Annotated in this window: 45 protein-coding genes; 23 read left to right on the top strand and 22 right to left on the bottom strand. The window is 64.3% G+C overall.

Annotated elements, in window-relative coordinates; genetic code table 11:
- The 3 genes from BHQ40_RS26220 to BHQ40_RS25745 all read left to right on the top strand — a co-directional run.
- Nucleotides 1-334, top strand: a 334-nt coding sequence (locus tag BHQ40_RS26220; protein ID WP_171905866.1) for a hypothetical protein, incomplete at its 5' end; no start/stop codon positions are given.
- A 41-nt stretch (nt 335-375) separates the two neighbouring features.
- Nucleotides 376-1,752: an alanine/glycine:cation symporter family protein gene (locus tag BHQ40_RS14955; RefSeq protein ID WP_070156660.1), complete on the top strand. Its 1,377-nt coding sequence runs from the start codon at nt 376-378 to the stop codon at nt 1,750-1,752.
- A gap of 118 nt (nt 1,753-1,870) precedes the next feature.
- On the top strand, nt 1,871-2,647 hold the full coding sequence (locus BHQ40_RS25745; RefSeq protein WP_139139317.1) for a hypothetical protein: 777 nt from the start codon (nt 1,871-1,873) through the stop codon (nt 2,645-2,647).
- Nucleotides 2,648-2,839: 192 nt separating this feature from the next.
- Here BHQ40_RS25745 and BHQ40_RS14960 read toward each other — a convergent pair whose 3' ends face one another.
- From BHQ40_RS14960 to BHQ40_RS14970, 3 genes are read right to left on the bottom strand one after another with little or no spacing between them, the layout of a single operon-like run.
- The gene (locus tag BHQ40_RS14960; protein ID WP_070156661.1) at nt 2,840-4,150 is read right to left on the bottom strand and encodes an amidohydrolase family protein; all 1,311 of its coding nucleotides are present in this window, start codon (nt 4,148-4,150) and stop codon (nt 2,840-2,842) included.
- Nucleotides 4,147-5,544 carry an amidohydrolase gene (locus tag BHQ40_RS14965; RefSeq protein ID WP_070156662.1) on the bottom strand — a complete coding sequence of 466 codons (1,398 nt, stop codon included), beginning with the start codon at nt 5,542-5,544 and terminating at the stop codon, nt 4,147-4,149. The genes BHQ40_RS14960 and BHQ40_RS14965 overlap by 4 nt, the downstream gene beginning before the upstream one ends.
- Complete coding sequence (locus BHQ40_RS14970; protein ID WP_070156663.1) at nt 5,544-7,097, bottom strand: peptide MFS transporter; 1,554 nt, start codon at nt 7,095-7,097, stop codon at nt 5,544-5,546. The genes BHQ40_RS14965 and BHQ40_RS14970 overlap by 1 nt, the downstream gene beginning before the upstream one ends.
- Before the next feature lie 160 nt (nt 7,098-7,257).
- Between BHQ40_RS14970 and BHQ40_RS14975 the strand changes: the two genes are divergently transcribed.
- Nucleotides 7,258-7,836 carry a nitroreductase family protein gene (locus tag BHQ40_RS14975; protein WP_070156664.1) on the top strand — a complete coding sequence of 193 codons (579 nt, stop codon included), beginning with the start codon at nt 7,258-7,260 and terminating at the stop codon, nt 7,834-7,836.
- Nucleotides 7,837-7,912: 76 nt separating this feature from the next.
- Complete coding sequence (locus BHQ40_RS14980) at nt 7,913-8,260, top strand: GntR family transcriptional regulator (protein ID WP_070156665.1); 348 nt, start codon at nt 7,913-7,915, stop codon at nt 8,258-8,260.
- A gap of 6 nt (nt 8,261-8,266) precedes the next feature.
- On the opposite strand, the gene BHQ40_RS14985 is transcribed toward BHQ40_RS14980, so the two are convergent.
- The 7 genes from BHQ40_RS14985 to BHQ40_RS15010 all read right to left on the bottom strand — a co-directional run bounded on the left by BHQ40_RS14985 (nt 8,267) and on the right by BHQ40_RS15010 (nt 14,242).
- Nucleotides 8,267-8,947: a head GIN domain-containing protein gene (locus BHQ40_RS14985; RefSeq protein ID WP_070156666.1), complete on the bottom strand. Its 681-nt coding sequence runs from the start codon at nt 8,945-8,947 to the stop codon at nt 8,267-8,269.
- Nucleotides 8,948-8,973: 26 nt separating this feature from the next.
- Nucleotides 8,974-9,690, bottom strand: coding sequence for a head GIN domain-containing protein (locus BHQ40_RS14990; RefSeq protein WP_070156667.1), 717 nt, complete (start codon nt 9,688-9,690; stop codon nt 8,974-8,976).
- Nucleotides 9,691-9,760: 70 nt separating this feature from the next.
- Nucleotides 9,761-9,892: a hypothetical protein gene (locus tag BHQ40_RS26860; protein WP_290438434.1), complete on the bottom strand. Its 132-nt coding sequence runs from the start codon at nt 9,890-9,892 to the stop codon at nt 9,761-9,763.
- A gap of 211 nt (nt 9,893-10,103) precedes the next feature.
- The gene (locus BHQ40_RS14995) at nt 10,104-10,634 is read right to left on the bottom strand and encodes a CarD family transcriptional regulator (RefSeq protein WP_070156668.1); all 531 of its coding nucleotides are present in this window, start codon (nt 10,632-10,634) and stop codon (nt 10,104-10,106) included.
- Between the two features lie 248 nt (nt 10,635-10,882).
- Nucleotides 10,883-11,221 carry a ferredoxin FdxA gene (gene fdxA, locus BHQ40_RS15000; protein ID WP_070156669.1) on the bottom strand — a complete coding sequence of 113 codons (339 nt, stop codon included), beginning with the start codon at nt 11,219-11,221 and terminating at the stop codon, nt 10,883-10,885.
- Nucleotides 11,222-11,304: 83 nt separating this feature from the next.
- Entirely contained in the window at nt 11,305-11,616 is a 312-nt protein-coding gene (locus BHQ40_RS25200; RefSeq protein ID WP_246524867.1) for an RNA-binding S4 domain-containing protein, read from the bottom strand.
- Entirely contained in the window at nt 11,609-14,242 is a 2,634-nt protein-coding gene (locus BHQ40_RS15010; RefSeq protein ID WP_070156670.1) for a helicase-related protein, read from the bottom strand. The genes BHQ40_RS25200 and BHQ40_RS15010 overlap by 8 nt, the downstream gene beginning before the upstream one ends.
- 217 nt (nt 14,243-14,459) lie before the next feature.
- Between BHQ40_RS15010 and BHQ40_RS15015 the strand changes: the two genes are divergently transcribed.
- Nucleotides 14,460-16,004: a M23 family metallopeptidase gene (locus BHQ40_RS15015; protein WP_070156692.1), complete on the top strand. Its 1,545-nt coding sequence runs from the start codon at nt 14,460-14,462 to the stop codon at nt 16,002-16,004.
- A 9-nt stretch (nt 16,005-16,013) separates the two neighbouring features.
- Here BHQ40_RS15015 and vapC read toward each other — a convergent pair whose 3' ends face one another.
- Together vapC and vapB are read right to left on the bottom strand one after the other, a co-directional pair.
- Nucleotides 16,014-16,427, bottom strand: a complete 414-nt coding sequence (gene vapC, locus BHQ40_RS15020) for a type II toxin-antitoxin system tRNA(fMet)-specific endonuclease VapC (RefSeq protein WP_070156671.1) — start codon at nt 16,425-16,427, stop codon at nt 16,014-16,016.
- Nucleotides 16,427-16,648, bottom strand: a complete 222-nt coding sequence (vapB, locus tag BHQ40_RS15025) for a type II toxin-antitoxin system VapB family antitoxin (RefSeq protein WP_070156693.1) — start codon at nt 16,646-16,648, stop codon at nt 16,427-16,429. Before vapB ends, vapC begins: the two co-directional genes overlap by 1 nt.
- Before the next feature lie 119 nt (nt 16,649-16,767).
- On the opposite strand from vapB, the gene hemB reads away from it, so the two are divergent.
- From hemB to BHQ40_RS15045, 4 genes are read left to right on the top strand one after another with little or no spacing between them, the layout of a single operon-like run.
- Nucleotides 16,768-17,775, top strand: coding sequence for a porphobilinogen synthase (gene hemB, locus BHQ40_RS15030; RefSeq protein WP_070156694.1), 1,008 nt, complete (start codon nt 16,768-16,770; stop codon nt 17,773-17,775).
- A complete protein-coding gene (locus BHQ40_RS15035) occupies nt 17,772-18,317 on the top strand; it encodes a GNAT family N-acetyltransferase (protein ID WP_253183374.1) in 546 nt (181 codons plus the stop codon). The genes hemB and BHQ40_RS15035 overlap by 4 nt, the downstream gene beginning before the upstream one ends.
- The gene (locus tag BHQ40_RS15040) at nt 18,314-20,515 is read left to right on the top strand and encodes a fused MFS/spermidine synthase (RefSeq protein ID WP_070156672.1); all 2,202 of its coding nucleotides are present in this window, start codon (nt 18,314-18,316) and stop codon (nt 20,513-20,515) included. Before BHQ40_RS15035 ends, BHQ40_RS15040 begins: the two co-directional genes overlap by 4 nt.
- 19 nt (nt 20,516-20,534) lie before the next feature.
- Nucleotides 20,535-21,104, top strand: coding sequence for a gamma carbonic anhydrase family protein (locus BHQ40_RS15045; RefSeq protein WP_083276953.1), 570 nt, complete (start codon nt 20,535-20,537; stop codon nt 21,102-21,104).
- Nucleotides 21,105-21,134: 30 nt separating this feature from the next.
- On the opposite strand, the gene BHQ40_RS15050 is transcribed toward BHQ40_RS15045, so the two are convergent.
- Nucleotides 21,135-21,659, bottom strand: coding sequence for a hypothetical protein (locus tag BHQ40_RS15050; protein ID WP_070156696.1), 525 nt, complete (start codon nt 21,657-21,659; stop codon nt 21,135-21,137).
- An 89-nt stretch (nt 21,660-21,748) separates the two neighbouring features.
- Between BHQ40_RS15050 and BHQ40_RS15055 the strand changes: the two genes are divergently transcribed.
- From BHQ40_RS15055 to BHQ40_RS15070, 4 genes are all read left to right on the top strand, one after another.
- Entirely contained in the window at nt 21,749-22,687 is a 939-nt protein-coding gene (locus tag BHQ40_RS15055; protein WP_070156697.1) for an AEC family transporter, read from the top strand.
- Between the two features lie 120 nt (nt 22,688-22,807).
- Entirely contained in the window at nt 22,808-23,182 is a 375-nt protein-coding gene (rplU, locus tag BHQ40_RS15060) for a 50S ribosomal protein L21 (protein ID WP_070156674.1), read from the top strand.
- A gap of 22 nt (nt 23,183-23,204) precedes the next feature.
- Nucleotides 23,205-23,474: a 50S ribosomal protein L27 gene (gene rpmA / locus BHQ40_RS15065; protein WP_070156675.1), complete on the top strand. Its 270-nt coding sequence runs from the start codon at nt 23,205-23,207 to the stop codon at nt 23,472-23,474.
- Between the two features lie 259 nt (nt 23,475-23,733).
- Nucleotides 23,734-24,306 (top strand): GNAT family N-acetyltransferase, encoded by a 573-nt coding sequence (locus tag BHQ40_RS15070; protein ID WP_070156676.1) that lies wholly within the window; start codon nt 23,734-23,736, stop codon nt 24,304-24,306.
- Nucleotides 24,307-24,404: 98 nt separating this feature from the next.
- Here BHQ40_RS15070 and BHQ40_RS15075 read toward each other — a convergent pair whose 3' ends face one another.
- Entirely contained in the window at nt 24,405-24,947 is a 543-nt protein-coding gene (locus tag BHQ40_RS15075; protein ID WP_070156698.1) for a GNAT family N-acetyltransferase, read from the bottom strand.
- Nucleotides 24,948-25,042: 95 nt separating this feature from the next.
- Here BHQ40_RS15075 and obgE point away from each other — a divergent pair, with 95 nt between their 5' ends.
- The 6 genes from obgE (at nt 25,043) to BHQ40_RS15105 (ending at nt 32,070) form a co-directional block, all read left to right on the top strand.
- Nucleotides 25,043-26,110: a GTPase ObgE gene (gene obgE / locus BHQ40_RS15080; protein ID WP_070156677.1), complete on the top strand. Its 1,068-nt coding sequence runs from the start codon at nt 25,043-25,045 to the stop codon at nt 26,108-26,110.
- Nucleotides 26,095-27,237: a glutamate 5-kinase gene (gene proB, locus BHQ40_RS15085; protein ID WP_171905867.1), complete on the top strand. Its 1,143-nt coding sequence runs from the start codon at nt 26,095-26,097 to the stop codon at nt 27,235-27,237. Before obgE ends, proB begins: the two co-directional genes overlap by 16 nt.
- A 23-nt stretch (nt 27,238-27,260) precedes the next feature.
- Nucleotides 27,261-28,172 carry an SDR family oxidoreductase gene (locus BHQ40_RS15090; protein WP_070156700.1) on the top strand — a complete coding sequence of 304 codons (912 nt, stop codon included), beginning with the start codon at nt 27,261-27,263 and terminating at the stop codon, nt 28,170-28,172.
- 155 nt (nt 28,173-28,327) lie between these two features.
- Nucleotides 28,328-28,573: an acyl carrier protein gene (locus tag BHQ40_RS15095; RefSeq protein WP_070156678.1), complete on the top strand. Its 246-nt coding sequence runs from the start codon at nt 28,328-28,330 to the stop codon at nt 28,571-28,573.
- Between the two features lie 146 nt (nt 28,574-28,719).
- Complete coding sequence (gene spt / locus BHQ40_RS15100) at nt 28,720-29,982, top strand: serine palmitoyltransferase (RefSeq protein WP_070156679.1); 1,263 nt, start codon at nt 28,720-28,722, stop codon at nt 29,980-29,982.
- 90 nt (nt 29,983-30,072) lie between these two features.
- Entirely contained in the window at nt 30,073-32,070 is a 1,998-nt protein-coding gene (locus BHQ40_RS15105; RefSeq protein WP_070156680.1) for an ATP-binding protein, read from the top strand.
- Here BHQ40_RS15105 and BHQ40_RS15110 read toward each other — a convergent pair.
- The 3 genes from BHQ40_RS15110 to BHQ40_RS15120 all read right to left on the bottom strand — a co-directional run bounded on the left by BHQ40_RS15110 (nt 32,027) and on the right by BHQ40_RS15120 (nt 34,566).
- On the bottom strand, nt 32,027-32,935 hold the full coding sequence (locus BHQ40_RS15110; protein ID WP_070156681.1) for a hypothetical protein: 909 nt from the start codon (nt 32,933-32,935) through the stop codon (nt 32,027-32,029). The genes BHQ40_RS15105 and BHQ40_RS15110 overlap by 44 nt on opposite strands.
- Before the next feature lie 104 nt (nt 32,936-33,039).
- On the bottom strand, nt 33,040-34,008 hold the full coding sequence (locus BHQ40_RS15115) for a diacylglycerol/lipid kinase family protein (protein WP_070156682.1): 969 nt from the start codon (nt 34,006-34,008) through the stop codon (nt 33,040-33,042).
- Between the two features lie 21 nt (nt 34,009-34,029).
- The gene (locus tag BHQ40_RS15120) at nt 34,030-34,566 is read right to left on the bottom strand and encodes a DUF2141 domain-containing protein (RefSeq protein ID WP_139139318.1); all 537 of its coding nucleotides are present in this window, start codon (nt 34,564-34,566) and stop codon (nt 34,030-34,032) included.
- Nucleotides 34,567-34,703: 137 nt separating this feature from the next.
- Here BHQ40_RS15120 and lptF point away from each other — a divergent pair, with 137 nt between their 5' ends.
- The 3 genes from lptF (at nt 34,704) to BHQ40_RS15135 (ending at nt 38,262) form a co-directional block, all read left to right on the top strand.
- Nucleotides 34,704-35,912: an LPS export ABC transporter permease LptF gene (gene lptF / locus BHQ40_RS15125; protein ID WP_070156683.1), complete on the top strand. Its 1,209-nt coding sequence runs from the start codon at nt 34,704-34,706 to the stop codon at nt 35,910-35,912.
- A gap of 15 nt (nt 35,913-35,927) precedes the next feature.
- Entirely contained in the window at nt 35,928-37,031 is a 1,104-nt protein-coding gene (gene lptG / locus BHQ40_RS15130; RefSeq protein ID WP_070156684.1) for an LPS export ABC transporter permease LptG, read from the top strand.
- Between the two features lie 82 nt (nt 37,032-37,113).
- A complete protein-coding gene (locus BHQ40_RS15135; protein ID WP_070156685.1) occupies nt 37,114-38,262 on the top strand; it encodes an N-acetyltransferase in 1,149 nt (382 codons plus the stop codon).
- Between the two features lie 152 nt (nt 38,263-38,414).
- Here BHQ40_RS15135 and BHQ40_RS15140 read toward each other — a convergent pair whose 3' ends face one another.
- The 5 genes from BHQ40_RS15140 to queA all read right to left on the bottom strand — a co-directional run.
- Nucleotides 38,415-38,885: a nuclear transport factor 2 family protein gene (locus BHQ40_RS15140; RefSeq protein WP_070156686.1), complete on the bottom strand. Its 471-nt coding sequence runs from the start codon at nt 38,883-38,885 to the stop codon at nt 38,415-38,417.
- A 73-nt stretch (nt 38,886-38,958) separates the two neighbouring features.
- The gene (locus BHQ40_RS15145) at nt 38,959-39,480 is read right to left on the bottom strand and encodes a DUF2239 family protein (protein ID WP_070156687.1); all 522 of its coding nucleotides are present in this window, start codon (nt 39,478-39,480) and stop codon (nt 38,959-38,961) included.
- A 66-nt stretch (nt 39,481-39,546) separates the two neighbouring features.
- Nucleotides 39,547-40,317 carry an exodeoxyribonuclease III gene (gene xth, locus BHQ40_RS15150; protein ID WP_070156688.1) on the bottom strand — a complete coding sequence of 257 codons (771 nt, stop codon included), beginning with the start codon at nt 40,315-40,317 and terminating at the stop codon, nt 39,547-39,549.
- Between the two features lie 85 nt (nt 40,318-40,402).
- The gene (locus BHQ40_RS15155; protein WP_070156689.1) at nt 40,403-41,119 is read right to left on the bottom strand and encodes a hypothetical protein; all 717 of its coding nucleotides are present in this window, start codon (nt 41,117-41,119) and stop codon (nt 40,403-40,405) included.
- Nucleotides 41,120-41,176: 57 nt separating this feature from the next.
- Nucleotides 41,177-42,083: tRNA preQ1(34) S-adenosylmethionine ribosyltransferase-isomerase QueA (gene queA, locus BHQ40_RS15160; protein WP_070156690.1), on the bottom strand; the 907-nt coding region annotated here is incomplete at its 5' end.

The following is a 42,083-nucleotide window of genomic DNA, read 5'->3' on the forward strand; positions in this document are numbered from 1 at the left end:
CAAGGCCCTGCTCAAGATGCAGCGCATGGCGCATGAGCCGTCCGACATAAGGCGGGCGCGGCGCAGCATGCCGGGCCTGATCGCCCGCGCGGAGACGCTTTACCTGAAAAATGCCGGATCGGCGGCGGCGTGCGCGGCGTGGGACAGGGTGGCCGCCAACGCCATGGCGCAGAATGACGCGGCGCTGGTGCATATATGGGGCGTATTGGCCGACCAGCGCTGTGGCGCGGCTGGCCTGTCGACGCGCTATTGGCAGGCGGCCGCGCCTGATGCCGGGAGTGGGAACGGAGCCGGGAACAAGACCAGTGACGGGGCCGTAAAAGCGCCGCGCTAATTTGATCGACTTTCCCCGATAGCCCCGCCATCTTCCGCCGCATGGAAAATCTGAACCGGGTCGTGGACGCCGTGTCCGCCGCCGTCTTTTTCAAGGTGCCCCTGCTCGGTACGCAGATTGAGCTGATCGTGCTCTATCTCGCTTTGCCGATGCTGTTCTTCACCATCTGGCTGGGCTTTCCCAATATCCGCGCGGTCGGCCACGCCTTCCACATCCTGCGCAACCAGCCGCGCGAGGGGCAGGCAAAGGGCGACGTCAGCCAGTTCGCGGCGCTGACCACCGCGCTCGCCGGAACCATTGGCCTTGGCAATATCGCCGGCGTCGCCGTGGCGCTGACGATGGGCGGGCCGGGCGCGATCCTGTGGATGTTCATCATCGGCTGGTTCGCGATGACGGTGAAGATGGCGGAGGTGACGCTGGGCCTGAAATATCGCGTCATCGACCAGTGGGGCCATGCGCATGGCGGGCCGATGTATGTGCTGAAGGCCGTGCTGGCGCAGCGGGGCTGGCCGCGGCTGGGCATCATGCTCGGTGGCTTCTACGCCTTCTTCGCGCTGTTCGGCGCGATCCCGATGGTGCAGGTGAACCAGAGTTTCCAGCAGGTGTCGGCCGTGACCGGCATCACGAATGGCTGGTATTACGGCATTTTCCTGGCGTGCGCCGTCGCGATGGTGACGCTGGGCGGCGCGGTGTGGCTGGGCGAAGTGTCGAAGCGGCTGACGCCGTTGAAGGTTGCCGTCTATCTGATCGGCGTCTGCTCCATCCTTGTGCTGCACGCGGGCGCGATCCCCGGCGCGCTGGCGCAGATATGGGACGGCGCGTGGAACGGGACGGCAGCGACCGGCGGCGCGGTCGGCGCCTTCGTCGCGGGCATGCGCCGCGCAGTGTTCGCCAGCGAGGCGGGCGTCGGCTCCGCCGTCATGGCCCACAGCCTCGCCCGCACGGACGAACCGGTGTCGGAGGGGATGGTCGCGCTGCTGGAGCCGCTGCTCGGCACGATGATCGTCTGCGCCTTGGGCGGACTGGCACTGGTCGTCGCGGGGACGTGGGATGACGGGCTGAAGGGCATCGCCATCACCTCGGCCGCCTTCGCCGCCGTGTCGCCTTCGTTTCCCTATATCCTTGCGGTGGCGGTGTTCCTGTTCGCTTATTCGACGCTGGTGGCGTGGGGTTTCTATGGTCTGCAAGCATGGGGCTACCTGTTCGGCAACGGCCCGCGCGCGCAATGGGCCTACAAGATCCTCTACGTCGTCGCCCTGCCCCCCGCCGCCGTCATCGACCTGGGCCGGGTGATCGACATCGTCGACAGCAGCTTCTTCCTGATGGCCATCCCCAATGTGCTGGCGCTCTATTTCTGCGCAGGCGAATTGCGCCGGGATGTGAAGGGATATTGGGAGAGCGTGCGGGGGAGAGGATAGTTTGATCCGTTAAAGGTAGCCATGCAGAGCGGTACGTCTGGTGACAACCAATGCCAGACATTAACGAAACCAAAAGTTTCTCTAGTTAGCGGACTTGATGTTCAAGGCGAGAACGCAAATGACAAAGCAGCCGAAATCGAGAGCTTTGTGCGTCGTCATTCCGTTTCTGCTTCTGCCAAGTTATTCATTTGCTTGCAGCGTTGCACAGCCAGCATCAGAAGTCGTGTTCTACGACCTACCCAGGGGCTTGCCCAAAAACGCTTCGATCATGCTGGTCCACTTCCCTCGTGCAGGAAATCTCCGGCCGGGCATCGCTCCCCGCCGCGCTAAAATACTGAAGGTGGTCAGAGGCTCATCCAAGGCCGCTTGGATCGACGTGCTTGTCGATGGCGCTCAAAGCGGCGGATGCCGCTGGGCGACAACAAACGGGAAGACCGGCTATATTATCGGTCAACTCCGTAAAGGGGAGGCGAGCCGCATTGTCTTTGACCCTCTTTACGAAACCGCTGATGAGCGCAATCGACGCGGGGGAATAATCAAGGCAGACCCACCTTCTGGCCCACCGGAGATAAAGCCATTCTATATTGGCACTCCAGACTGGCTCAAGCGCCCCTCCGAAGACCAGTTAAGAAACTATCTTCCGAAAATTTCTGGCTATGATTTCCGATATTCGGTTTTTGAATGCGGTGTTGGCCGCAGAGGTGAACTAAATCGCTGTGAAATTATCGCCCGATCCTCATTCAAGGATCAGAAAGACTTCAAGGCTTGGAACGATGCTGTTCAGAAAGTCCTTTCACTCTACCGGTTGAAAGCAAAAACATGGCAAGGGTGGAGTGTTGAAGGCGGCCAAGTTCAAGTGAGGGTTCAACGCAAAAGAAACAAGTGGGAGCGCTGAAAGGCACCGCGGCTCAAGGTTCCTATTATCCTGAAGCTTTAATGATGCCGCGTAAGCTGTCCAATATCACTTAATTGTAGCCGAAACCTGCCAGTCCGCTCTCCACCCTTCTCGCCGTTAGCCCCCCTCCCTGCAGGGAAGGGAGGGGGGACTGCGAGCCCCTTCCATCCCCGTGATTCAAGACATATTACTCTAATGCTCATACGCCTTGGGCAATTGCCCCGGCGCGGGAGTGGCGTAACGGTCGCGCAGTTTGGTCTGGCGGTTTTCCATCGGTTGAGCGACGCCGTCGATCCACACAGCGACCGGCGCGGATTCCAGTTCCAGCGGGTCGCCGTCCCAGATCACCACATCGCCTGCCCGCCCCGGCTTCAGCGATCCGATCCGGTCGCCAAGCCCAACCGCCTCCGCCGGTGCGGAGCTGATCGCGCGGAGCGCTTGGCCCCAGCTTAGACCCGTCGCGCCTGGCACCTTCTGCAATGCGACCATGTTCCCGGCCTGCTGCGTCGCGGTGCGTACCTGCAGACCGTCGTCACCGGTGAACATCCCGAGCGCGACCATTACGCCCGCCTTTTCCATGCGGCCGACATTGGATTGGGTGGCGGCGATGGTTTCGAAGCGGGCGGGCAAATCCTCTATCCCGCCCGCAATAACCGGCACCTTCGCCGCCGCGATCTGGCTGGCGACCGTCCATCCCTCCGCAGCGCCCGCGAGGATCAGCCTGAGCGCCGGAAACTCCTTCCGCAGGTCGAGCGCCGCCAATATGTCCCGCGCGCTTTCGGCATGGACCATCAGCGGCACCTTGCCCTGCACCACTGGAACAAGCGCCTCCGCGTCGGCGCGAGTTAGGATGCTATCCTTCGACCGGCCGTCATAGCCGGCCGGATTGCGCGCATAATCCTGCGCCTCGCGCAGCGAGGTGCGGAACAGCAGATAGGCGGCGGGCCTGCTGCCCCCGGCCCGCTTCGCGCCGGTCTCGCCCAGTTCGACAAACTGGAACGCCTGCGCCTTCGTGATCGGGGCCATGTCCGCCCCCAGATCGATGACAGCGCCCTGCCCCGCGAATACGCTGCCCGACCCCTCCGGCACGACAACCGCGCGGGTGATGCCGCTCGTCCGGCTGATCGCGATGGGGTTGGCCAGCGGATTGATCGCGGTCGACACATCTATCGCCGCCGAAAAGGGCGATTTTTCCGCCGTGCTGTCGTTGGTTTCGGAGACATAGGTCACCTCGACCAGACCCATGCGCGAGAAGCCGGACACGAGACCTGGCGTCACCCATTTGCCCGTGGCGTCGATCTGCTGCGCCCCGGCGGGGACAGCCACGCCAGCGCCCGCCGCCACGACCTTGCCATTGGCGATGACCACCGTGCCATTCTCGACAGGATCGCTGCCGTCGCCGATGGCCAGCTTGCCGCCGGTGATGGCGATGGTCTGCGCGAGGGCGGGGACCGAAAGCGACGCCAGCAGCGTGGCGGCGAGACAGAGAGGTGTGCGCTTCATTTCACGTCTCCCGCACCGATCTGGCCCAGTTCGAAGTCGCTCACCGGCCGCTTCTTCGGATCATTGGCGTCGTACATCATCGCGCCATCGATCCACACCTTCTCCGGCCTTGTGTAGACGCTGAACGGATTGCCGTTCCACAGCACGATATCGGCCATCTTGCCGATCTTCAGGCTGCCTGTTTTGTCGCCAATGCCCATAGCCTTGGCAGGGTTGTAGCTCAGCCACTCCCACGCAACCTCGTCGGGGATGGTGATGCCCATGCGGCGTCCGGCGGCGATGGCCTTGGCGGCTTCCTGGTTCAGACGCTGGATGCCGTTCTCATCGTCGCTATGGACGATGGCGCAGGCGCCCGCATTATGGACCAGCGCGATATTCTCGCGGATGCCGTCATAGCTTTCCATTTTGAAGCCGTACCAGTCGGCCCACATGGCGGAGCAGATGCCGTTTTCCTTCAGCAGGTCGGCGATCTTGTAGCTTTCGACGGCATGGTGGAAGGCGGTGACCTTGTAGCCGAACTCCTTCGCCATATCGATGACGTTGGCCATCTCGTCGGCGCGATAGCAGTGGTTCTGGACAAGGATCTTGCCCTCCAGCACATCGGCCAGCGTCTCCATGCCGAGGTCGCGGGTCTGCTCCTTCCCCGCCGCGCGCTTCTTCTGATATTCGCGCGCCTTAATCCATGTCGCCCGGTCGACGGCGATGTTGCCCATCCGGGTCGATGGCTTCGTATTGCGGTTGCCATAGACGCGCTTGGGGTTCTCGCCGCACGCCATCTTCAGGCTGTAGGGCGCGCCGGGGAATTTCATGCCCTGCATCGTGCGAGCGTAGACATTCTTCAGGCTGACCCCGCGCCCGCCGAACAGATTGCCCGACCCCGGCAATATCTGCAGCGCGGTGACGCCGCCATTGACGAGCGCGCGGGAAAAGCCGGGGTCCTGCGGCCAGATGCTATGCTCCGCCCATACGTCGGGCGTCACCGGCGAGGTCATTTCGTTGCCGTCGCTCAGCGCATCGACGGAGGGCGAGGGATAATCGCCCAGATGGCTGTGGATATCGATGATGCCGGGCGTCAGATATTTGCCCGTGCCGTCAAACACGGCGATGTCCGCCGGGATGGGCGTGTCCGGCCCGCCGATCGACGCGATCTTGCCGCTGACGAAAAAGATGACGCCATTGTCAATGCGCCCGCCCTCGCCGTCGAAGATCGTCACATTGCGCACGACGGTCGGCATGCCGGGATAGGGCTGATAGGTGGAGGGGTAGGGATCGTCCGGTTCAGCGGAGGGGTTTTCCTTTGTGCTCGCGGACTTGGGACCTTCGGCAGCCGGGGCCGCGCAAGCTGCAAGACCGGCACAGGCGAGAAGCGCCAGACGGGTGAGCCTGAATGCCATTATGCTTTCTCTCCTTCGATCCGCATGTTCCTTTGCTCCTCCGCTTCCTTCCCGATCAGGTCGAGGTGCATCAGCCGCGTGATGAACGGCGCCAGCGCCATGACGCCCACGCCCACGGCGACGGCGAACCAGCCGATCTGGGTATAGACCGCCAATACCTGATCCACGCCCGCGTCCGCACTGTCCGTCGCGCGGGCGATAAGCCCGGCGATGAAATTGCCGGCCGCCATCGCCAGGAACCATGTGCCCATGATCAGCCCGACCATGCTGGGCACCGACAGTCGCGTCATGGCCGACAGACCGACGGGCGAGAAGCATAGTTCGGCCATCGTATGAAACAGGTAGACGAGGAACACGAAGATGACCGGTGTCAGGTTGCTCCCCGCCGCCGCCGCGCCCGCCACCAGCACCAGAAATCCGGCGCCGCATAAGATCATACCGATACCAAACTTCGCGGGGGCGGACGGCTCCAGCCTGCGCTTGTCCAGCCAGGTCCACAGCACGGCGAACATAGGCGCCAACAGGATGATGAAGACCGAATTGACGGACTGGAACACCGACGCCGGGACATCGACGCCCAGCATCACCCGGTCGACCCGCCGGTCGGTGAAGATATTGAGCGACGACCCGGTCTGTTCGAACAGGCCCCAGAACAGCGGATTGAGCGCCAGCAGGAACAGCGCCGCCAATATGCGGTCGCGGTCCACCCGGTTCAGCGTCCAGATCGCCCGGTAGAGGATATAGATCACCGTCAGCGCCGAGAAAGCGAGGAGCATATAGCCCAGCAGTTCGGCGTAGCGGATCAATATCCAGATGCCGAGGATGCCGATCGCGCCGCCCACATAGATGGCCCATTCGACGGACAGGCCGGAGGATGTGCGGCGCGCGATCGCCGCTGGGGAAGGCGGCTCGCCCGCGCCCTGCAGCCAGGGCCGGTATATGACGAACACGACCAGGCCGAGCAGCATGCCGACGCCAGCCGCGCCAAAACCCCACCCCCAACCAACCGTTTCGCCAAGCACGCCGCAGATCACCGGGCCGATCGCACCGCCCAGATTGATGCCCATATAGAATATGGAGAAGGCGGGATCGCGCCGGGCATCGTCGCGCGGATAGAGTTCGCCGACCAGCACCGAGATGTTCGCCTTTAGGAAGCCGGTGCCGACGATGATCGAGGCAAGCGCCAGATAGAAGCCGTTGAGGTGCAGGGGACTCTGCCCGCTCGGCCCCTCCGCCACCGCGATCAGGAAATGGCCGAAGGCGATGAACACGCCCCCCGCCAGCACCGCCCGGCGCGCGCCGAGATAGCGGTCGGCCAGATAGCCGCCGATGACCGGCGTGATGTAGACCAGCGAGGTGTAGGCGCCGTAGAGCAGATAAGCCTGGGTGTCGCCGAACAGGAAATGCTTGGTAAGATAGAAGATCAGCAGCGCGCGCATGCCATAGTAGGAGAAACGCTCCCACATTTCGGCGAAAAAGAGGATGAACAGACCACGGGGATGCCCCAGGAATGTCCCTGCCGCGTCGCTCGCCGAACCAGGGTGCGCTGCCATTCTGGCGAACCTTTCGACCACGGATTACGAGCCGCCCATGACCCGCGGGTCCAGGCGTTATGGGCAAAGCCTAGCACCAAAATTGCCGGTGTGAAGAATATAATTTCGTTACGCATCCGCACTCTTGCGAAGCCGGAAATGACCATCCATCTACAGGCCGATGTTCAACGACCGCACCGACCCGCTCACCCTTCTCCAGACCCGCCGTTCGGGCAAGCCGCGCGACCTTGGCGCGCCCGGTCCTAACGACGCGCAGCTCCGCGCGATGCTGGAGGTCGCCATCCGCACGCCCGACCATGGCAAGCTTGCCCCGTGGCGCTTCGTGATTGTCGGCGACGATCAGCGGGATGCGCTGGCGGCGCTGTTGGAGCGCGCCTATCGCACGGAAAATCCCCTGGCCGGGCGGCTGGAAATAGAGGCGATGCACCAGTTCGCGCGTCAGGCCCCGGCGCTGGTCGTACTGCTGTCATCGCCCCGGCGGGAATCGAAGATACCATTGTGGGAACAGGAATTGTCGGCGGGCGCGGCGGCGATGAACCTGCTGCACGCGGTCCATGCGCATGGCTTCGCCGGCGGATGGCTGACTGGATGGCCCGCATTCAGCGATACGGTGCGCGATGCGTTTGGCGGCCCCGACGAGCGGATCGCCGGTTTCATCTTCATCGGCACGCCGCAAAAGCCGCTGGAGGAACGGCCCCGGCCAGAATATGACACCGTTGTCACGCGCTGGGATATTTAATTACAATTTGTTGATGTGTGGTTTCGTTTAATTTCGACATTGACGCGCCCGGCTGTATTATGTCACTGAAGCAGTCATGGCCGACGATTCCAAGCCCGTCTATCTCCGCCTGCGGGAGATTATTTCAGCGTCGATCCTCGACGGCGCTTTCCGCGACGGGGACATGCTGCCATCTGTCCGCGCCTTCGCTGCGCAGCAAGGCGCGAACCCGCTGACCGTCGCCAAAGCCTATCAAAGCTTTCAGGATGACGGCCTTGTCACCGTGAAGCGGGGCGTCGGCATGTTCGTCGCCGATGGCGCCACGCGCCGCCTGCGGGCGATGGAAAAGGCGCACTTCCTGGAAAATGTCTGGCCGCCCGTCGCCGCGCAGATGCAGCGGATCGGCGTCAGCCTGTCCGACCTGTCCAACATGCAGGACGCCTGAACAGGCTTAGAAGCTTTTCCCCCCGCACTGGATATTGCCGGTGCCGCCCCGGTTCACCTTGCAGGCCGCCTTCCCCAAAATCGTGACGTCGCCAGATCCGCGCGCAACGACGTCCGCCGAAACAGTCGCCGTCACCGTTGCATCGCCCGGCCCGTCACCCAGCAATTTCACCTGCTTCGCTTTCAATCCCTCCCCGGCCAGAGTGCCTGGCCCGGATAGGGTCGCGTTCAGCACGTCGGTCGCGCCCGCCGCCGTCAACCGCCCACTGCCCATGATCGCGATGTCGAGGCGGTCGGCCGCAACCGTTCCCACCGACACATCGCCGCTGCCGGACAGTTGCACCATTGCGGTTACGCCCTTCATCCTGTCGATGGTCAGCGATCCGCCGCCCGCGAGCATGGCGCGCTGCAATTGCCCGGTGGACAGGATGATGGTGGCCTGGCCCCCGGCCGCCTCGTTCATTTGCGCGGGTTTCATGCGGACCGTCAGGGTGCTGCCCGCCATGGAGAGGTCGACGCGATCCAGCGCATTGCGATCCCCCTCGCCCCGCGCCGAAACCCCCGCGCCGGTCGTCACCAGAATGCGGACGGGGGCCAGCACGCGAATGCTGTCGAAGCTGGAAATGCTGTAGGATTGATTGGCGGCATGGGCGGGAACGGCAAAAAGGACCGCCAGTGGCAGGAGCATAAGGCCCCGCCCGAAACCAGGCCGCGCTAAGCGGCGCAGTGCGCCTCGCCTGAACCCATCGCCGAAACCTTGCACTGCGCCCTGCCCTTCACATCGACGTCGCCGGAACCCATGATGCTGATATCCACCGGTCCATCGGACGCCAGCCCGACATTGCCCGATCCCAGCACTGATACCGATGCGCGTCCGGCCTTCAATCCCTTGCCATCAACATCGCCCGATCCGGTCGAGGACAGCTTGGCGCTATCCGCCGTTCCAGTCAGGGCGATATTGCCCGACCCGGTGACATCGGCGGTCAGCGCACCGACCTTAGCCGCGCCGATCTTTAGATTGCCTGAACCCGTGAGCGAAAGATCGAGGCCGCTCCCCTGTGCGCGGTCCACATCGACATCGCCCGATCCGGTGAGTCCCACGCCGTTGATCGCCGGCATCGCCACATGGATCGTCGCGCCTTCGTCCATGCCGCCGAACATGTTCGCCCAGCCTTCCCGGCGGCCGATCCGCAGCTCGCCGTTCACCACCTTGATCTCCAGCACCTTCAGCGCCCGGTCGCTCCCATCCGCCTTCACGGCGAAATCCTTGCCCACGGACACGATCACATTGTCCGGGCCGGTGGACTGGATGCGGGTGAAATCGCGCAGGCCCAATGTATTCACGGGGCTTGCGGACGGCACGGCGTCGCTGGAATCGGAACAGGCCGTGACGGCGCAAAGGCTCATCGCGACAAGCAAGGCTCTGGACATCGGCAACTCCCATTACTGTATTGCTCACACAATACACAAGAAGGGCGTCAGTTCCAAGCAAAACCGGACATTATGGCTGGGCGCTATTATCCACCGCCCCGATAGTCGCATTTTCCCCGTCATTCGGTCCGGTCAATCGAGGTTCCTGGCGGCATCCGGCCAGCGCGATCAGTGCGGCAACAGCAAATGCGAATTTGGCCATTTCTACTCCCTTCGGTCGATACAGACCGCACATAGGTAGCAATGGGAGCAAAACGAACGAGGGATCAGCCCATTATGGGTCAAACGCCCGAATAGGGCGATGTATCAGGCAGAAATCCCGACCAATATCGGCGCATTATCATCACCAACCGGCCAAAGGCAAAAAAAGAGGCGCCGTAAAGCGCCTCTTTCTCCTTGATCTGGATCAAATATTATTCAGCGCGTTCCTTGTTATACTTCGGCGCTGCTTCGTTCAGGATACGCAGGATTTTCTTCAGAGCACCCGGCTCATCGGTTTCTTCCATCGCGGCCAGTTCCCGCGCGAGACGGCTCGACGCCGCTTCGAAGATCTGGCGCTCCGAATAGCTCTGCTCGGGCTGGTCGTCGGCGCGGAACAGGTCGCGGGTCACCTCGGCGATCGACACCAGGTCGCCCGAATTGATCTTCGCTTCATATTCCTGCGCGCGGCGCGACCACATGGTGCGCTTCACCTTGGGCTTGCCCTTCAGGGTTTCAAGCGCTTCGCCAAGGGTCTTGTCGGAGGACAGCTTGCGCATGCCCACGCCCTCGGCCTTGTTGGTGGGAACACGGAGCGTCATGCGCTCCTTTTCAAAGCGGAGCACATACAGCTCCAGCTCCATGCCCGCGATCTGCTCCTTCTGGAGCTCGATCACACGGCCGACGCCGTGCTTGGGGTAAACGACATAATCACCGACGTCAAAGGACAGCGCCTTGGCAGCCATTGGGTACCTTTCCTTCAATCAACTGGGAGGCCAGTGTCGCCGGGGCGCATGTAAAGGGGGATACATGCAGGACAGCCCGCAACGTCACCGTAGGATCATGGGACGATTTATCTCCACACGGACGCGAAGGCGCCCGCTGCGGCACAGCATGTAGCAGATTCGTAATAAAATTACCAGCCCACGTTGCACAACGTGAACGGCAGGCCGTATTTTTGCTTCAATTCCGCCAACAGACGGAAACGAAGGACTCAGTCTCCGGCGCCAGGCTCCGCAGAGAAATATTTCTCATACTTGCCTTCTTCGCCCTTGTGATCGTCGGCATCGTCGGGGGCGTCGCCCTTGGTCGTGATGTTGGGCCATTCGGCGGAGAATTTGCTGTTAAGCTCCATCCACTGCTCAAGACCGCTCTCGGTATCGGGCAGGATCGCTTCGGCCGGGCATTCCGGTTCGCACACGCCGCAATCGATGCACTCGTTGGGATTTATGACCAGCATGTTCTCACCCTCGTAGAAACAATCCACGGGGCAAACCTCGACGCAATCCATATATTTGCAGCGGATGCAGGCGTCGGTCACGACATAGGTCATTGCATGGCACTCTTTGTTACTGTGCGGTTCTGCTATTCCCGGCCCGCCCCCACGTCAATAATATGCGCGCAAATGATTTCTTTTCAGTCACCGACGCGAATTTCCTCGTAACAGCCCTGGGCCTCCGGCGCGGGGCCGCGGCGCAGCGGCAGAGCGTTGACCCGCACGACCCGCGCGGAGGCGCCATGCGGCAGGGTGATGAGGTCCCCAAGGCGCACCGGCGCATGCGCGCGCTCCACCCGGCGGCCGTTCAGGCGGATATGCCCTTCCTCCGCCAGCGCCTGCGCATAGGAGCGGCTGCGCGCCAGCCGCGTGAACCACAGAAATTTGTCGATGCGCAGCGAACCGCCCTGGGGCGGCAGGCCGGACGCATCCTTCCGCCGCGGGTCAGCCACCGCGTTCCAGCAATGCAGCGAGACCGGCAAAAGCCTGATTTCCACCACCCGTAGCGGTTGGAGCCGCCTTCTGCCGGGGGCCGCCATCCTTCTGGCGCGGTCCGCCTTTTCTGTGCGCATCCTTTTGCGCTTCGGGCGGCTTCGCCTTGCGCCGTCCGCGGAAAGCCCAGTTCGCGCCCTGCGGAGCCGCCTCCTCGCCTTCGCCTTCCGCCTTGGCGGGCGGCGTAACAGGGCGGAATCCGGCCGCGCGCATCAATTGGAGGAATGCGGGTTCCAGCACGCCGAGCGACACCACCTGCGGGTCCGCCGCGGTAAAGGGCTGCCCCTTAGCGATCGCCTCATGCGAGGCGCGGGCGACGCGCTCGGCAATGTCGATGCGCAATTGCTGCGCCCCGAAGGCGCGGAAGCCGGCGATGCGCGCGCCCATCTCCACGGCCCGGTCGCCCGCAGGCAGGATGACCGCGCCGGCCGGCGGCAGCGGCAACATCGGCTTGCCATTGCGTGCGCTCAGCAGCGCCATGCGCCACAGCGCAGCGCCGGGTTTCAGCAATCCATGATGGAACAGGTCGAGCACGCCGATGGTGATGCCCGCGCGGCGCAGAATCGACCGCTGATCCTTGTCGAGATGCCCCAGCGCGGAATCCAGGTCGTCGCGCGGGGAAATGCCGCCCGCATCGGCAAGCTGCGCGAACACCGCCCGCACCACGGCGGGCACGGCGGGGTCGGACGCGCTCTCCGTCATCTTCATCAGGGGCAGCAAATGGCGCTCCTTCTGCGCCGTCATCCACGCGCCCAGCCGTTCGGAAATGCGCTTCTGCAGATCCTGGCCCAGATCATTCATGGCGCGATCCAGCTTCACCGAAGGCGCGGTGAGAGACGATCCGGCGGCCAGCGCCGCCACCACATTGCCGTCCCACAGGATCGCGGGCATCTCGCCAGGCCGCGTCTCCAGCGCAAAGGCGGCGTCGGCCGCAGCAAGCAATTCTTCCGCCTTCATTCCCAAAATCCTTCCGAGCCGCCTCTCCGCAGCCGCCAACAGCATCCTGCGATCTTCGCCGCGTGCATCGGGATCGACCGAGAAACGGAATCCGTCAAGCCGTCCAATGACTTCCCCGTCAATACTAACCTCGCCATCGGAACCGATATGGACCGGAAGATCGCCCGCCTTCTTGCCGATGTCGCGCAGCAGGACCGACGTGCGCCGGTCGACAAAGCGCTGCGCCAGAGCCGCATGCAGCGCGTCCGACAGCTTCTCCTCCAGCGCGCGGGTCCGCTCCGCCATTTCCGCCGGATGCGCCAGCCAGTCGGGCCGGTGCGCGACATAAGACCAGGTGCGCACCGCCGCGATCCGCGCCGACAGCGTGTCGATGTCGCCTTGGGCGGTATCCAGCCGCGCCAGATGCTGCGCGAACCAATCGCGCGGGATATGACCGTTGCCTTCCGACAGGAAACGCCAGATGCGCGCCACCATGCGGGCGTGATGGTCCGGCCCCAGCTTCTGGAAATCGGGCAGGCCGCAGGCAGCCCATAGGCGCGTCACCTGCCTTTTGCCGCGCGCCCGCTCCATGACCAGCGGGTCCTCCGCCATGCGCTTCAGCACGGCGAGATCCACCGCCTCCGGCGCGGCGCGCAGTTCCGGCCGGTCCGGCCGCGCCTCCAGATCGGCGATCAGCGTTTCCACGCTGTCGCATCGCGGCGCGCCGTCGCGCCAGTAAAGCGCCTCCACGCGGGGAAAGCGATGCTCCTCGATCGCGGAAATCTCTTCGGGCGTGAAGGCCGCCGCGCCATCCTCCCCGCCCAGACTGCCGAAGGTGCCATCCTTATGATGCCGCCCCGCGCGCCCGGCGATCTGCGCCATTTCCGACACGGTGAGCCGCCGGATGCGATGCCCGTCAAACTTGCGCAGAGAGGCGAAGGCGACATGCGACACGTCGAGGTTCAGGCCCATGCCGATCGCGTCGGTCGCGACCAGATAGTCGACCTCGCCCTCCATGAACATTTTCACCTGCGCATTGCGGGTGCGCGGCGACAAAGCGCCCATCACCACCGCCGCCCCGCCCCGGAAGCGGCGCAGCATTTCGGCGACCGTGTAAACCTCTTCCACCGAGAAGGCGACGATGGCCGAGCGCTTCGGCAGGCGGGACAGCTTCTTCGCCCCGGCATAGGAAAGCGTCGAAAAGCGCGGGCGGCCGATAATCTCCACATCCCGGACCAGCGCCTTCACCAGCGGCGCGACGGTGGCGGAACCCAGGATCATCGTCTCCTCCCGGCCCCGCGCATGCAGCAGGCGGTCGGTGAACACATGGCCCCGTTCCGGGTCAGCGCCAAGCTGCGCTTCATCCAGCGCGACAAAGGCGTAATCGCCCGTGACCGGCATGCTTTCGGCGGTGCAGAGGAAATAGCGCGCCTGTGGCGGGCATATCTTCTCCTCGCCGGTAATGAGGGCGACGCTCTCCCTGCCCTTCAGCGCGACGACCCGCTCATATACCTCCCGCGCGAGCAGGCGGAGCGGGAACCCCATCATGCCGCTGGAATGGGCGCAGAGCCGCTCGACCGCCAGATGCGTCTTGCCGGTATTGGTCGGGCCGAGCACGGCTGTGACGGCGGAACGGGCGAAGCTGGCCATGACATTTCCTATGTCGGGGAAGCGGCCGGGCCGCGCAAGGGAAAGGCGCGTTCCCCGCAAAATATGCGCGCGATCCCCCAGCGCGCACGGTTCACCGCAGGATTCGGCGCAGAATCCGTATGTTAAGTTGACTTTAACCCTATCCCTTCACAACACGCCAAGCGGAGAACGCGACGGGGGTCGTGACCGCAAGGAAATATCCGGGGGATTGCCGGTCTTGTTTCAGAAAAGCGAATTCGGGTCCGGCCAGGGCGGCGCAGCCGCATCCCTGTGGATGGCCGACGCTGCGCCGGCGCCCTTCGTAGATAGGCGCGACTGGCGCGCGAAGGTTCGCGACTGGGCCGAAGACGTTAATCTTGTCCCCGATCTCGGCCAGAATATCGGCTCGCTCGAATGGTTTCGCGGCCTCGCCACCTGCACCGCGCTCTGCGCCTGCGCGCTGGCGCTTTCGCCGGGATTCCAGCCCATTCCCGCCGCGCCTGAACCCTTGCTTGGCCAGAAGCAATATCAGGAAATGCGCAGCCAGATGACGACACCGCTGGCGCTGGGCGCCGACAGCGGCCGTCACATGGCCCCGACCGATATGGTCTCCCCGCTCGCGGAAACGCCGGAGCGTCCACAGATCGAACTCAGCGCCGCGATCGGCGATGGCGATAGCTTCGGCCGCGCCTTGTCCCGCGCCGGCGTCAGCAGCACCGACGCATCGCAGGTCATGGATCTGGTCGGCAGCGACGTGAAGCCGGGCAAGCTGAAGGCCGGCACCCGCCTCGACATCGTGCTTGGCCGCCGTCCGACCCGCAACGTGCCGCGTCCGCTCGACCATCTCGCCTTCCGCGCCCGCCTGGACTTGGCGATGGAGCTGAACCGGGTGAACGGCGTGCTGCAGGTGAAGCGCATCCCGATCAAGGTCGACGCTACGCCGCTGCGCATCCAGGGCGTCGTCGGCGACAGCCTCTATCGCTCCGCCCGTGCGGCGGGCGCGCCGCCCAAATCGATCCAGTCCTTCCTGCGCGTCATCGCCCAGCAGATCCCGATCGAGGATATCCGGTCGGGCGACCGTTACGATATCATCCTCGATTATCGCCGCGCCGAAACCGGCGATGTGGAGGTCGGCGACCTGCTCTATGCCGGTCTTGGCCGCACGCGCGGCAAGTCGCTCGACATGCTGAAATGGACCAATGGCGACCGCACCGAATGGTTCGAGGCGTCGGGCGTCGGCCAGCGGCGCGGCGTGCTGTCCATGCCCGTGTCCGGCCATGTCTCGTCCAGCTACGGCATGCGCCGTCACCCGATCCTTGGTTACACCCGCATGCATGCGGGCATCGACTTCGCCGCTTCCTATGGCTCACCCATTTATGCCGCGACCGACGGCATCGTGGAGTTTGCCGGGCGGCATGGCGGCCATGGCAATTATGTGAAGCTCCGCCACGGCGGCGGCATCGCCACCGGCTACGCCCATATGAGCCGCATCGCCGCCAGCGTCGGCCAGCGCGTCCGCCGCGGCCAGGTGATCGGCTATGTCGGATCGACGGGCCTGTCGACCGGCCCGCATCTGCACTATGAATTGTATCGCAACGGGGTGAACATCAATCCCAACTCGGTGAAGTTCACGACCGTCGCGCAATTGACCGGCAAGGCCCTCGCCAATTTCAAGGCCCGCCTCGCCCAGCTCAAGTCGCTCCGCATTGGGCTGCACACGAGCGAACCGGCGAAGGTGGCGCAGACGCCATCCATTCCCGGCGCCGTCGCCAAGGGCAAATAAGCGGAAAGTTTACTGGGACGGTTCCGCCAACCAGTCCTCGCAACGCAATCCGGCCACGCGCCGAAATTCTCCAAGATTGCCCGTCACCACCACCAGACCCCGGCTTCGAGCGTGACCGGCGATCAGCACGTCATAACCGCCGATCATCTTTCCCTCCCGCTCGAGCGCCGCACGTATATCCGCCGCATGACCCGCCGCATCCTCATCGAAAGGCAGAACATCTAGCCGGGACGCGAAGCGCTCAACTTCGCGGCGGTTATGATCGGGCCGAGCGGATTTTGCCGCACCGTGCAGCAGTTCCGTAAGAATGACCGTTGATATCGCCAACCCGTCGGCTTCAGAATTGAAGCGCTCCCGCAAGCCAGCCGGCCTGTCGCGCAACACACGGATGCACAGATTGGTGTCCAGCATATAGCGCAGCATCAAAATGCCTCGCGTTGCTGCGCCGGAGGTTGATCCCTATCACCAAGGTCGATCCCCGGCGCTTCGAAAAAATCATCCCACAGAGCGTCCGAAGGCACGATTATGCGCCGTTTGCCCTCGCGCAAGATGGTCACATCTCGCACGCCTTCGGGAAATGCGACGCTCTTGGGCAGGCGAACGGCTTGAGACCGGTTCGATTGAAAAACGCTTGTCCGCGTCATGCGATACTCCATAAGTATATCCCGTATGTATATCCAAATATGGATATGTCAATGGGATATACACGCCATCATACCCTGCGCCTTGATCCCGCCAGACCTCCCGCCTAAACCCCATGCACATGTCCCGCGCTTTCCAGTCCGCCGCCTATCCCGCCCTTCGCCTGCGCCGCACGCGTGCTTCCGCGTGGAGCCGTTCGCTGCATGCCGAGCATCGCATCGGGCCGCAGGATTTCATCTGGCCCCTGTTCGTCACGGAAGGTTCGGGCGTCGAGGAGCCGATCTCCAGCCTGCCCGGCGTATCCCGCTGGTCGGTGGACGGCATCGTCGCCCGCGCGAAGGAAGCGCGCGACGCAGGCATCCCCTGCCTCGCCCTCTTCCCAAATACGCAGGCGGACCGGCGCAGCGATGACGGCAGGGAAGCGCTCAATCCTGACAATCTGATGTGCCGCGCCATCCGGGCGATCAAGGATGCCGTGCCCGACATCGGTATCCTGACCGATGTCGCGCTCGACCCCTACACCGTCCACGGGCAGGACGGGCTGCTCGACGATAGCGGCTATGTCGTCAACGACGCGACGGTGGAGGTGCTGATCGGCCAGTCGCTCAATCAGGCGGCGGCGGGCGCGGACATCATCGCGCCCAGCGACATGATGGACGGCCGCGTCGGCGCGATCCGCGCCGCACTGGAGCAGGACGGCCATCATAATGTGCAGATCATGGCCTATGCCGCCAAATATGCGAGCGCCTTTTACGGCCCGTTCCGCGACGCCGTGGGGTCGCGCGGGCTGCTGAAAGGCGACAAGAAGAATTACCAGATGGACCCGGCCAACGGCGCGGAGGCGCTGCGGGAAGTCGCGCTCGACCTAGCCGAAGGCGCGGACAGCGTGATGGTGAAGCCGGGCCTGCCTTATCTCGACATCGTTGCGCGGGTGAAGGACGCCTTCGACGTGCCCGTGTTCGCCTATCAGGTGTCGGGCGAATATGCGATGATCGAGGCGTCCGCAGCGGCGGGCGCCGGCGACCGCGACGCGCTGGTCCTGGAAACGCTGATGGCGTTCAAGCGGGCGGGATGTTCGGGCGTGCTCACCTATCACGCACTGCATGCGGCGCGCCTGATAAACGGATGAGCGATACGATTATAGAAACGCCCCGGCTGCTGCTGCGCGGATGGCGGGAGGCGGACGTCGAACCGTGGCAGGCCATGTGCTCCGACCCGGAAGTCATGCGCCACCTCGGACCGCCGATGACGATGGATGAAGCCCAAGCCTATGTCGCGCGCATGCAAGCTATGCAGGCCGATCATGGCCATTGCTTCTGGGCGCTGGAGCATCGCAGCACCAGCACCTTCCTCGGTTTCTGCGGCGTGAAGCCCGGAGCCGCCGGAACGCCCATAGTCGACAGGGTGGAGATTGGCTGGCGCATGGCGCGTCCCTGGTGGGGCGCGGGCTATGCGCGGGAGGCGGCGCAGGCGAGCATTGATTGGGTGTGGGCCAATCTGGACGCGCAAAGCATCTGGGCGATCACAACGCACGACAATAGGCGCAGCCGTGGCCTGATGACCCGTCTGGGCATGGCCCGTCGCGAGGATTTGGACTTTGAGCATCAGGCGCTGGCGGAGAATGATCCGCTGCGCCCACATGTCACCTATGAAATAGAGCGCCCTGCTTGACCGGAACGGCGGGATCGCTCCGGCTACGGTTCGTCGCCACCATCTGCGCGGGGTCCTTCCTGCTGTTTCTTGTCCAGCCGATGATCGCCCGCATGGCGCTGCCGCGCCTTGGCGGCGCGCCGACCGTCTGGAACTCGGCGATGGTAGTGTATCAGGCGCTGCTGCTTGGCGGTTACGCCTATGCCCACTGGCTCGGCCGCCTCGCGCCCCGCCGCCAGATGCAGGCGCATCTGGCCCTGTTCGCGCTTGCCGCGCTGATGCTGCCCATCGGCCTTGCCGCAGGCAATCCGCCGCCACAGGCCAGCCCGGTCCTGTGGGTGCCCTGGCTGCTGGCCATATCCATCGGCCCGCTATTCTTCATGGTCGCCGCGCAGGCCCCGTTGATGCAGCGTTGGTATGTGCTGTCGGGTGGCGGCGATCCCTACCCCCTTTACGCAGCATCCAATCTGGGCAGCTTTGCCGGTCTCATCGCTTATCCACTGCTGGTCGAGCCGTTGCTTCCCGCCTCTGGGCAAAGCCTGTTGTGGAGCGGCGGCTATATCCTGCTTCTGCTGCTCGTCGCCGTCTGCGGACTGCGCCTGCCGCGTTCCGCCGCCGCGCCCGAAACGCAGTCGGACACGCCCGCGCCCGACTGGCGGACGATCCTGCACTGGATCATCCTTGCCGCCGTTCCGTCCGGCCTGATGTTGTCCACCACGCTGCACATCACCACGGACATCGTGGCGATGCCGCTGCTGTGGGTATTGCCGCTCGGCCTCTACATCCTTTCCTTCACCGTCGCCTTTTCCGCGCGCCGGACATGGGCGAACGGCATCACCATGGTTGCGCCTTTGGTGTTGCTGATGGGCGCATGCACGGCCTTTTCGGATTCGACGTCGGTGCCGATACTGGTCGGCGCGGCGGTCATCCTGGTGCTGTTCGTGGTCTCGATCGCGCTGCACAGCGCGCTGTTCGATGCGCGGCCCGACGCCGCGCACCTCACGGCCTTCTACCTCGCCATGTCGGTGGGCGGTGTGGTGGGCGGCATATTCTGCGCCATCTTCGCTCCGCTGATCTTTGACTGGACCTATGAATATCCGATCCTGCTGGCCGCCGCCGCGCTGCTGCTGAAAGGGGAACCGCTGTTCGTCTGGAGCCGCCTGCTGTGGGAGGACCCGCGCCGCAACGTCTGGCTAACGGCGATATTGCTGATCGTCAGCCTGTTGGCGTCACTGATCGGCGGCGGCATCCTGTTCTCCAGTCCCGGCTCCGCCGCAAAGGCCGCCTCCTTCACCCTGATCATCGCCCTCGCCATCGCGAGCATCGGCAACCGCATCCTCTATGCCGCATGCGCCGCCTATCTGATGCTGTGCCTTGGCGGATGGGAAAAACTCGCGCTCTCGCAGGCCGAGGGCATCATGACCCGCAGCTATTTCGGGGTCTACGCCATCCGCGACAACAAGGATGGCACGCGCCTGCTGGTCCATGGCACCACTGTCCATGGCATCCAGATCCGCAAGCCCGGCATGGAGCGCACCACCACCAGCTATTACGCGCCGCAATCGGGCGTCGGCCTTGCGCTGGGCGCTGCGCCGCAATTGTTCGGCCCGGCGGCCAGGATCGGCGTCGTCGGCCTCGGATCGGGGACGCTCGCCTGCTATGCCCGCCCCGGCCAGCGCTGGCGCTTCTATGAGATCGACCCGGCGATCGAGCGCATCGCCCGCGACCCGCGATCCTTCACCTTCCTGTCGCGCTGCATGCCCCAGCCGGACATCGCGATCGGCGACGCCCGGCTGGTCCTCGCCGCCGAGCCGCAGGACCAGGCCGACCTGCTCGCCATCGACGCCTTCTCCTCCGACTCCGTGCCCATGCACCTGCTGACGCGGGAAGCGTTCGCGCTCTACGCCCGGCATCTGAAACCGGGCGGACTGCTGCTCGTCCATATCTCGAACCGCTATCTGGACCTGAAGCCGATCGTCGCGGCGGCGGCGCGCGATGGCGGATGGGCGACCGCGGCGCGCCTTTACACGCCCGACCGGCGGGACGACCGCTATCATTATTCCATGTCCGCCTGGATCGCCCTGTCCCGCGATCCCCGGAGCCTGAAGCGCCTGACCGCGTTAACCGGGCAGGCGCTGTGGATACCGCTTGAAACCCGGCCCGGCATTTCCGCCTGGACCGACGATTATGGCAGCATCCTGCCGATCCTTAAACTATAAGACGATGCAAGGAGCTATCATGGAAAACGATCACCCCGGCGCATCGATCATCAGCTTTGGCGGCCATACGCCGCGCATCGACCCCAGCGCCTTCATCGCGCCGGGCTGCAGGATCATCGGCGATGTGGAGATCGGGCCGGACGCCAGCATCTGGTATAATTGCGTCATCCGCGCGGATGTGAACCGCATCCGCATCGGCGCGCGCACGAATATTCAGGACGGCACCATCATCCATTGCGACAGCGACAAGGACGGCAGCGGCGGTTTCCCCACGATCATCGGCGAGGATGTGCTGATCGGTCATATCGCGATGATCCACGGCTGCACATTGATGGACCGGGCCTTTGTCGGCCTTGGCGCGATCGTCATGGACGGTTGCGTGGTGGAGGGGGACGCGATGCTCGCGGCGGGCGCAATGCTGACCCCCGGAAAGACCCTGCCCCACCGCCAGCTCTGGTCCGGCCGCCCCGCCAAATATATGCGCGACCTGCCCGATATCGCTGTGGCGGGCATGCGCGCGGGCGTCGACCATTATGTCCATAATGCGAAGGCGCACAAAGGCGCGGTCAGGGCGATGGAGGAGCATTGATCGCAGCGCGCCCGAAGCTGCCCGTCCGGATTACATCGTAGGCAGCAGCGCCTTGAGCTTGTCCAGCCGGTCATTCTGGGAATCGACGATCGCCAGCACGTCACGGCGGACCATTTCTATCGTGTCCTGCCCCTCCGCCGACTGGCCGTCGGCTATCGCATTGACCTTCTGCGAATAGAGGGTGTCGAGGCCCGCCAGGGCGGACACGCTGTCGTTGCGGGCGGATTCCAGGCCGCTGATCGCCGTCTGCGCCGCCACCCATGCCTCGCTCGACACGGCCGATGTCGATGCCGTGCGGGCGCGGCGCTCCGCGTCGGGATAGGCTTTGTCGAACGCCGCCGACCCCGCCTGCGCCTGCATTTCCAGCTTCGACACCTCCGAATCCAGTGCCGGATCGGACATGGGGGCGGACGGCAGTGTCGGAGCGGGGGCGTTCGCGACAGGCCCGCCGCCTTCGATCGGCCGTTTCGCCAGCGAAGGATAGGACCCGCCCGGCGCCGGCGTGCATCCGGCCAGCAACAGCGCGAGGGAGGGGAGAAGCGGCCGCAGGTTCATTGGCGGCATCTAGGCATGGGGAGAGGCCGATGCAATGGGCCGATCCGCCATGTTGGCATGCCGCGGCGAAAAGGCTAGGCGCAACAGGCATGCTTGCAACCATCATCACCATATTGCCGGTCTTTCTGATCATCGCGGCGGGCTATGGCGCGGCGAAGCTGGGCGTGATCGGCGACGGCGCGTCACGCGCGCTCAACCGGTATGTCATCTGGCTGGCGCTGCCCTGCCTGATGTTCGAGGTCGTCGCGACGACCGACTGGCGTCATCTGTGGGACCCTGGGTTCGTGACGGTCTCGATAACCGGCAGCCTCGCCGTGTTCCTGCTCGGCCTTGTCGTCGGCCGGATGCGGGGCCTCAGCCTGCAGGACATGGCGGTGGACGGCCTCAACGCCAGCTATTCCAATTCCGCCTATATCGGCTTTCCGCTGCTGCTGCTGGTGCTGGGACCGGAAAGCCGCCCCTTCGTCGCCATCGCCGCCACGCTGACGCTGGTCGTGCTGTTCGCCAGCGGCGTCATCCTGATCGAACTGGCGCGCAGCCACGGACATGGCATTGGCCGCGCCCTGCTGTTCGCGCTGATCGGCGTGATGAAGAATCCGGTGCTGGTGTCGCCGCTGCTGGGGCTGTTCTGGTGGCTGGGCGGCATACCGCTGCCCCATCCGGCGGAAAGCTTCTTCACGATGCTGGGCGGTTCGGCCAGTCCGGCGGCGCTGGCCGCCATCGGCATGTTCCTGGCGGAGCGGCCGATCCTGGAATCGATGACGAATCGATTCTCCCTCGCGCTGACCACGATCAAGCTCGCCATCCATCCCGCAGTGACCGCCTGGCTCGCCTGGCATGTTTTCATGCTGCCGCCGCGCGTGGCGGTGACGGCCATCGCGCTGGCCGCCCTCCCCACCGGCACCGGCCCGTTCATGATCGCGGAATTCTATGCGCGGGACGGAAAAGTGACGGCGGGCACGGTAATGATCAGCACGATGCTGTCGGTGCTGACGCTTGCGGCAATCCTTTCGCTGCTGCGGGTTTAGGCGAAAAACGGCCGCCGACTCAGGTTGACAGCACCGGGTGAATCCCTTAACGGGCCACGTTCCTGCGCGGGCACCCCTCTGGGTTCTTGCGCCAAGCAGTCTGGATTAAAGAGAAAAGCCATGTTCGCAATTGTGCGCACGGGCGGCAAGCAGTATCGCGTCGCCGCCGGAGACAAGATTGTCGTCGAGAAGCTCGCTGGCGAAGCCGGCGACAAGATCACCCTGGACGACGTCCTGCTCGCCGGCGAAGGCAGCGAGCTGAAGGATACGGCCGGTCTGACCGTCGCTGCCGAGATCATCGCGCAGGCGAAGGGCGAGAAGGTCATCGTTTTCAAGAAGCGCCGCCGGCACAATTATCGCCGCCGCAACGGCCACCGTCAGCGCCACACGATCCTGCGCATCGTCGCGATCGGCGCCGAGGAAAAGAAAAAGGCTGCTCCGAAGAAGGCAGCCGCTCCGGCCGACGACGCGGCGCCCGCCGCCACCGAAGCCTGATCGCATTCGAGGAGTTTGAGCAATGGCACATAAGAAAGCAGGCGGTTCCTCGCGCAACGGTCGCGATTCGGAATCGAAGCGCCTTGGCGTGAAGAAGTTCGGCGGTCAGGAAGTGATCGGCGGCAACATCATCATCCGCCAGCGCGGCACCCGCGTCTATCCGGGCCGCAATGTCGGCATCGGCAAGGACCACACGCTGTTCGCGCTGACCGAAGGCCGCGTGGTGTTCCACGACGGCAAGCTCGGCCGCAAATATGTATCGGTGGACATGCCGGCGAAAGCCGCGGAATAACCGGACGATCTTTTAGGGGGTCGTCTGTAGAGGCGATCCCAGATGGGACCGGGAAACCGGCCCGATCGAACAGAGGGAAACGGGACGCCTCAGCCAAGAGGTTGTCCCGTTTCTCTTTTTTTGTTTCCCTCGCCCGGCGGGCCGGAACAACCGCCCATCGCAAGCGTCACGCATGCGGGGCCAATCCGGACCATAATGTCGCCAAGCCGTCATCATCATGCGGCAAAGGCGGCGCACATAATCGAGAGGAGGCGAATGTATGTTCGCTCGCACATCAAGACTTCTGCTCCGTCCGGGCTGGCTGGAGGATTCGCAGGCTCTGGCGCAGGCGCTGGGCGACGAATCCGTTGTCCGCAACCTTGCCCGCGTGCCCTGGCCCTATGGTGAGCGGGATGCGCTGGCGTGGCTGACCCGCGACCGCGACCCGAACCTGCCCGACTTCCTGATCTTCTCGCGCACGCTCGGCGCGCCGCGCCTCGTCGGCGGCTGCGGCATCGGGCGTGATGCGGAGGGCGGGCTGAAGCTCGGCTACTGGATCGCCCGGCCCTATTGGGGCCTCGGTTTCGCGACGGAGGCGGCGCGCGGCGTCATGCGCATTGCGCGGGCGACGGGCCTCTCCGGCATCACCGCCGGGCATTTCCTGGACAATCCCGCGTCCGGCAATGTGCTGCGCAAGATCGGCTTCCGGCCCACCGGCCAGATTCTGACCCGCTACAGCATCGGCCGCGCCGCGGACGTCGCCTGCGCGATCTTCGAACAGGGCGAGGAGGAGGACATGCCACGCAACCTGCACCTCGACCTCTATTCGGACGCGCGGCCGCTGGCGGCTTAGAGCGCCCTGCGTTGAACGAATATCACCGTTCAGGCTGAGCTTGTCGAAGCCTTGTCCTTCCTTTCAACAAGGCAAGGAAAGGCAGCCCTTCGACAAGCTCAGGGCGAACGGAGGTTTGGAGAGGCCGCCCGCTCCAGCACGATCACCACCTTTCCGCCCAGTTCGGCGCGGCCGATCTCCGCATAGCCCGCCTTCTCCGCCACGCGCAGCGATGCGGCATTGTCCGGCTCGATGATGCAGCGCGTAACCTGCGCCCTTAGCACGGAGTCCGCCCAGCCCGTCACCGCCGCGGCAAATTCCGTCGCCAGTCCGCGCCCACCGGCCTCCGGCACCAGCGCCCATCCAATCTCCGGCGCGCCGTCGAGCAGCTTTATGCCCCGCCGCCCGTCCATCAGGCCGCCGTCGCCCAGATAGGCCCCGGTCTCCCGATCCTCGATCGCCCAGAAGCCATAACCCAGCAGCGCCCACATGCCGGCATAGCGCAGCAGGCGGAACCATACGGTCTGCGCATCCTGCACATGGCCGCCGATGAAACGCACCGTCCGGGGATCGCCCCATAGCGCCTGCATGTCCTGAAAATCATCCGCGCGGTGCGGCCGCAGCCGCAGCCGCCCTGTCTCGATAACGGGAATCTCGTTCATGGCCCCCGTCATGAAACGCCGCAGGATATGTTGCAATGGATCGCGAAAATACGGCAATGGTTTAACTTGTGCGGGAATGGGGCTAAGGGCCGCCGATGCATTTTCTCGACCAGGCAAAAATCTTCATCAAATCGGGTACCGGCGGCCCCGGCGCCGTCGCGTTCCGGCGCGAAAAGTTCATCGAATATGGCGGCCCGGACGGCGGCGACGGCGGCAAGGGCGGCGACATCATCTTCGTGGCGGTCGAGGGTCTGAACACCCTGATCGACTTCCGCTATACCCAGCATTTCAAGGCGGAGCGCGGCCATGGCGGCGCGGGCAAGAACCGCACGGGCGCTGGCGGCAAGGATCTGGTCATCAAGGTCCCCATCGGCACCCAGATCATTTCCGATCCCGAAGATGGCGAGGAAGGCGAAATCCTGGCCGATTTCCTGGAGGCGGGCAAGGAAGTCGTATTCTTGCGCGGCGGCGACGGCGGCCGCGGCAATCTCAGCTACAAGACCAGCACCAACCGCGCCCCACGCCAGCACGGCACCGGCTGGCCGGGCGAGGAGATGTGGGTCTGGCTGCGGCTGAAGCTGCTCGCCGATGTCGGTCTTGTCGGCCTGCCCAATGCTGGCAAGTCCACCTTCATCAATCAGGTGACCAATACCAAGGCGAAAGTCGGCGATTATCCCTTCACCACCACCAAGCCGCAACTGGGCGTCGTCAGCCACAAGGGCCGCGAGTTTGTGCTGGCCGACATCCCCGGCCTGATCGAAGGCGCGGCGGAGGGCGCAGGAATTGGCGACCGCTTCCTTGGCCATATCGAGCGGTGCCGCGTCCTGCTGCACCTGATCGACGCCAATGGCAACGATCCTGTCGAGGCATGGCGCATCGTTCAGGACGAGCTGTCGGCCTACGGCGCGGGGCTGGATGAAAAGCCGCAGATCATCGCGATCAACAAGGGCGACCTGCTGGGCGAGGAACTGATGGAGGACATCGCCGCACAGCTCCGCGAAGCCGGGGCGGAGGACATTCACATTATCTCCGGCGCGACCGGCGAGGGCGTGTCCGAACTGCTCGACGTGATCATTCCCGTCCTTGGCGACCGGGCGCGCGAGGCAAGGGCCGATGGGGACGAAGGGGATGAGGGGGAAGCGGACACATGGTCGCCGATCTGACCGAGACCCTGGCCGGATTCCCGCCCGCCCTCTGCCGCCGCATCGTCGTAAAGATCGGGTCCGCCCTGCTGGTCGATCCGTCCGGCGCGGTGCGCGACCATTGGCTGCGCACGGTCGCCGCCGACATCGCCGCGCGCAGGGCGGAAGGACAGCAGATCGTCATCGTCTCGTCCGGCGCGATCGCGCTCGGCGCGCGCCGGCTTGGCCTGCCGAAAGGCGGACGCGGCAGCCTGGAGGATGCGCAGGCGTCCGCCGCCGTGGGTCAGATCGCCCTGTCGCAGACATGGGCCACCGTGCTTGGCGAGCGCGACCTGACCGCCGCGCAAATGCTGGTGACGCTCGACGACCTGGAAAATCGCCGCCGCTATCTCAACGCCTCCGCCACGCTCGAACGGCTGCTGTCGCTCGGCATCGTGCCGGTGGTGAATGAGAATGACAGCGTCGCCACCGCCGAAATCCGCTTCGGCGACAATGACCGTCTCGCCGCCCGCATCGGGCAGGCGGCGCGGGCTGACGCGGTTGTGCTGCTATCTGACGTGGACGGGCTTTACACGGCCAATCCGCAGGTCGATGCCAGCGCGATGTTGGTAGAGAGGGTGGAGCGGATCGATTCCGCGATAGAGGCGATGGCGGACGGCGGTTCGGGATCAGGCATGGGGTCGGGGGGCATGCTCTCCAAGATTGAGGCGGCGAAGATCGCGACGGGCGCTGGTGCGCACCTCGCCATCATCACCGGTCACCGGGATTCGCCGCTGTCGGCATGGGCCAGCGAAGGGCGCGGCACGATATTCCAGGCGGCGGCGGGCAAGCGCGCGCGCAAGACATGGCTTGCCGGGCGGCTGACCACGCGCGGCCGGATCACCGTCGACGCTGGCGCGGCGGGCGCATTGGCGCGCGGCAACAGCCTGCTTCCCGCAGGCGTCAGGGACGTTTCCGGCATATTCGTACGCGGCGATGTCATCGACATATTGGCCGAGGACGGACGCACCATCGCGCGCGGCCTGTCCGAATATGATTCTGAGGATGCGGTGAAGATCGCCGGTCGCCGCAGCGAGGAGATTGCGGCGATCCTTGGCGAAGTCTCCCGCTCAGTCCTCGTCCACCGCGACCATATGGTCATGCTTTGAAAGTGACCGGGATGCGGATTGCCATGACCGGCGCGACGGGATTCGTCGGCGCCGCCACGCTTGACCTTGCTTTGTCGCGCGGCTTCACCGTCAACGCCCTCACCCGCCGTCCGCAGCCTGCGCGCAAGGGCGTGACGTGGATAGCGGGCGCGCTGGGCGATGCGGACAGTCTGGACCGGCTGGTCGCGGACGCCGACGCCGTGCTGCACATTGCGGGCGTAGTGAACGCGCATAACCGGCAGGGTTTCATCGACGGCAACGTCAAGGGCACGATGTTCCTGGTCGACGCCATCCGTCGCGGCGCCGTCCGCCGCATGGTGCATGTCTCCTCGCTCGCCGCGCGGGAGCCGGAGCTGTCGAGCTATGGCTGGTCGAAGGAGCTTGCCGAACGGCATGTGATGGCCGGTGGCCTCGACTGGACCATCGTCCGCCCGCCGGCCATTTACGGCCCCGGCGATCAGGAAATGCTGGAGCTGTTCCGCATGGCCTCGCGCGGGCTGATGGTCTTGCCGCCCGATGGCAGGCTGTCGGTGATCGAGGTGCATGACCTCGCCCATCTCCTCCTCGCCTTGTGCGAGGACCGGTCGGACAGCGTCGCCCAAATTTATGAGGTCGATGACGGCACGCCCGGCGGGTGGAGCCATGCCGATTTCGGCAGGGCCGTCGGCAAGGCTGTCGGCCGCGAGGATGTCCGCACGCTCGCCGCGCCGCGCTGGCTGCTCAACACCGCCGCGCGCGCGGACGGCCTGTTCCGTGGGAAGGGCGCAAAGCTCACGACCGACCGGGTCAGCTACTTCTGTCATCCCGATTGGGTCTCCAATCCGTCCATGCGCGTGCCGCCCGCCATCTGGCAGCCGGTGGTGGGCATGCCCGCAGGCCTCTCCAACACAGTGAAGGCCTATCGCGCAAAGGGGTGGCTGAAGGCCGCAAGCTGACCCCCGCGCCATCGCCTGGCCGGACACAGTGGGGCTACACGGGCACATTAGGGCTAGAAGCTGCCCGATTGCGGCCTTATTCGCTTGCCAAAGCATATGCCGCAGGAGCAGACACCACGGCCTGTTTTCGCCGCACTACCCATCGGGACATGATAATGACGGATCGCCAGAACATATTCGACAGCGTCACGGCGCAGATCGCCCCCTTCAACAAGAAGGAGATCGCGCTTACCGAAACCACGACTTTTGCGGGCGACCTGGAGTGGGACAGCCTGACCGTCATGGATTTCGTCGCCGCGATCGAGGATGAGTTCGACATCATCATCACCATGAACATGCAGGCGGAGATCGAGACGGTGGGCCAGCTCGTCGATGCAGTCGCCAAGCTTAAGACCACTTGAATGAATTAACCACCGTTCGTCCTGAGTAGCCGCTGAGCTTGTCGAAGCGGCGTATCGAAGGACCGGAACTGAGCGCGAATGCTTCGATACGAGCCTTCGACTTCGCTCAGTCTCTACTCAGCACGAACGGGTTAAGGGATGTGAGAATGACCGAAGCCGCCGCCACCGCCCATAATGCCCGCACCCCCGCCGAAGTGCTGGATGCGCGCGACCTGTTCTCCAAATTCGATCCGCTGATCGCCGAGCGCGAAGCGCTGCTGGCGACTGGCGTGCGCGATCCCTTCGCCATCGTCATGGACGAGGTGAAGTCGCCGACGCAGGCGGTCATCAAGGGCAAGGACACCATCCTGCTCGGCACCTATAATTATATGGGCATGACCTTCGACCCGGATGTCGTCGCCGCGGGCAAGAAGGCGCTGGATGAATTCGGCGCGGGCACCACCGGCAGCCGCGTCCTCAACGGCACCTATCAGGGGCATAAGGAAGTCGAGGACGCGCTCAAGGAATTTTACGGCACCTCGTCGGCCATGGTGTTCTCCACCGGCTATCAAGCCAATCTGGGCATGATCTCCACCCTGGCGGGCAAGGGCGATTATGTCATTCTGGACGCCGACAGCCACGCCTCCATCTATGACGGCTGCTTCCTGGGCGATGCGGAGATCGTCCGTTTCCGCCACAACAGCGTCGAGGATCTGGACAAGCGCCTCGGCCGCCTGCCCGCCGACGCGCTGAAGCTGGTGGTGCTGGAGGGCGTCTATTCGATGCTCGGCGACGTCGCCCCGCTGCCCGACATGGTGGCCGCCGTCCGCAAGCACGCCAACTGCATGATTTTGGTCGATGAAGCGCATGGCATGGGCTTCTTCGGTCCCAACGGACGCGGCGTCTATGAGGAGCAGGGCGTAGAAAAAGATGTCGACTTCATCGTTGGCACCTTCTCCAAGTCGGTCGGCACGGTCGGCGGCTTCTGCGTGTCGAACCATCCGAAGTTTGAGGTGATGCGCCTCGTCTGCCGTCCCTATGTGTTCACCGCCTCGCTGCCGCCCAGCGTCGTCGCCACCGCCGCGACGTCGATCCGCAAGCTGATGCATGCGGGCGAGAAGCGCGCGCATCTGTGGAAGAACAGCCAGCGTCTGCACAAGGGGCTGACCGATCTCGGCTTCACGCTCGGCACGAAAACGCCGCAGTCCGCGATCATCGCCGTGATCCTGACGGACCAGATGCAGGCCGTCGCCATCTGGCAGGCGCTGCTGGAACTGGGCCTCTATGTGAACATGGCGCGGCCCCCGGCCACGCCAGCCGGCACATTCCTGCTGCGCTGCTCGCTTTGTGCGGAGCATTCGGACGAGCAAGTAACTCAAATCATTGGCATGTTCGAGGCGGCGGGCAAGGCGGTCGGCGCCATCGCCTGATCGTTACGCTGGCGGCGAATTGACTCTCGCCAGGGACGGAATGAAGGCTCTCCTTTCCCCGCGCGGCATTCTGGATTAGATTGCAAGCAGATGGACAGGTTTTCGATCTTCGGCGATGAGGAGATTCCGGCATGGCTGGAAAGTCTTCAGCGCGCCCTGCCCTTCCTTCTCGGCATCCCGCTCATACTCGCGCTTGGCGCTCTGCTCTATATTGCGAGCACCGCGTCGAGCGAGCGCGACCAGGCGCTCAACCGGCAACGCCACAGCTATGAGGTGATCACCCTCGCCCGCCGTCTCGACGGATCGATGGCGAAGGCGGAAAGCAGCCTCGCCCGTTATGTCATCAGCCTTGATCCCGACACCGGACGCCTGTTCCAGTCGCAATGGCGCGGGGCCGGGGCGGAGCTGGATGCTCTGGCCTTCTCCACCCGCGATGATGAACATCAAAGGACGCTCGTCCGCCATTTGCGCATCGCTTATGCGGATCGCGGCAAGACGCTGAGCGAAATCGGCCTGCGCACCACCTATGATCAGCGGATGGGCGCGCTCGCCCAATTCCATGACGCGGGCCGCGCGGAAAATCTGCAGCGCATCAACAGCCTGCTCCGCGACGTGATCAATACCGAAAACGCCCGGCTGCGGGAGCGCAACGCCGCCGTCAGCCAGTCGAACAACCGCAATGAAAATCTCGCTTACACCTACCGGCTTGTCGGCCTGGTGCTGGTTGTGGGCGGCCTGTTTGCGGCATGGGCGGCGAATGCGGCGCTGAACGATCGCCGTTTCGCCCGGCGTCTCGCCGATTCCGAAGCGCAGCGGGCATGGGGGCTGGAGGCGGCCGTCGCCGCGCGCACCGCGGAGCTTCAGGACGCCAACCGCATGCTGCATCAGGAGGCGCTGGACCGCGCCGCCGCCGAGGAAAGCCTGCGCCAGATGCAGAAGATGGAGGCGGTGGGCCAGTTGACCGGCGGCATCGCGCACGACTTCAACAATATGCTGGCGGTGGTCGTCGGCGGGCTGGAACTGGCCCGGCGCAAGCTGCGCGAAGAACCGGCGGATGCGGAACGGCATATCGACAATGCGATGGAGGGCGCCAATCGCGCCTCCGCCCTGACCCGCCGCCTGCTCGCCTTCGCCCGGTCCGAACCGCTGCTGCCCTCGGCCGTCAGCGCGGACAAACTGATCACTGGCATGGTCGACCTGATCGACCGCACGATCGGCGACCAGATCCGCGTCGAACTGCATAAGGATGCGGGCGGCTGGGCGATCTTCGTCGACCGCCACCAGATGGAAAACGCCATCCTCAACCTGTGCGTCAACGCGCGCGATGCAATGGAGGGGCGCGGCGTCCTCACCATCTCGACCAGCCGCGCGACATTGACCGAAGGCGAGATCGGGGAGTGTCCGGAGGGCGACTATGTGCTGCTCTCCGTTGGCGATTCCGGCTGCGGCATGACGCCCGAAGTGCTGGCCCGCGTGTTCGAACCCTTCTTCACCACCAAGCCGATCGGCAAGGGCACCGGCCTTGGCCTGTCCCAGATTTTCGGTTTCGTGCGCCAGTGTCAGGGCGAGATTCGCATATTGTCGCAGCCCGGCCAGGGCACGCAGGTTCAGCTATTCCTGCCCCGCCGCATCGTGGAGGGAGAGGGCAGCGCGCCCGTCACCCTGTCGCCCGCCGAAGCGGAAACCACGGATCAACCGCCGACCCGCATCCTGGTGGTGGAGGATGATCCCCGCGTGCTGGCGCAGACCATCGATGCGCTGGCGGAACTGGGCCATCTGCCCATCGGCTGCGACCATCCCGCCAACGCCGCGGGCATGCTGGCCAAGCATCGCGACATCGGCCTTGTCATTACCGACGTGCTGATGCCGGAAATGACCGGGCCGGAAATGGTGCGGCAATGGGCCGACGAGTTTCAGCATCTGCCCGTCCTGTTCGTCACCGGCTATGCCGGCGATGTCGAGGACAGCGCGATGTTCCGGGGGCATCCGGTACTGCGCAAACCCTTCACCCTGGGCGGCCTGTCCGCCGCCATCAGTCAGGCGATCACCGGATCGCACCGCTCCGAAACAGCCGCGGCAGCAGAGTGATCGCACCCGCCAGCGGCCAGCGCCGCTGCCAGGGCTGGATGACGATCTTCGTCCCGGCGTGCCGGTTGATCTTCCAGGCGAGATAATCGATCCCCCCCGCGAAGGTGAAGCTGGCCTTGATGAGGCGCAGGACCACCGTTCGCTTCCCGCGCCGCTGCATTCTCCGCCATCCGGCGCGCGCGCCCTCGCGCGCTTCGCTTGAAGCAGCGCCGGGCGACTGTCCCGCGACCTCTCTGGCGGCCACGCCAAACCGGCGATAACGCTCCGGATCGGCATCGACAATCGACCCCGGTCGCGCAGCCCGTTCAGCGCGCAGTTCAGCGCCATAGGTCAGGGCGAAACCGGATCGCCAAACCGCCAGCGGATCAGCCTCAGCTTCGCCCGGCTCCATCGCCGGTTCCGTCAGCGCCACCAATGTCGGCGCGGCCTGCGCGACGGCGGCCTGCGCCATTGTCCGCGCGCGTTCGTCCGCCGCCCATATCAGGCGGCTGGGTTGCGCGAACCGCGCCCATACCGAGGGATCGGGCGCACTGACGCTGCACAACCGCGCGAAATCCGCTTCGCTCAGCACCGCATATTTGGAGATCAGCCCTTCATGCTCGAAGGGAAAGACATTGGGCGGGATCAGCCGGTTTGCGCTGGCCAGCCAGCGCTTTCCGTAGGCCGCGCGATAGTCCGATACGATCAGGTAGAAATCGAGCATAAGCCCGTCGAGATTCTTCTCGCGCAGGCACGACCCGTAAAACAGCACCGCCCGCGCCGCACCGGGATATTGCGCCGCCAGCGCAGCCGCCATGGCGGCTGCGCGCGGATCGGCGGGTTCGGCAAGTTCGGCTGCGACGAGGGTTTGGATTGAAATTGCCACTGCCCCTCCACCGTTCGGGCTGAGCTTGTCGAAGCCCTGCACTTTCTTGAAGAAAAAGACAGCCCTTCGACAAGCTCAGGGCGAACGGAAAAGAAGATGATCGCTTATGCCGCCAACCGCAAAAACGGCACCGGCGTCGTCGACCGCAGCACGATGGGATAGCCCTCATTCGCCTCGAACAGTTCGCCGTCCAGGATCACGCTGCTGCGGTCGCCCTCGATGCGGATGGTGTCGCCCTGTTCCAGATGGATGCCCTGCATGCGCCGCGTACCGAACCGGCCGGACAGGATAGCAAAGACGGCGCGGAACAGCGCCGGTCCATTCTGGTCGACGGCCATCAGCTTCATGCTGCCCCGCGCCTCCTCGGTCGTTCGCGCGCCGAGCAGAAGCCGTTCCAGCGTCGTCACGATCAGCACCGTGAAGCGCCCGGCAAGCTGCCCCTCGCGGATCAGCGAGATCGACACCGGCCGGGTCGCGGGCGGCATATATTTGCCCCGGATGCCGAACAGCAGCGACAGCACCACGGCAATCGCCGTCAGCACATGGCTGACCGTATTGGACAGGCCCAGCGGGTAAATCTTGTTGCGGCAATAGAGGATATAATCGGCCAGGCCCGCCCCGCCCAGGAACATGCCCAGCACCGGGCGGCTTCCCGCCTGCCCGTCGGTCAGCGCGATCAGTTCGCGCGCCACCACATGCTTGTCGAGGCCGGTCTTGGCGATATCGACGATCCGCTCCAGCGCCTTGATCGGATCGCCATGAATGCCCAGGTCCAGCGCGATCAGATTGGTCTTGCCGTTGGGCAGCACTGCGATCGGCGGCACCTTGTCGGTGAAATGTTCGCCCTGATACAGTTCGGTCAGCGCCGCCTGCACCGTGCCGTCGCCGCCATTGATGACGATGACGGACGGTTCGACGCGGGCGATGGTCTGCAGCGCCCGGCCGATCTGGTCGACATGCTCCACCTCATAATGGAAGATGTCGGGATTATTGGCGCAGAATGTGCGGACGCGCGGCAGCGACTGCCGGTTGCCGGTTGACTTGGGATTGGACAGGAGCGCCACGCAGACCATATTCTTGCCGCAATCCTCCCGTCAGGCGCCGATGGGCTTGAAGCTCAAGCCCTGCACATAGTTGAGTACGACCTTGACCTCCGCCGTCGATCCGCCGACCGAGAATTTGGTCTTGTTGAGGTCGGGCTTCCGCTTGAAGGCGAGGTCCATCAGGCTCATCTGCGGATTGCCGGAAAAGCCGCCGCCGTCGCTCTTGCTGCTGCCCTCGCCCTTGCCCTCGACATAATGGCGGACATAGAGCGCGTAATTGCCCGGCTTCGGCACGGATACGCAGACATTCATCGCGCCCGCCTTCGTCACCGGCAGCTCGATTCGCTCGACATACTGCTTTTTCTCAAGGAACGTCTTGGGATTGGCTTCGTATAGCTGGACACGCAGCAGGCCGGATCGCGACTTGAATCCCTCGACATGGACCAGCACGGCCGACCCATTGCTCTCGCAAGCCTCAGCCTGCGGGCCAAGCGCCGCTGCGCCAGCGACCGCAGGCGCGCCAGCCAGCACGAACGCCGCAGAAGCTGCGAGCGCCGCCAGTTTCGGCAGACCTGGAAAATTCGACATGACCAACACTCTCCTGGAAGCTATAGCCCGCCCGGCATGGCGTTTTTCCACACCGGCGCGAGCGAGCCCCTGTTCGCCCCGTGCTGTTGATATGGAAGGGGTTTGCGGCCAAAACATGGTGATGGGACGACCACATATTGAAATTCCTGACCGCCACTGACCGCTACATCGCCCGGCTGATCGCCGTTCCCCTCATCGGTACGCTGGTGATCTCCGCCATGCTGCTGGTGCTGGACAAGATGCTGCGCCTGTTCGATTTCGTCGCGGCGGAGGGCGGCCCGGTCAGCGTCGTGTGGCGCATGCTGGCCAACATGCTGCCGGAATATCTCTCGCTCGGCATTCCGATCGGCCTGATGCTGGGCATATTGCTGGCCTTCCGCAAGCTGGCCCTGTCGTCGGAACTGGACGTGTTCCGCGCCGTCGGCCTGTCCTACGGCCGCCTGCTGCGCGTGCCCTATATGTACGCCATCGCCCTGGCGCTGGTGAATCTCGCTATCGTGGGCTTCGTCCAGCCCTATGCCCGCTATGCCTATGAAGGGTTGCGCTTCGAACTGCGGTCGGGCGCGCTGGGCGCATCGATCAAGGTCGGCGAGTTCACGAATCTGGGCAAGAAGATGACGATGCGGATCGAACAGAGCCGCGATGCCGGCCGCAATCTTCAGGGCATTTTTGTGCGCGCCAATGGCAAGGACGGGCAGACGCTGGCCGTCACCGCCGCGCAGGGCACCTTCCTTGCGACCGACGATCCGGACACGATCATCTTCCGCCTGCACAATGGCGTGCTGGTCCATGACGATCCCAAATATAAGACGCCCCGCATCCTCAGCTTCTCCAGCCACGACCTGCCCATCGACCTGCCGCAGATCGAGAATTTCCGCGGCCGCGGCGATGCCGACCGGGAACTGACGATCCCGGAACTGGTGCGCGTGGGCAAGGCGCCGGAATCCAGCCCCGCCCTGCGCGCGGAGGTCCGCGCCAATTTCCATTTCCGGCTGGTGGAGGTGGCGATGATGCTGCTGCTGCCGCTCGCCGCGCTCGCCTTCGCCATCCCGCCCAAGCGGTCGACATCGGCGCTGGGCGTGTTCCTCTCGATCGTGTTCATCGTGACCTATCACAAGATCAACGAATATGGCGAAGCCGTGGGCGCGCTGGGCCGGATCAATCCGATCTTCGCCCTGTGGGTGCCCTTCTGCGCCGTCGCCGCACTGATCCTGTGGATGTATCATGTGGTCGCCCACCGGCCGGGCGGCCAGCCGATCGGCGCGCTGGAATATGCCTTCGCCAAGATCGGCGGACGGGTCGCCAAATTCTTCCGCTTCGGCCGCAAGCCGGCGCAGGCGGCCTAGGGGGGCGGATAAGGCATGCAGCTTCAATTCTTCCCCTCCCGGACGATGGCCCTCTATATGGGCCGCCTGTTCCTGACGCGCAGCTTCGCCGTGCTGGCGCTGCTCGTCATCGTGCTCCAGACGCTCGACCTGCTGGGGGAATCGGGCAATATCCTGGCCTATAAGGGCAATGGCGACGCGCAGCTCTGGCACTATATCTTCCTGCGCGCGCCGCAGATCATCGCGCGCTTCCTGCCTTTCGCGGTGCTGCTGGGCACGCTGATCACGCTGGCGACGCTGAACCAGAATAGCGAGGTGATCGCGATGAAGGCGGCAGGCCTGTCCGCGCACCAGATTCTCGCGCCGCTGATCGTCGTCGCCATCGGCATTGCGGGGATCAGCTTCGTCTTCAACGACCGCATCGTCTCCCCTTCGACCGCCGCGCTCGATGCCTGGTCCAATGTCGATTACGGGCCGATCCCCACCGACAGCGGCGTCAAGACCAACGCCTGGGTGCGCGACGGCAACAACCTGATCAACGCCGGGATCATCGCCGGGCGCGGCAAGGCGACCCAGTTGCGCAAGATCGTGATCTTCAACCGGGTCGACAATACGCTGATCAGCATCATCCAGGCCCCCCGCGCCCATTTCGACGCGCAGGCGGGCAAGGGCTGGGTGCTGCAGGACGCGCAGCAATTCGATGTGACGCGCGGCACCGGCAAGGCGATCGGCACCATCCGCTTCGGCCCGGAAATCCGCCCCGACCAGTTCACTCTGGCGAAGGTCGACGCCGACGGCCTGACCGCCAATGAACTGGGCATGGCCATTGCCGACCTCAAGGATGCGGGCCGTCCCACCGCCGCGCTGGAGGGCAGCCTGTGGCACAAATTCTCCGGCCCGCTTTCCGCCGTGCTGATGCCGCTTCTGGGGTCCGTCGCCGCCTTCGGCCTGGCGCGGTCCGGCCGGCTGTTCATCCGCGCCGTCATCGGTATGGCGCTGGGCTTCACTTATTTCGTGGCGGACAATTTCGCGCTGGCGATGGGCAATCTGGGCGCATATCCGCCCTTCATGGCCGCCTGGGCGCCGTTCCTGCTGTTCCTTCTCGTCGGCGAAACCGTGCTGATCCGCACAGAGGAATAGAAGACGGAATAGGGAACGCCCTTTCTTTTCCCCGGAAAGAAACTAGAGCCGTCGAACGCTTCAGCGCGAACCGGGAGGCCCCATGTCCGTTACAGTCACGCCCGTAGCCGGAAAGGCCGACCTGAAGGCCTTTGTGGACCTGCCCTGGACGATCTACGCCAATGATCCCAACTGGGTCGCGCCGCTCAAGAGCGAAGTCTACGGCCTGCTGACGCCGGGCAAGAACCCCTTTTTCGAACATGCCGAGGCGCAATATTTCCTGGCCCGGCGCGGCGCGGAAGTCACTGGCCGCATCTCCGCCCATATCGACCGTCTGGCGCTGACCATCACGCCGGAACAGGGCATGGGTCCGGGCACCGGCAATTTCGGCTTGTTCGAGGCGAAGGACGCCGAAACCGCCGCCGCCCTGCTGTCCACCGCCGAGGAATGGCTGCGCGGGAAGGGCATGACCCGCGTGCTTGGCCCGCTTTCGCTGTCCATCTGGGAGGAGCCGGGCCTGCTGATCGAGGGCCATGACCATCCGCCCACGGTCATGATGGGCCATAACAGCGCCGCCTATCAGCCGTGGATCGAATCCGCCGGCTATGCCCCCGTGAAGCAGCTCAAAACCTATGATCTCGACATCACCAAGGACTTCCCGCCGCTGATCCAGCGTATCGTCCAGTCGGGCGAGAAAAGCCCGCGGATCAACATCCGCAAGGTCGACAAGTCTCACTTCGACAAGGAGGCTGCGATCATCCTTGGCATCCTCAACGACGCCTGGGGCCGCAACTGGGGCTTCGTGCCGATCACTGACAGCGAAGTGGCCTTTACCGGCAAGAAGCTGAAACCCATCGTGTTTGAGGATCTGATCATGGTCGCCGAACTGGATGGCGAGCCTGTGGCCTTCATGATGACGCTGCCCGACCTCAATGAAGCCATCAAGCCGCTCAACGGTTCGCTGCTGCCCTTCGGCTGGGCGAAGCTGCTGCTATGGCTGCGCAAGCCCAAGGTCCGCACGATGCGCGTGCCGCTGATGGGCGTGGTCCAGCGGTTGCAATCCTCCCGCATGGCCAGCCAGCTCGCCTTCATGATGATCGAATATATCCGCCGCGCCGCCATTACCGACTATGGCGCGACCCGCGGCGAGATCGGCTGGGTGCTCGACGACAATCAGGGCATGAACGCCATCGCCGAGGCGATCGAGAGCCGGGTCAACAAAATCTATCAGGTCTACGACAAGACGCTGTAGGGGCCGTAGGGGCGCGTCCCCCGATCGTTACAGCGCCGCGTACTCCTGCGAAGGCAGGAGTCCAGGGCGGCTTGGCGCTTTGAGGCCCTGGGCTCCTGCTTTCGCAGGAGCACGCGTCCATCTAAACAGGTCAGGCCCCAGCGCCGCCACCCCTATGCCTCGCCCAGCCGAATCGACAGCCGGGTGATCCGCGAGCGATGGATGCGCCACTGCCCCTCCACGCAATGATAGGTCTCATGATAATGGCCGGTGCCGTGCAGGACCATTGTCCCGTCCTGCTCCCATATCTGGTCCTCCATCGCGATGACGCCGGTCGCCCGCGTGTCGCTCTCGATGCTGATCTCGTGGCAATGGCCATGATGCACGGTCGTCTTTGTGCCGATAACGGTGCTGATGAACTCGACCACTTCGTCGCCGCCTTCATACACCCAGTCATTGCTTTCCGCGGCCATGCCATCCGGCGCCTGGCCATCTATGCTCAATGACGGGCGGGCATCGAAAATCGCGTCGTCGCAAAAGACCGTGCGCAGATTGGCCCAGTCCTTCGTATCCATCAGGCGGAAATAGCGCGCCTTGAGCTGCTTGATCGCCTCTATGGCCAGAAGCTGATCGATCCTATCCATGCATGTCTCCTCTTTCTGACGTTATTAGGCCACCCGGAGCGGCCAGTAACTACCGGTTGTCAGAGGCGCGGGATCAGGCATCGAATGCGGGCATGGCCAGAGCCAGTCCATGATCCCGCACTGCGGATGGCCATCCTTCCGACATCTTCACAAATCCGTCCCTGTCTTTCGCATAAAGCGCCCGGATCGCGGCTTCATAGCCCGGCCGGTCGCCGGCCATCGCCGTCAGGAAATGATAGGCGGCATCCATCGCGGCGCGGGGCGAGGGCTGAGCGGTTCCTTCCTTGCGCGCCGCCTCGACCAGCTTGCGCAGCGTAACCGACGCCCCGCCCGGCTGCGCGCCCAGCCATTCCCAATGGCGCGGCAGCAAGGTCACCTCGCGCGCCTGCACGCCAAGCCGGGGCCTGCCCCGCCCGCGCGCCGGTTCACGCCCCGGCCCCCGCATGTCGATGTCCACCTGCCGCCCGGTCGCATCGTCAAAGACCAGGATCATCGGCGCATCGCCATCCATCGCGCGCATGGCGGCGCGTATCTCCGCCTCCTCGCCCGTCCCGATCCAATAATCGCCCGCAAAGGCCGTCAACGTGCGCGCCATGCCGAATCTCCTTCGGCCCGGCTATTATTACCCGGATTTTATTTCGTCAATATTGTCCGGGTATAATTATCGCAACTCGACCCACACCGGCGCATGGTCGCTGGCCTTTTCCCGGCCGCGAAATTCCTTGTCGACTTGCGCATCGACCAGCCGGTCGGCGGCGGGCGGGCTGAGCAGAAGATGGTCGATCCGAAACCCCGCATCACGCGGCCAGGCGTTCATCTGATAATCCCAATAGGTCCACACGCCCCCGGCCGGGTGACGGGAAAGCAGCGCGTCGGTCCACCCGTCGCCCAGAAACCGGCGATAGGCCGCCCGGCTTTCCGGCTGCATCAGCGCATCGCCGGCCATTGCCTTGACCGAATAGACGTCCTTGTCGCGTGGAATGACATTATAGTCGCCCGCCAGCACCGCCGGGACTTCCTCCGCCCAGATCTCCGCCGCCCGCGCGCGCAGCCGCTTCATCCAGCGCAGCTTGTAGTCGAACTTTGGCCCCGGCTGCGGATTGCCGTTGGGAAGGTAGATGCTGGCGATCCGCACGCCGTCCACCTCCGCCTCCAGATAGCGGCTATGCTCGTCCTCGGCTTCGCCCTCCAGCCCGCGCGCGACCTCCACCGGAACCTGCCCCCGCGCCAGGATGGCGACGCCGTTGAACCCCTTCTGCCCATGCCAGATCGCGCCATAGCCGGCCTCCTCGATATCCTTCACCGGGAAGGTCTCGTCGGACGTCTTGATCTCCTGCAGGCAGGCGACATCGGGCCGGGTCTCGCTCAGCCACTCGACAAGGCGAGGCAGCCGCGCCTTGATGCCGTTGATGTTGAACGTGGCGATACGCATGTGGTGGGGTCCTTGGGCGGCCGCAGGGCGAACGGATATCGGATCACTCTTTGGAGAAAGAGAGACAAGTGAGCAAGGTGATCACTTATTCTTCGACAGGCACTATCGAACACTCACCTGTTGCAGCATCATACAGAAGCTTCGCAAGGTCTGGCCCTTGGGCGGGATCGTCATTCTTGGCCCCAAGAGAAATCAGTATCTCGGCATTGCCATTTTCATGAAGAACAACAGCCGTGGAGACGTCATCGTTAACATGAGGCCACTCAGGACCGAAATGATGAGCAGACAAATTTTTGGCAGCTAATTCTTCTGCTAATATTGCGGCAGCCAAAAAGGCATCCGCGATCTTTTGCACAGCCTGCGCCTCACTTAAACCGGCGAGGGTAGGCACAGCCAAAGTGCTGTTCCCAACGGCGATAAGAAACTGACCAACCGCCTGCTGGGCCGTGACAGCTTTCGTGATGACATCAAGTGTTACTTGATCGGAATTCGGAAAAGCGGCTTGCCGTTCCATAGATGTCAAACGTCGAAATTGGCGTTTCGTGAATGAGACCAGCCTAGCAGTGGCTAATCCTGCAAGGGCGGTCACTGTACCTTGCGCTATCCACTTGGCCAAATCGTGTAGTGTGAATACGTCCAAAACAAGTCGGAGATACTCATTCGGCCCGGCAAGCAGAGGGCCAGGTTTGACTGCGACTTCACTTTCAGTAATCTCAGTCAGTAGCCGACTTGTCTGCGTTAGCGCATACATATTAGCGAGCGGACCGACTGCGATCGTGAGAGAGGGGGCTTCATGCTCCATCAAAATCACCTTCTTGGTGCATTCCTACATCGACAGCCGACCAGCTTTAAGCTGTGATCACGGCAACAACAACGACGCATCCCCATAACTATAAAACCGATACCCCGCCGCAATCGCGTGCGCATAGGCCGATTGCATCCGTTCCCGTCCCATCAGCGCGCTGACCAGCATGAACAGCGTCGACTTGGGCAGATGGAAATTCGTCATCAGCCCGTCGATCGCGCGGAAGCGGTATCCCGGCGTGATGAAAATCCGCGTCTCGCCTTCGAAGGGCGCGATCACGCCATCCTCGCCGGTCGCGCTTTCCAGCAGGCGCAGGCTGGTCGTGCCGACGGAAATCAGCCGCCCGCCCTTCGCCCGCACGGCGTTCAGCCGCGCCGCCGTCGCCGCGTCGATGCGGCCCCATTCCGCATGCATCCGGTGGTCGTCGGTGTCGTCCGCCTTCACTGGCAGGAACGTCCCCGCGCCGACATGCAGGGTCAGCGTCTCGGTCGCGATCCCCGCCGCCGCCAGCCGCTCCATCAGGCCCGGCGTGAAATGCAGCGCCGCCGTCGGCGCCGCCACTGCGCCATCCTCCCGCGCGAACAGAGTCTGATAATCCTCCCGGTCGCGTTCATCGGTCGGGCGCTTGCTGGCGATATAGGGGGGCAGCGGCATACGCCCCGCCCGCTCCAGCAGTATTTCGACCGGCTCCTCGCCCTCGAAGCTCAGGCTCACCCCGCCATCCTCGTCGCGCGGCCCGGCGATGGCGGTGACGCCCGCGCCGAATTCGATCCGGTCGCCGTCCCGCACCCGCTTGGCGTTGCGCAGAAACGCCTGCCACTGGCGCAGCCCCAGCCGCTTGTGCAGCGTCGCGCCGATCCGCGCCGCGCCGCGCATGCCCTCCAGTTGCGCCGGGATGACCCGCGTGTCGTTAAAGACCAGGCAGTCGCCCGCGCGCAGCGCATGGGGCAGATCGGCGACG

The organism is Sphingobium phenoxybenzoativorans (assembly GCF_001757355.1).
Taxonomy (GTDB): domain Bacteria; phylum Pseudomonadota; class Alphaproteobacteria; order Sphingomonadales; family Sphingomonadaceae; genus Sphingobium; species Sphingobium phenoxybenzoativorans.

Coding starts and splice junctions, on each gene's coding strand:
- BHQ40_RS14955 (WP_070156660.1), top strand. CDS start 376: ATGGAAAATCTGAACCGGGTCGTGGACGCCGTGTCCGCCGCCGTCTTT.
- BHQ40_RS25745 (WP_139139317.1), top strand. CDS start 1,871: ATGACAAAGCAGCCGAAATCGAGAGCTTTGTGCGTCGTCATTCCGTTT.
- BHQ40_RS14960 (WP_070156661.1), bottom strand. CDS start 4,150: ATGAAGCGCACACCTCTCTGTCTCGCCGCCACGCTGCTGGCGTCGCTT.
- BHQ40_RS14965 (WP_070156662.1), bottom strand. CDS start 5,544: ATGGCATTCAGGCTCACCCGTCTGGCGCTTCTCGCCTGTGCCGGTCTT.
- BHQ40_RS14970 (WP_070156663.1), bottom strand. CDS start 7,097: ATGGCAGCGCACCCTGGTTCGGCGAGCGACGCGGCAGGGACATTCCTG.
- BHQ40_RS14975 (WP_070156664.1), top strand. CDS start 7,258: ATGTTCAACGACCGCACCGACCCGCTCACCCTTCTCCAGACCCGCCGT.
- BHQ40_RS14980 (WP_070156665.1), top strand. CDS start 7,913: ATGGCCGACGATTCCAAGCCCGTCTATCTCCGCCTGCGGGAGATTATT.
- BHQ40_RS14985 (WP_070156666.1), bottom strand. CDS start 8,947: ATGCTCCTGCCACTGGCGGTCCTTTTTGCCGTTCCCGCCCATGCCGCC.
- BHQ40_RS14990 (WP_070156667.1), bottom strand. CDS start 9,690: ATGTCCAGAGCCTTGCTTGTCGCGATGAGCCTTTGCGCCGTCACGGCC.
- BHQ40_RS26860 (WP_290438434.1), bottom strand. CDS start 9,892: ATGGCCAAATTCGCATTTGCTGTTGCCGCACTGATCGCGCTGGCCGGA.
- BHQ40_RS14995 (WP_070156668.1), bottom strand. CDS start 10,634: ATGGCTGCCAAGGCGCTGTCCTTTGACGTCGGTGATTATGTCGTTTAC.
- fdxA (WP_070156669.1), bottom strand. CDS start 11,221: ATGACCTATGTCGTGACCGACGCCTGCATCCGCTGCAAATATATGGAT.
- BHQ40_RS15010 (WP_070156670.1), bottom strand. CDS start 14,242: ATGGCCAGCTTCGCCCGTTCCGCCGTCACAGCCGTGCTCGGCCCGACC.
- vapC (WP_070156671.1), bottom strand. CDS start 16,427: ATGCTGCGCTATATGCTGGACACCAATCTGTGCATCCGTGTGTTGCGC.
- vapB (WP_070156693.1), bottom strand. CDS start 16,648: ATGACGCGGACAAGCGTTTTTCAATCGAACCGGTCTCAAGCCGTTCGC.
- hemB (WP_070156694.1), top strand. CDS start 16,768: ATGTCCCGCGCTTTCCAGTCCGCCGCCTATCCCGCCCTTCGCCTGCGC.
- BHQ40_RS15035 (WP_253183374.1), top strand. CDS start 17,772: ATGAGCGATACGATTATAGAAACGCCCCGGCTGCTGCTGCGCGGATGG.
- BHQ40_RS15045 (WP_083276953.1), top strand. CDS start 20,535: ATGGAAAACGATCACCCCGGCGCATCGATCATCAGCTTTGGCGGCCAT.
- BHQ40_RS15050 (WP_070156696.1), bottom strand. CDS start 21,659: ATGAACCTGCGGCCGCTTCTCCCCTCCCTCGCGCTGTTGCTGGCCGGA.
- BHQ40_RS15055 (WP_070156697.1), top strand. CDS start 21,749: ATGCTTGCAACCATCATCACCATATTGCCGGTCTTTCTGATCATCGCG.
- rplU (WP_070156674.1), top strand. CDS start 22,808: ATGTTCGCAATTGTGCGCACGGGCGGCAAGCAGTATCGCGTCGCCGCC.
- rpmA (WP_070156675.1), top strand. CDS start 23,205: ATGGCACATAAGAAAGCAGGCGGTTCCTCGCGCAACGGTCGCGATTCG.
- BHQ40_RS15070 (WP_070156676.1), top strand. CDS start 23,734: ATGTTCGCTCGCACATCAAGACTTCTGCTCCGTCCGGGCTGGCTGGAG.
- BHQ40_RS15075 (WP_070156698.1), bottom strand. CDS start 24,947: ATGAACGAGATTCCCGTTATCGAGACAGGGCGGCTGCGGCTGCGGCCG.
- obgE (WP_070156677.1), top strand. CDS start 25,043: ATGCATTTTCTCGACCAGGCAAAAATCTTCATCAAATCGGGTACCGGC.
- proB (WP_171905867.1), top strand. CDS start 26,095: ATGGTCGCCGATCTGACCGAGACCCTGGCCGGATTCCCGCCCGCCCTC.
- BHQ40_RS15090 (WP_070156700.1), top strand. CDS start 27,261: ATGACCGGCGCGACGGGATTCGTCGGCGCCGCCACGCTTGACCTTGCT.
- BHQ40_RS15095 (WP_070156678.1), top strand. CDS start 28,328: ATGACGGATCGCCAGAACATATTCGACAGCGTCACGGCGCAGATCGCC.
- spt (WP_070156679.1), top strand. CDS start 28,720: ATGACCGAAGCCGCCGCCACCGCCCATAATGCCCGCACCCCCGCCGAA.
- BHQ40_RS15105 (WP_070156680.1), top strand. CDS start 30,073: ATGGACAGGTTTTCGATCTTCGGCGATGAGGAGATTCCGGCATGGCTG.
- BHQ40_RS15115 (WP_070156682.1), bottom strand. CDS start 34,008: ATGGTCTGCGTGGCGCTCCTGTCCAATCCCAAGTCAACCGGCAACCGG.
- BHQ40_RS15120 (WP_139139318.1), bottom strand. CDS start 34,566: ATGTCGAATTTTCCAGGTCTGCCGAAACTGGCGGCGCTCGCAGCTTCT.
- lptG (WP_070156684.1), top strand. CDS start 35,928: ATGCAGCTTCAATTCTTCCCCTCCCGGACGATGGCCCTCTATATGGGC.
- BHQ40_RS15135 (WP_070156685.1), top strand. CDS start 37,114: ATGTCCGTTACAGTCACGCCCGTAGCCGGAAAGGCCGACCTGAAGGCC.
- BHQ40_RS15140 (WP_070156686.1), bottom strand. CDS start 38,885: ATGGATAGGATCGATCAGCTTCTGGCCATAGAGGCGATCAAGCAGCTC.
- BHQ40_RS15145 (WP_070156687.1), bottom strand. CDS start 39,480: ATGGCGCGCACGTTGACGGCCTTTGCGGGCGATTATTGGATCGGGACG.
- xth (WP_070156688.1), bottom strand. CDS start 40,317: ATGCGTATCGCCACGTTCAACATCAACGGCATCAAGGCGCGGCTGCCT.
- BHQ40_RS15155 (WP_070156689.1), bottom strand. CDS start 41,119: ATGGAGCATGAAGCCCCCTCTCTCACGATCGCAGTCGGTCCGCTCGCT.